This is a genomic window from Chryseobacterium sp. SIMBA_029, from assembly GCF_046535275.1.
GTDB lineage: Bacteria > Bacteroidota > Bacteroidia > Flavobacteriales > Weeksellaceae > Chryseobacterium.
The window spans coordinates 1-57,671 of the sequence record NZ_JAWRXA010000001.1 but is presented as its reverse complement, the minus strand read 5'-3'; the positions used below and the strand labels follow the sequence as shown (position 1 = coordinate 57,671).

Here is a 57,671-nt window from a genome sequence, read left to right as displayed (position 1 = left end):
CAACAGCTGGAAAAACAGTATCAACAAAAGAAAAAAGAACTGTACAGCCTGAAAATCATCAATCAGCCTATGTGGAAAAAACTACAGCAGGAAACCATTCAGATTTTTGAAAATGAATACCAGCTGAACAAAGATAATATTATGGGTTTTGCTGATCCAGCCTCACTGAAAAACAGCCCTTATTACAATACCTGCAAAGAATATGTGGATGTGGCCACATCCGGTGACAAGCAGAAAATGTATGCGGTCTGGAAGAAATTCGTTGAAGCAAGAAGCAAAGATAATGCAGATCCCAAAGGCGTTATGACAAGGTTCAATGAGAAATTAAACGATCCTAGAAAAGATGATTATGCCCTGATTGACCTCATTGGATTTGGGTTTCATAATTGTGCCAACAGCAGCTTCAGACCTGTTACGGATGATGAAGGGAAAGCCTATACAGCATTTGATAAGATCTTCACAAAGTTAAAAGCAGACTGTGATGAACCATAATTTTTTATTGAAAAATTAAAGGATTTAAAAATTATAATGGCAGTATTCATTTTTGGATACTGTTTTTTTATTGGAATAGAAAATTAGTTTATTTTAGGGGAAACAATAACCACTTCTCCTATGAAATTCATGTACTTTATCGCCACATTCTTGACAATATCTGTTTCGGCACAAAAGAAACCGACTGTCATTCCTTTTTCCCTGGAAGATCATTCCGTGTATATCTATGCAAAAGTGAATAAAACCGACAGCATTAAATTTTTATTTGATACCGGAGCCGATGGTTCTGTGATCAACAGCAGTTCAACGAAAAAAATAGATCTGAAAATTGAGGGAACTTCTCAAAATCAAGGTTCAAATGGCACAAATACGGTTAATACAAGTATTGATAACCTGATACAATTTGGAGATATCGAGAAAAGAAACGTCATGCTCACCTTGATCCCTTACGAAACAGACCATTTCGACGGAGTTTTTGGAACCGATCTGATGAAAGGAAATGTTGTAGAGATCGATTATAATACAAAAGAAATCCACTTCTATGAAACTAATGACAAAACTATTAATTATTCAGGATACGAAAAAATGAAACTATATATGGTAGACAATTATCCCGCCGTAGAAAGCAATTTTAGCACAAATGGCAAAACCTATTCTGGGTTATTTGGTCTCGACACCGGCGCTGATGATGCTTTGACAATTGCAGCTCCTTTTGCTAAGAAAAATACATTGGCTACGCTAATGAAAAAAATTGGAAAAGCCACTGCTCAGGGCTCCGATGGTTCGGTTTATGAAATGCCTATCGTTTTATGTCCATCAATCAGTTTTGCTCAAAAATATTTGTATAATATTCCTGTTACGCTGTCTGCTTCAACCGAAGGCATTGACGCAACAGAAAAAATGGCCGGATTTTTCGGTAATAAATTCCTGAAACGGTTTAATATGATAATCGATTTTAACAACCAGCTTATTTATTTTAAGCTGAACAGGAATCTGTATTCTGAGTTTTAATTCTTGTAAAATTGAAAAAATAAATGCATCTCTATTTTTACTTATTTGTATAGAAACACCATCTTTATGGTTTTCCGTAATAATAATGAAGACAATCACTATATTTTTGAATATATATTGTAAGCAAAAATTATCATGAAAAAAAATGGATGTTTAAAGATATTTTTAATTGTGTTTTCAATTCTAGTAATTATTCTTATTTATAGAAAAATTCAGGTAAGAAAACATACTGAAATTATTAAAAAACAAGATCTAGAATTACTAAAACAAAATTCTCAAATAGAACAAAAGCCTATTATAGATGAAAAAATTCTATCTAAAAATTTTGAAGTCATTGAAGTTGATACAAAAGAAAATCTCAGATTAAAGAATGTAAATGCATTACTGAAAATAAAAATTAGGAATGAAAAAGAAGCAAAGAAAATATGTACCGAAATACGGAATCATTATGTAGGATATTCTTGTAATATTAATTTATTTGATGATATCAATGCCTTACACAAAAGCTTTGAATATCCTTTAGAAGATAAAGATAGAAGAATTGTAGCAAAACATTTCATTGCAATGTCAACTTTTGACGCTCCTAAAGTTGTGATGATGTTTCCCTATAAATAGTTCCAAATTTAGTTATTAAAAAAAATAGCACCCAAAAAGTGAGTATTGCTTTTATATCCTATATCGTAACCCCATGATTATTCTTCACTTCAGCCATCACAAAGGTACTGTGGGTACTTCCGATGGAATCTACGGAACCCAATTTATTAAATACGAAATCCTGGTAATGCTTCATATCCCTTACCTGAACTTTAAGCAGAAAATCAAAATCTCCTGAAATATTATAACATTCCGCCACTTCTTCGATCTGCACAATATCTTTCACAAATTTATTCCCTACAGACCGATCATGAATCTTTAATTTAACCTGACAGAAAACAGTAAAGCCCCGATTGAGCTTTTCGGCTTCCAAAACAGCTGCATAATGCTTGATGTATCCTTCCTGTTCCAGTCTTTTTACCCTTTCAAAAACAGGCGATGGTGAGAGGTTAATTTCTTTAGCCAGCTCTTTCACGGTCAGTTTTGCATTCTTTTGCAGGATTCTCAGCAGCTGAAGATCCTTTTCGTCAAGTCTTTCCACAGGATAATATTCTTTTTACAATTGATTTTTTCAAATTTACAGAATATTTATCTTTAAAAATAAATGATAACAACGTTTTATGCTTAATTTTTGATATTAAACCAACTAATTAACTCAATTCAATACCTTTATCCCATAATTTGTTCTTTAACATACTTCATCAAACGGAAAAGGTTTTACGTAGCGTAAATGAATAGGGAATCGTGTGAAAATCACGAGCTGTCGCGCAACTGTAAGTAACCCACCAAAGGTTTTTGTCCACAAGTATCCACTGCCAAAAGCGGGAAGGACGACAAAAACTGTTACCAGCCAGGAGACCTGCCTGTTCCGGATTGACAATGCTTTCGCGGTTTGAAGCTTTGGGTCATACAGATGATACTTTTTGAACGTATTGGGTCAGTTTTAAAATTAGAGAAATCGGAAGTTTAAAACTCTCCTGATCTATTTCATTATGTATGAATGGGATAATTACGTCCTTATGGTATCTACTCTATTCCTGAAAATTCTTTCTTTGATAGCATTGCGAAGCATTCTAAAGGAACTTTTAAAATAATGATTTACTAATTAAAAGTTTAAAAGAAAATGCAAACACACATTCTAGGCTATCCGCGTATTGGTAGCCACAGAGAACTTAAAAAAGCATGCGAGCAGTATTGGTCAGGCAAAACCACATTAACCGATCTGTTGGAAACGGGTAAAAACCTTCGTCTTCAGCATTGGAAAATCCAGCAGGAAGAAGGTATCGATCTTATTCCATCCAATGATTTTTCTTATTATGATCAGGTGCTGGATATGACTTTAACCGTTGGAAATATTCCCGAGCGCTATCAGGAAATGAGTTCCAAAGAATCCCATACCGAACTGGATCTGTATTTTGCTATGGCCAGAGGACATCAAAAAGACGGTTTGGATATTACCGCTATGGAAATGACAAAATGGTTTGATACCAATTACCATTATATCGTCCCTGAGTTCAGGAAAGACCAAAAATTTAACCTTTTTTCCACTAAAATAATTGAAGAATTTACAGAAGCAAAACAGGCAGGTATCAATACCAAACCGGTACTTATCGGACCTGTAACTTATTTATTACTGGGTAAAGAAAAAGAAAATGGTTTTGATAAATTGGATCTTGCGCAGCATCTTTTACCGGTTTATTTGGAAATTCTTAAACAACTTGAACATCAGGGAGCTGAATACATCCAGCTGGACGAGCCGTTTTTAGCCTTAGACCTCAATGACAAAGCAAAAGAAACTTACCAATGGGTATACAGTGAAATCAAAAGACAGTTTCCTAATATTAAATTCATTATAGCCACTTATTTTGACGGATTAAAAGACAACCTTAGTCTGGCAGCAGCTTTACCTGTTGATGTTTTACATATTGATCTGGTACGCGCTCCGGAACAGCTGGACGAGGTTTTATCTGCCATTCCGGATTCATTAAGTCTTTCTTTAGGCCTTGTGGATGGAAGAAATATCTGGAAAAATAATTTTGATCAATCTCTGGCTTTTATTCATAAAGCAGTAGCAGCATTGGGTACGAAAAGAGTTTTTATAGCCTCTTCATGCTCATTGCTTCACGCTCCTTTTGATCTTGACCTGGAAAAAAATGAAGATACCTTATCACCAGAAATCAAACAGTGGTTGGCTTTTGCCAAACAGAAAGTTCAGGAGATTGTTACTTTACAGAAACTCGCTTCAGGAAATCCGGACTACAATGCTTTGCAGGAATTGGCTGAAAATAAAAAGGCGATTCAAAACCGTGGTAGTTCTACCTTAATTCACAATCAAGAAGTTAAAAGCCGGGTAGATATTACAACCGTAGAAGATGCCCAACGAAATAATCCTTTCAGTGTCCGAAAAGAAGTGCAGCAAGAAGTGTTACAGCTTCCTTTATTCCCCACCACAACTATTGGTTCGTTTCCACAGACCAAAGAAGTAAGAAGCTGGAGATCAAAATTCAAAAAAGGAGAATTAAATGCCCAGCAGTACGACCAACTGCTGAAAGAAGAAACTCAGAGAACCATCCAATGGCAGGAAGAAATCGGGATTGATGTGCTGGTACATGGAGAATTTGAACGTAATGATATGGTCGAATATTTCGGGGAACAGCTTTCCGGATTTACCTTTACTCAAAATGGATGGGTACAAAGCTATGGAAGCCGGTGTGTAAAACCTCCCGTTATTTATGGAGATGTTCACAGACCGCATCCGATGACGGTTTACTGGTCGGAATATGCTCAATCTTTAACCCAAAAATGGGTAAAAGGCATGCTGACAGGTCCTGTAACGATTCTTCAATGGTCTTTTGTACGGGATGATCAGCCGCGTTCTTTAACCTGTAAACAAATTTCCCTTGCCATTCGTGATGAGGTACAAGATCTGGAAAAAGCAGGTATCAGAATTATCCAGATTGATGAACCCGCCATCAGAGAGGGACTTCCATTGCGTAAAGCTGAATGGCAAAACTACCTGAAGTGGGCTGTTGAAGCCTTCAGACTTTCTTCAAGCGGTGTGGAAGATGCTACACAAATCCACACGCATATGTGTTATTCCGAATTCAATGATATTATCCAGAATATTGCTGATATGGATGCCGATGTCATTACGATAGAATGCTCCAGAAGCCAGATGGATCTATTAAATGCATTCGCAGATTTCAAATACCCGAATGAGATCGGTCCGGGAGTGTATGACATCCACTCGCCTAGAGTTCCGTCTAAAGAAGAAATGGTTGAGCTATTGAAAAAAGCACAGGCCGTTATTCCGGCACAACAGCTTTGGGTAAATCCAGACTGTGGGTTGAAAACAAGACACTGGGACGAAACGGAGAAAGCTCTGATTGCGATGGTGGAAGCCTCAAGAGAAATGGCAGCTTCGTATGTTGCGGAAAGAGTGTAAACAATTCTTTTTTATCTTTAAAGCAGGACTTTAAACTCCTGCTTTTTATATGTTGGAGAAAGTCATTTTTTGCTTACTATTAAACAATTATGATACAGCCTATCCTTTTATTATGTTAAAACAATAAAAACTGATTATAAAAAATACAAAAAAAATAACAAAGAAACAATAATAACCATATTAGCAAATTATTAAATTATCATTAATATAACTAAAAATACAATATTATATTAACACTTTTTATACAATTAAATGTTTACATTTGTATTTATAAAAAAGACTAATTTCCAAAAATGCAAAATGTTGATCTTTTAAAAAGAAAGCTTATTTCCACATATGTTTACTTTTTTTTAATTGTATTAAGCATATATGCTTTTTTTTACTACTTCATAGTAAAAAACATTTTTTATTCATACTATATAGCTTTCTATTCTTTCGCAGTATTTTACACCTGGCTTATTATTTATAAACATTATCCTGTAAAGAAAATGGTTCATTTCCATCTAATTACAGGTTCTTTATTTTCTTTTTTTATTATGCTCAATATGTGGAAATATTCTACAGCGAGTTGTATGTGGCTCATTCCTATTCCTCTTGCCGCTTACATTTTTTTTTCAAAAAAAATATCTTATATATATTCTGGATATGTAATTGCACTTATTTTAATTGTTAATTTAGTTGAAAAGAATCTTCAATTAGATTATTTCCGGTTTTCAAGAAAAGGAGATCTTGTCATTTCAGATTCAACAGTATTTGTATTGAACATATTTATATTCCTGCTATTGCTATACTATAATGAAAAAATAAAAAAAGCAGAAGAATTAGCAATGAGTAGTTTAAAAAATAATCTTTCGCCTTTGGAAAATTCAGATCCTCAAAAGATAAAAAATCAGGAGGTAAAGGATACAATACAAAAGGAAATAAAAGAAGAATTCAAAATAAATACTCTAAAAGATGATCATTTTTCTTTTGTCAGAACAGACTCTCAAAAAATAAAAGATCCGGAGCAAAAGTGCACAAGCCAAAAAGAAATAGAAAAATACAGTTTATTATTCCAGAGAATGAAAGAAATGATGGAAAGAGAAAATCATTTTAAAGATGCTGATTTTAGTATTTCCCAGCTGTCTTTCATTTTAAAAACGAATAATTTATACATCTCTAATGCCATTAAACAAAATAAATATAACAGTTTTAACCATTTTATAAATTCTTACAGAGTCAATAGCGCTAAGCAGCTTATGTCTCAAAATGATTTTGATAAAGTTACTTTAATGTACATTTATACCCAATGTGGTTTTTCTAATCAATCAACATTCAACAGAGCATTTAAAATGATCGAAGGGATCACTCCATCTGAATTTATTAAAAAAACGAAAAAAAATAATATTTCCCTACGTTCCCCCATCTAAAACACTCTGTTCCTTCCCTTTTTAAAGTTCACCCCGTCATTTCCCACGCAATTATTATCTAAGTGTAAAATTTTACACGCAAAAATGCCATGATAAATGGAGCTATTTTCATGGAATGATTATACCATCAAATCATAGGCAGGAATATGATTGGGAAAAATTCCCTGTTATGATACATTATAGATCTTAAATCCCAAAACAATGAGAAAACTATGCTACATCTTTTATCAAAAGCTTTTTCCTGAAAGCTTTTTTGGGCATTTTTTGAAATTGACTGATTTAAAGCCATGAAAATCAATATCATAAAAGAAACTAAAGTCATATTCAAAATAGTATTGAATGTTTATACTGGATCCATATTACTTGAACAATTATTGAAATACATTTACATTACAAATTTTCATAATGAACACTTATTGCCCCTCTTTAGTGTTTACAGGAAATTTTAAAATCACAATTTTTAATTTAAACAAACAAAAATGAAGACAAAATTACACACATTAATTTTAATTTTCAGTTCCCTCTTAACTTTCGCCCAGGTAGGTATTAATACATCATCACCTGATCCCTCTGCAGTACTTGATGTGGTCTCTACCAATAAAGGTTTTCTGGCTCCAAGGGTAAATCTTACAACAACAACAGTGCAGCTAGGAACTGCCATTAATGCCTCCGGATTACTGGTATACAATACAGGTACTGCATTATCTACAGGATACTATTTTTGGAATGGTACAGAATGGAGATCTGTAGACAGCTCTTCAGCTCTTAGTGCGATTGCCGTATTAAATTGTAATGGAGCTACACTAGATCCTCAGCAGTCCGTAACAGGAGGCACTCCTCTTATTACCGGAACAGTAATTAAGATTCCCTATACTGCAGCTAATGGCGGCAAATTTACAGGAACCACTCTAAGCTCTGTAGGTAATCCGGCAGTTACTGCAACAATTTCTGATAGTAAAGTAGAATCTGGTTCTGGTTCATTATCATTGAGTATTTCGGGAACACCCAATGCATCACAAACTTCTCCTGCAGGGATCACCTTTGATTTAACTCCATTTCTTACCCTTAACCCTGGATTTACAGGTTGTAGCAGCATAACTGTGGGTAAACAGGTAAATGCTGATATTAAAAGTCTGGCAGTGATGGATTATCTAAAATTTGTTACCGATACAAATGGAACAAAAGGTTTTTCTGTAGAAGCTACTACTTCTGACGGACTGTATACTTTTAGAGTGTTCTTAAGACATTCTGACCAGACCGCCACTGCAACAGCGACTAATAATACAACCCAGGTACAAAATGCGGATGTACAGATAAGAAATAATTCAGCGGCTAATAAGATTTTAATGTGGAATAACTCTACTGAGTACGGAGGATACATCGGCATGGCTGGTAATAGTTTAACAGCGGTTCCGAATTTATTTGGTGGAGATCTTAATACCGGGAATACCTGGTCTACAAGTACTACTGCTACAAGAGTATATTGGGGTGACTCGGGCATTTATCAGGCTTCTAATAACGGACCTGAATACAGATATTACAGCTGGATAGACACTTCTACCACCACAAAGGTAGCCTATACCGCTTATATGATGGCTGGAGCAGTTGGTGGACAGACGTCTACTAATCCGGCTACCATGAAGGTATTTATAAAAATAGATCAGATTACTGCTCCATAAGATTCGATTCTAAAAACACGCACACAAAGATTGAGGAAGCCTATTTGAATATAGGCTTCTTTTTTTTGATCTACAATCTACTTCGTTCTGCCTTATATGTTTAGTGTTTAGCCATTATTTATCACATAAATTCTTTCAAGTTGTATTATATTTAGCTATCAACCATTTATCATCTTAAAAAATGAGATAAAAACGTATTTTTCAGACACCAAATAAATTAATACTGAATAAGTTATGATTTTTCAGATTAAAAAGCTTAATTTTGCACCCCGAAATAAGGATCATACATATGAAAAGAGTTGTTGAGCACAGAAAGCTTCTTGGGGTTGATAAAACAGTTACGTTAAAAGAATTGAAAACGATTTACAGAAATACGATGAAAGATACTCATCCTGATAAATTTGTGAATGATGAAGCCGGGAAAGAAGCAGCTGAAGAAAAAAGCAAGTCTGTAATTGAAGCTTACCACTTTTTGGTGAGCATCAACCAGGAAACACAGGAAAAATATAAAGAAGAATATACTGAAACAATCACAAAATCTAATATTCAGGATTTTTATCTTGAAAAAGCGGTGTTGAAAGTTCAGCATTTAAATGGAAAGATGTATGAATATATCGGTGTTCCAAGAAATACGTATATAAAAATGGTCAACGCTGATTCGCCAAGCCGTTTTGCAAGAAGACACATTTATGGAAGTTTCATCTACCGAAAGTCTGGAGAGGCTATGGAAGATTAATATTCCACTACAAATAAAGCAAAGGCTTTCAGTTCATTCTGGAAGCCTTTATTTTTTTAAGTTTTTTCGACTTATATTTTGTTGGAAAATCGTAAAGATGAAAAGTTTTTAATTTTAATAGCTTTTAGGGCGGAACTAAGTCATTGAAATTATCAAATAAAAAAACCGTATCAAAAAAATGATACGGTTTTTCGGTTAATTAAGGTTGTTATATTAGTCTACGTGTTTCGGAGTGTATCCGTCTTCACTTAGTTCTTTGTGTTCATAATCGGCTTTCATTTCAGCTTCGTAGTCTACTTTTTCATTTTTACCCATTCTTCTAAGGATAGAATCAAAAATTGAGTATACTACTGGTACAATGATTAGGGTAAGGAATAAAGATGATGTTAAACCACCAATAATTACCCAGGCAAGACCTTTGTTCATCTCAGCTCCTGCTCCACTTGCCAATGCAATCGGAAGCATCCCGAAGATCATCGCAATCGTTGTCATCAGGATCGGACGAAGACGTGCATGGTTAGCCTGAACTAAGGCGTCATGAGTATTCGCTCCCGCTGCTTTTCTCGCATTCGTAAAGTCGACGATAAGAATCGCATTCTTGGCAACAAGACCAATCAACATGATCATCCCCAACATCGTAAAGATGTTTAGTGAATTGGCTGTTAAGGCAAGAATCACCATAACCCCGATCATTGCTAACGGAATTGAGAATAATACCACAAACGGATATACAAAACTGTCATACAGAGACACCATTACAAGATATACCAATACGATAGCTGCCAATAAAGCAATTCCTAACGTACCAAAACCTTCTTCCTGGTTTTCCATATCTCCACCCCACTTATAGTTAACCCCTGCAGGTTTTTTATCACTATTCATGAATTGAGCAGACCATTCGTTAGCAACGTCTCCTACAGGACGACCCACTACTTTAGATAATACTTTTACCGATGGAGACTTATCTCTACGTTGTAGTAAACTTGGTCCTGAACTCATATCTACATTGGCAAACTGGCTCAAACGAACCTGCTCTCCTGCAGTATTGGTAAAGATCAGGTTTTTAACATCGTCAATAGACTTTCTGTTGTTGTCTGCCAAACGGATGTTAATGTCATATTCATATTCTCCGGCTCTGAATTTTCCGTCGGTGTTTCCGTTAAATGCAGTCTGCATCGTCTGTCCTACACTTGAAAGGTTTAAGCCTAATGAAGACATTTTATCACGGTCGATGTTTACACGAACTTCAGGGCTCCCTGTATCTGTGGATAATTCAGCATCTACAGATCCCGGAACTTTTTTAAGCAATTCCAAGATTCTTGTTGCTTCTTTCGTTGCTGTTTCGTTATCAGCAGCAGTTACTACCATTTCAATTGGCGCATTATCTGCTCCCATTAATCCGATTGGTGCCGTTTTAAACTCAACTCCGGTGAACTTTTCTTCAAGGTCACGCTTCATTTTTGCAGCGATAATATCAGTACTTTCAGCACGCTCAGACTTATCGGTTAAGATCACCTGAATCTCAGACTGGTATACGGTAGCCTGTGCTCCACCAAATCCTGAAGACTGCTGTCCTACTGTAGTAATCATATCTACTACATCTTTGTTTGCTCTTAAATATTTTTCAACATTTAAAGTAACCTGGTTTGTTTTTTCAACGGTGGCATCTTTTGACAGCTCCATTTGAACAAGGAACTGACCACGGTCCATTTTAGGGAAGAATTCCCCACCAATAAATCCGAACGCTACCAACATGAATGAAGAAAGTAAAATAATGAATGTCACAACAACAGTCATAATTCTTCTTAACGTTGATTTCAAACACCATTCAAGAATTCCTGTGATCCAGTGCGTGAATTTATCAATCATGCTTTCAAACCAAAGGATGAATTTCTGGAACCAGTTTTTCCCTGTTAAATGCTCCAGCTTACCAAATCTTGATGATAACCAAGGAATAATGGTAAATGAAGATAATAATGAGAATAACGTTGCAATTACCACCGTGACGCAGAACTGTGCCAGGATATTCGCTACTAACCCTGAACTCATCGCAATCGGTAAGAATACCACCACGATTACCAAAGTGATCGCTGATACGGTAAATCCAATCTCGGAAGCACCATCATATGCAGCTCTGATCTTACTTTTACCCATCTCCATGTGACGGTAAATGTTCTCCAACACTACAATCGCATCATCCACAAGGATACCTACTACCAGAGACAGTCCAAGTAAACTCATTAAGTTTAGGGTATATCCCATTAAGTTCATTCCGATAAACGTTGCAATCAACGATACAGGAATAGAAACCATTACAATAAAGGCATTTCTTATACTGTGAAGGAATAACAACATTACGATGGCTACCAGGATTACCGCCAGGAATAAGTCAAAGATTACGTGATTGGCAGCTTCCAAAGTAAAGTCGGTACTGTCATCAACGGTTTTAATTTTAATTCCCTGAACTTTATAATCTTCCTGAACTTTAGCAATGGTTTTCTGAACACTTTCAGAAACCGCCACCGCATTGGCATCAGACTGTTTCTTTACCTGTAATAAGATTGTTGGATTCTGATTGAATCTCGCTACTTTTTCTACATCTTTCTGGGTGTCAAATACGGTAGCAACATCTGATACACGAACCTGAGCTCCATTTTTAGAAGAAATAACAAGATTGCTCATTTCTTCCGTAGATTTATACTTACCAGATAACCTGATCGTAGATTTATTGGTTCTTGTTTTCAAAAATCCTGTCGGGAAATCAAGGTTTGAGGAAAGAACAGCCTGCTGAACATCTCCAATGGAAAGTCCGTATCCCTGTAGCTTTTTCTCATCAATATTCACCTGAATTTCTCTCTCCTGTCCTCCTACAAGGTCAACCTGAGCCACACCGTTTACACGGGAGAAAATAGGTTCTATTTTTTTATCTAATAAATCGTAGAGCTCTTTATTATTCAACTTATCACTTGAGATACTCAAGGTCATGATCGGAAGGTCATCCAATGAGAATTTATTCAGTGACGGTGCTTTGGCATCATCCGGAAGTTCCGAAAGAATGGCATTTACCTTACGCTGGGCATCATTCAAAGCATAGTTGACGTCGGCTCCGTCGTTCAGCTGAACCATAATCACCGATAAACTTTCGTATGATGAAGATTCTACTTTTTTCACGTTTTCCAGGGAACCTACGGCATCCTCTATCTTTCGTGTGACGGAAGTTTCCACCTCGGCAGGTGAAGCTCCCGGATATACTGTAGAGATCGTAACCATGTTGGTTTCAAACTTAGGAATAAGTTCGTACCCCATCATGGTATAACTCAAGATCCCTCCTAACGTCAGCAATGTAAATAATACAATGACTAACGTGGGTCTTTTAATCGATATTTCTGCTAACTTCATGGATCTACTACTTTACAATATTGATTTTTGAACCATTATCAAGGTTGATCTGACCGCTGGTAATTACTTGTTCACCACCGTTTAGACCGCTTAGGATCTGTACTTTATCTCCATATATTTTTCCAATCGTTACTTTGATCATTTTAGCAGTTTCATTTTGAACAATAAATAACTGTCCTGAACTTACCCCGTTAACGAAAGCTTCTGCAGGAACGGTTAACATATTTTGAGTTTCGGCACCATGATTGGTTTTAAATACTGCTGTAGCGTACATCCCTGCTTTAAGATTCCCTCTGTTCTGCACTTCAATTTCCACTGGGAAGTTTAAAGAAGCATCACTTTTAGGAGCAATGAATGTAATTCTACCACTGAAAGAATCTTCCGGTAAAACATTCACTTTAATAGGAACTTCCTGACCTAACTGGATTCTTCCGATCTGGCTTTCATCCACTAAAACTGAAAGCTTCAGAGTATTAATGTTCACAATTTCAAACATGGAAGTTCCAATTGAAACAACAGTTCCCGGCTCTACCATTTTCTTGTTGATGGTACCGCTGATTCCTGCACGGATGCTTGTATCATTTACTTTTACTCCCTGAGCTCTTACAGCCGCCTGTGCATTTTTAAGCTGTAATCTTGAGTTGTCAAGCTGTTGTTTGGTAACACCTCCGGTTTTAAATGCATTTTCATAACGCTGGTTATCAATTACTGCATTCTGCAAATTGTTTTGAGCTTGTGCCACATCAACTTCGATCGCATCTCTTTTGATTGTAGCCAATACCTGACCTGCAGATACTTTTGATCCTTCTTTAACCAAAACACTAACGATACGTCCTCCGATTTCAGAAGCCTGATTCATTTCCTGTTTTGGAAGAAAGGTACCGTTGGCCGAATAATCTGTATTGATGTTTTCTCTTGATACCGTTACTACATTTACGTTAATTTTATCAACCTGTTTTGCAACTTCAGCAACTTCTTTCGTCTGCTTTTCTTTATTGCCGGCAATCTTGTAAGCGGCCAAACCGATTAGGACAGCTGCTACGATGATATATATTAAAGTTTTTTTCATTTCTAGTTTATTATGATGGGTTTTGTAATGTGTTGAGTTCTCCTTTAGCTTTAATCAACTTGATCTCAGCCTGTTTGTAGTCGAGCAATGCATTGGAATAATTCTGTTTTGCCTGTGTTAAAGCATTTTCAGCATCCAGAACTTCGGTAAGGGTTGCTAAACCGTACTGATAATTGGACTGTGTATTTTTCTGCACCCGTTCTGCTAAATCAACATTATCTTTCATACTCTGGATATTGATGATGGCATTTTCCATATTGGAAATGGCATTTTTATACTCCAGACTCAAATTCAGCTGTGTGTTTTGGATATCAAGATCAAGATCCTGAATATCAATTTCTGCCTGCTGGATCTTAGCCTTTGTAGCACCACCCGTGAAAATCGGAACATTGATATTAAGTCCTATCGCTGAATAATCACTCCAAAGTACCCCATTATTCAATCCATTGGTAAGAGGGAATTTTTTTCCTGTTCCAGCCCATCCATAATTCGCCTGAAGGCTTACGGTAGGATAAAGATAAGCTTCAGTAGCTTTTTTATTGTATTGAAGAAGTTCTCTGTTTTTATTCTTTACTTTGATCTCCAAACGGTCATCCAAATTTACATTGCTGGCAATAAGCTCCGGTCTTGGTTCTATCGTTTTTTCTTCAAGTTCAATATCAGTTTCTATGGGAACACCCATATAAAATTTCAAAGAATTTTTTGAAAGCTCTACAGAATTGATCAGCTGCTGTCTGTTTGATCCAATATTGGTAAGTTGTACATTGGTACGGTCTAAATCAATAGATTTTGCCAGTCCGTTATCTACTAAGCTTTTGATTACGTTTCTTACTCTTTCAGTATTCGAATAGCTCGCTTCTACAGTTTTAAGGTTTTCTTCCTGTACAAAAACCTGATAATATGCTGTGGCCACATTTTCAATGATCTGCTCATTGGTCAGCTGTGAATTCAAAACATAAAATTCTCTTGTAGATTTTGCGGCTTTAAGACCGGTAAAAACTCTCTGGTCAAATATAGCCTGCTGAAGACTTACGACTGCACTGGAGCTCCATGGCTGTCCCAGCTGAGCTGTGATTCTTTGTCCGCCGAATTCAAGCAAAGACTGTTGAATAACCGGATTGTAAGTTATTCCAGCTGTCCCGCTTATCTGTGGCAAAGCGCCTGCTCTTGCCTCATCAATTTTATATTCAGCTTTTTTAATCTGTAAAGCAGCTTTTTTGGCTTCTGCTTTATTTTGAAGCGCCTGCTTGATGGCTTCCTGTAAAGAAACCTGCTGTTGGGCAGACACTGATGAAAAGCCGAAAATCATAAATGCTGCAGCTATCCCAATTTTTAGCTTTTTAGCAGTTATACGTTTTCTTTTCATAATTTTATACTTCGTTTATTTTTTTAATGTAATTTTTTCGTCAAGGTTTTTATTTCTAAAGGACGAATCATTTCTTAAAATACTTTAACATTTTTTTAATTCTTAAAAAGCATATTGAGAATGATCTCTTTTCTTTCGGAAATAATCTTGTCATATTCCTCATCACTGATCATCAGATTCTCCATAAACAAGGGTCTTACGGCACTCGGGAATACGAGTAAAGAAACCATATTGAGAATGAACTGAACGGGAGCCATTTTTTCTATATTTCCAAGTTCCATCTCTTTCTCTAAGTCTTTATACATCGTTTCCAAAACATCTTCTTCAATTTCTCTCTGATGGCAGTTCCCTTTATTGATCTGCGAAACGATATAGGTTTCCAGATAAGGATACTGAAGACTTGTGGAAAGACTGCCTTCTATAAACTTGCTGATCTTTACTTTGAAAGGAAGATCTGCATTCTGAATGATCTTGGATTTTTCCTGTTCTACCCGCTGAGCTTCATCAAAAATAATCTGAATCAGGTTATCTCTTGAACGAAAATAATAATTGATAAGCGTTCTGTTGACTCCGGCTGCATCGGCAATTTCCTGGGTAGTAGCATCAAACTTCCCTTTCACAAAGAATAAATTCTTCGCTGTCTCTTTGATTAATTCCTGTGTTTGGTCTTTTTTCGCTTGATTTGACATTATTGTTAAACAATTTTGTGCAAATGTAAAATAAATTCTATTTTTGACAAAATTGTTAAACAAAATAATTAAACAATTTTGTATGATTTACATCATATTTCTGGGATCTGTTTTTAGATTATCTGGCTTAACCTGCCGAAAGGAGAGTATTTTCGATATATTTGCCGAAAAATTAATAATCGATGAAAAAAATTTTATTTCTGTTCTCAATTTTGAGTGGGATGCTTCTATTTTCCCAAAACAAAATTCCAAAAGAAAAACAATATTATTTCTATGAAAATAAAGGCCAGATCATTGATCAGGAGGGAAATGAAAATAATGAGGTGAAGTATCTCTTCCATTCAGCCGGATTAAATGTCCAATTACGTTCGAATGGTTTTTCATATGATATTTATGAGACAAAAAAAGCATCCAATCCGAAAGCTTCAAAATATATCAAGAATAAAGTTTCAGAAGGTAAAGTTGCCCATGATGATGAATTTATTTACGAAAAATTGTTTCACAGAATTGATATTGAGCTGATCAATTCAAACAAAAATTCAAAGATTATTGCAGAAGGAAAATCGAATGATTACGAGAATTATTTTAACCTACCCAATAATCCGAAAGGCATAACAAATGTTCACCGTTACCAGAGGATTTATTACAAAAATATCTATTCCAATATTGATTTGGTATTTTTTAAGCCTACTGATTCTTTAAAACCTATTGAATACAATTTCATTATTAATCCCGGAGGAAAAATCTCTGATATTAAAATGAAATTCAATGGTTCCGCTACCTCTATAAAAGATGGCAAGCTGGCTATGAACGTTCGATTTGGAGAAATTCATGAAAACATTCCCAACAGCTGGATTGAAGGAACCAGAAAAGAGAATATAGAAGTGTCCTTTAAAAATCTTGGTGATCAGACTTTTGGTTTTAACTCTTCTGTTGATAGGGCTAATCAAGTAATCGTTATTGATCCCGTACCAACGAGAATCTGGGGAAGTTATGCAGGTGGATATGGTGAAGATGGTGGAAGAATACGAACCGATAATGAGAATAAAGGTTATCTCATTGGAGCCACGACAAGTCAGACTAATTTTGCAACATCCGGTACTTATCAGCAAAATATATTTGCCAATTATGATGCTTTTCTCATGAAATTAACGAAAGACGGACAGAGAATATGGGGAACGTATTTCGGTTCTTCAGGGAATGACGCTTTTATGGATGCTGATTTTGATGAAAATAAGAATATTTATGCGGGTGGATATATGGAAAGAACGGGCTCAAACAGAGATGTGGTGCTTACCAAGTTTAATCCAAACGGTGGCCTGATTTTCCAGAAGGATTTCATCGGAATTACTTATGATAATTTTACCACCGTTTCCTATAATCAGAGTCATGTTTATATTGGTGGGGAAACCAATAGTCCTAATTTCCCTGTAATGAATGCTTCTCAGGCAATAAAAGCAAGTCCTTCCGGTTATTTTGATGGTTTCCTTGCGTCTTTAGATCCATCAGGAAATACGGAATGGTCTACTTTTTTTGGAGCATCAGATCATTCAACTTCGGTTTTTAAAATATTTTCTTCAGTTGATAATCTGGAAGTTATTGGAGCTACGCAATCTCACAATATAATCATGATTAATCCCTTTCAATCTACCAATTCAGGGGTAACCGATGGACTATATCTGAAGTTTTCAAAAACAGGAAATCTATTAAGATCAAGCTATTATGGACTTGCCGGACAGGATGTCATCCGAGATGCAAAAATAATCAACAATACGCTAATTCTTGCAGGAGAATTCACAGACACCCTCAATAAAGCAGGTATATGGAGGGTAAATCTAACTAACAATACCATTGTAAAGGCTTACTTTGATTTTCATTATATGATGCAATTATTTGCTTATGTGGATACCACCGGAAATGTCTTTTTCAGCGGACTGGCTGATGTAGGACAAACAGATATAGCAACGCCAAATGCATATATGCCCTCAACAGGCCAATATATGAAATCTTTCTTCTTAAAATATAATATTAATAACATAAAAGAATGGGGAACATTCTATGGAGGTAACGGAGCTACACAATTAGCTGAAATTACAAAAGACAATGAAGGCTATATCTATTTCACAGGAATGTCAAGTAACAATACAACAGGAATTGCCACTCCAGGAACATTCCAGCAGCAGGGAGGACATCCTTCAAACGATATGTTTATTGCTAAATTTGGAGACTGTACTTCATCAGGTGTTTTGACCTCCAACTCTCCTATCTGTCCCAATTCATCACTCCAGCTTAATGCCACCGGCGGAACTTCTTACAGCTGGACAGGGCCCAATGGATTTATATCCAATCTGCAAAATCCTACGATTCCCAATGCCAGTGCAGCCAATGCAGGGACTTATACATGCCAGGTGACCAGTAGCGGAGGATGTGACGGCAGTTTTACCATCAATATTGTGGTAGGTGATACCGCTGCTCCTATTCCCAATACCGTAAATCTACCTGATATCACCGGAGATTGTCACACGGTTATTTCAAATATCCCTACTGCTACCGATCATTGTGCAGGACCCATAACTGCAACCACTACAGATCCTCTTTCCTATTCCCTTCCGGGAACTTATATCATCCACTGGACGTATAACGATGGTAATGGGAATATTTCCACTCAAAACCAAAATGTGGTAGTAACTTCGCCGGCTCTGCCAACAACAGCAAATCCGGCTCAAATATTCTGTGCAACGAATAATCCCAAAATATCAGATCTTCAGATCACGGGACAAAACATTCAATGGTATGATGCCGCAGGAAATGTTCTAACGTTAACAACAGTTCTTGTTACCGGACAAACCTATTATGCTTCCCAAACGGTCAACGGATGTGAAAGCAACAAAATACCTGTTACCGTAACAGTAAACAATACTCCAAAACCTACCGCCAATGCTGCACAGGATTTTTGTGCTTCTGCCAATCCTACGTTGGCGAATTTAGTAGTTACAGGAACTTCATTAGTATTTTATAATGCTGCCGGAAATATTCTACCCATAACCACTCCGCTTGTTCACGGACAGACATATTATGTTACACAAACACTTAATGGCTGCCAATCTGAAAAGCTAAGTATTTCCGTTACGCTTTCTATCAATAATGTACCGGCTAATAATTATGCGGAAACACTATGCAACAGCAGTACAGGAAATACAATGACGGTCAATCTGAATTCTTATGAAGGGAACATCATTACTACTCCGGCAAATTATATTTTCAGCTATTCGGATATTACGGGTAATGCAATTCCCAATCCTTCCAGCTATGTCCTTCCTATCGGTACAACAGTTATTCATGTAAAAGTAGCAACCACAGACGGATGCTTCACTGTTGTAAGGCTGACCTTAACCATAAATCCAAAGCCAAGCATTGATCTTCCCGAAAAGATGGATTTCTGCGCAGGAAAAACATTGACTTTAGATGCAGGACCAGGGTTTAAAACTTATGTATGGAATACTGGTGCAACAACACAAACAATCACTGTTTCGACACCCGGAACTTATACGGTAAAAGTAACCAACAATTTTGGGTGTGAAAATACGGATACCATCCAGGTCAGCTATTCTGTACTGGCACAGATTGTCTCTGTGAATGTCACAAATAATTCAGCAACGGTTATTTTATCTGCCTCCGGAAATTATGAATATTCTTTAGACAATTTCATATGGCAGGATTCCAATGTTTTCAATAATCTTAACCTTGGACAGTACACTGTTTATGTAAGAACAAAATCGGGATGTATTATCGGACAAAAAGAATTCTCGATCTTTAGTATTCCGAATACCATCACTCCAAATGGTGACGGACTCAATGATACATGGAGAATTGCCGGATTGGAAAATTATCCGGGAACTGAAGTCTATTTATATGATAGAAAAGGGTTTATGATCCTGAAACAAACCATCAATAAAAAACCTTTCGAATGGGACGGAAAATACAACTCCGGACCGGTATCTACCGGAAATTACTGGTATACCATCAAAATCTCAGACGGAAGAATGTATAATGGTTGGCTGCTGGTCAAAAATAGAAATTAAAATAATGAAATAGGCTGTCCGTTGAGACAGCCTATTATGTATTGAGTACTGATGAATAGTATCAGTCTTATTTAAGTCTTAATGATATAAGTACCTGTTAGATTACACGTCTCTTTATCTATTAATACTTAAGTTGAGATAAAACATGAGATAAAAAAAGCTGTTTCAAAAGAATTGAAACAGCTTTTTTGCTTTTTATACTAACTTGATCTTATCGCCTACGATATCAACAATCTTATCTTTATAAAGTCCTCCAAGTGCTTTTTTAAAGTTCTTTTTACTCATGTGAAGCTCTTCTTTGATCTCTTCAGGAGAAGATTTGTCTGAAAGATAAAGCAGTCCGTAGTTTTCATTCAGTTTATCTAGTATTTTCTGCTTGAATTCATCAATATTTTCAAATCCTTCAGGCTGCAGGGAAACATCTATTTTCCCATCCTCACGAATAGCTTTGATGTAACCGGTTTCTTCTGAAAGAGGATATAATTTTTTGAAAACATCAGAGGCATATACCAATCCGATATATTCTTTGTTGACTACAACATTCCAGCCCAGCTCACTTTCGTTCATTAAAATAAGGTCAACTTTATCGCCTTGCTTAAACGGCAGATCCTGGTATTGCGGGTTTCTTTTAAATTTCGTTGTTCCGGTAATTAATTCCAGATCTTCATCTACATATAAATGAATCAGGTATCTTTTACCTTCAATAATTTTAGACTTCTGCTGCTTGTAAGGAACGAAAAGGTCTTTGATAATTCCCCAGTCCATAAATGCTCCGCTTGGAAGACTTTGTACACAGCTCATTACGGCAAACTGGCCAACTTCAGCCAAAGGAATTTCAGTGGTCGCTTTTAATTTATTATCATCCTGATATACGAAAACCTCGATCTCATCATCGACTTCTTTATCATCCTGAACGAAAATTTTGGGCAAAAATGCTTTTTCGCCTGAATCATCTGTTAAGATCCATCCTGAGGTATTTTTTTCTGAAATTTTTAAAGTCTGAGTTTTTCCGAGTTGCATTGAATGATAGAATTAGTCTGCAAAGGTACGGAAATATAAAATTATCGAGCTGTAAATAATCAGTTCTCTTTATTAAATTGCAACATGTTTAAATAAAAATCTACATTTGAAAAATATTAACGTTACAAAAATTATGAAATTATATTATTCCCTTCTGATTCTATTCACCGGATCAGCAATGCAGGGACAAATTCTGGATAAAATGGTTATCAGTACGGCCTATCGTTATACCGGAAGAAATGTATTACAGGGAGGTTTAGAATATAAAGTAAATAAATCCACTTCCGAATCCTTTATTGTCGGTGCTTCATTATTATACACTTCTGTATATGATGAAGCTAAATTCTTACCGGAAGCCAATATGTATTATACCAATCGTAAAGGCCAGTTACTGGGGATATCTTTAAATCCGTATTCTATAGAACCCAGAATAGGAATTTCTTTATTCAGCATCTTCTATCTCAATACCGGATATGCGTTTCCTATTCATAAGGAAAAGTATTTTAAAGGAATCACTTTTGGAATACAGTTTAATATAGCTCCTTTCAAAAAAACTACATTCTATGATCAATTTAGAATGATGTAGATAAAAAAGAGAAGCATGTGCTTCTCTTTTTTATTATTTTGGCAGCTGCGGTGCCCTCATCTTGTACTGATAGCTGTGCAGCGTATTCAGGAAATTTTCGATATCTGTGAGTTCACTGTCTGTAAGATTCAGCTTTTGCAGCATGGGTGATTTTTTTGGTGCCAGCGGGCTGTCTCTGTTTCTTTTTTCGTTCGGCATTCCGGCATTGTACATATTCAGGACTCCTCTGATATTGGGAAACAATCCGTTATGCATATACGGAGCCGTTTTTGAAACTTCCCGTAAGGTTGGCGTCTTAAATTTACCGACATCTTCATTTTTCTTGCTGATATTGTACAGACCAAGATCTTCATATTCCCTTCCGAAATAAGTCAAACCTAAATTATGAAATTTCTGATCAGAGAAATAAGCTGTGTTGTGGCAGTTGATGCAGTTAGCTTTTGTTCTGAACAAATGCAGACCATTGATTTCAGAATCAGTTAATGCAGATTTCTCACCGCTTACAAACTTATCGAACTTGGATTTTGGGCTGATAATCGTTCTTTCAAACGTGGCAATTGCTTTTGTAATGTTTTCTTCCGTTATTTTATCCTGACCAAAAGCTTTTTGAAAATATTCTTTATACCCTTTGATTTTAGCAATTGTTTTCACCGCTAACCGGGAATGAAAGTTCATTTCTAAAGGGTTTTCAATCGGTGCTTTTGCCTGCTCTTCCAAACTTGTCGCTCTTCCATCCCAAAAATATTCCTTGGCATATACGACATTAAGGATCGTCGGAGCATTTCTGGTTCCTAACTGCCTGTCGTGGCCGTATGCTACTCTCCTTCCGTCTGCCCAGGCCAGTTCCGGGTCATGACAGTTCGCACATGAAATCTGTCCGGATTTAGAAAGCCTTGGATCAAAGAAAAGCATTTTCCCCAACTCCTCTTTCTCCTTTGAATAAGGATTATTCTTTGGAAATTCCGGTGCTGATAAGGGTCCGATATCTTTAAAACCTTCTTTAGCATCATCAAACAAATGCGGTTTGGGCCAGAGATTCTGGTTTCCGCTTCCATAGAGGTCTCTCAGTTCCTGGTTGGTATACCCTTTTTGAGTGCTTTTAAAATCACAAAAAGAATACACTACAAACAAAACTGCCGACAGGGGCAAAATATACTTCATCATCTTTTAATAAAACAGGGATATTCCCGCATTGAAATACAGGTTCGGATTTCCGTTATATCCTGTATTCTGTTCAAACCTTTTGTTCAGCGGAAACAGTGTGGCAAAATTAGTAAATATTTTCAGGTTTGTCTTCGCACTTACTTTCTGATAAAACTGAAGTCCCAGCTGCGGTCCCAATTTTGAAGTACTGTCGAACTCATGGTCATTTTTGATTACCTGATCATACAGCAGCGTATTAGAAGATGCAGCCGCATATTTCAGGTTTTCACTTACAGGAAAATAAGACATCGCCCCCACTTCCAGATTCACTTTCTGGGTATCTCTGTAAAAGATATCTTTATTGAATTTTATATTCAGGTTTAAGCTTTTCACATATTTATGCGTTACTCCCAACAAATCTATAGCTGAGAAATCATTATAAACCGCTTCCACAGTCGCCCCAAATTTTATCTTTTGATCCTCTTTCAAAATCATGCTGTTCACGGAAGATAACTTATCTAAAGTCATTCTGTAATTCTGTCCGAATTCAGCATTGTTGTAATTATCTCCGGTGATGCTTTGGAAATTAATGTTTGACGTAAAATCCATTTTGTCTCCTTTGTGCCAATAATTGGCATCGGTTTTATAAGTAACAAGACGGTATTTCATCTTTTCCAGACTTTCGTCGAAATACGTATAGCCGCTCGTCCTCCCATCTCTTTCTCCGGTATTCCCGAAAAGATCCTGCATGGATTTGCTGTATGTAAAATTGATGTTGAAAAAGTTTTTAGGAGTCTCTAAACTATATCCTCCCCCAAAGTTTTTGTCAACGGTTCTGTAACTGTAATCCGTATAAGAAGGGAAATAAATCTGCCTTCCGTACCCATTTGAAAACCGTACATAATATTCAGGGTTGGAAGGTGCATTCATTGTTTCGTTCACCGACAGAATATCATAGGTTTCTGTTTTTCGTCCTAATCCACCAAAAACTGATAACTGATGTTTTCCTAAACGATATCCCGCGAATATTTTACCGGAATAATCTGCTGTTTTAATTTCTGGTCTTGGATCAGATTTTCTGTAAGAGCTCAGGTTTTTGTAATCTACCAAGGCTCCCAGCTCTAAGCCTTTCCATATCTGGTAAGACAATCCTCCTTTCAAGTGATAGGTCTGGGTTTCCCAATTGGCTTTTTTGGGAACAAATAGGTAGTTTGGATTCAGTACAAACTGGTTTTCAGTTCGATCGGTAGTCAAATTATAACCTAAATTTTTCTCCGTTAAAAACTGATAATCAAAGCTTCCCAAAAGCCTCAATTTTTCTGAAATATTATAAATACCCTGCGTTTTAAACCCAAACTGGCTGGAACTCTCTGCGGTCTGAACTCTTTTCATATTCAGTTCTTTTACCGTAGCGCTAAGTTCTGTTTCTGTAAAGTCTGAAAATTTCTGCTTTGAGAACTGAATTGGATTATCCCAAACGCTCTCCACCTGATTATAGTAAAATTGATTTCTGGGGATAAAGATGCTGTCATTCAGCTGTGCCGAAGCCCAACCGAATGACAGAAAAGATGCGATATAAAAAGTCTTGAATTTCATTAATTAATTATTGTTGGAATCCTCTTGGATTAGCCGTTTGTTTTACAAAATCATTCGCCGAATTATTGGTGTCTTCCAACACTTTTCTCTTTGAACCATTAGGAAGTGTAATCTCTTCTTTTGTTTTTCTGATCACAGCCTGAGAATTAAATGAAGCATCACAAGCTACAGATGAAGCGTCTATAGAAGCATTCAACATTTTAGGTCTTTGAGAATTCGGATTGTAATGTTGTAGTTCTACCCCATCGATAATAGTACTGTTCGGGATCTGTACATAGAATTTGGTACTTGAAGTAATAGCCGCAAAAGAAGGATCTGCATAATTCGGAAGTAGACTAAATTTATCGGTTCTGAAAATCACAAAGCTGTCTCTTCCCAGCGTATCAAAAATAAGATCATTATTTCCGTTAGAATATCCAGGTCTTCCCCAGTAGGCAATTTCCATATCTTTCACTGCCGGATTCTGGATATCAAATTTGTACACAGGTTCCCCAACCGATAGGTTGAAATTCCCCAGATACACTTCAAAATCAGAAGTACTTAAGTCAACCGTTAAAGCAGGGTTTTGAACTGTAATCGGACTTCCGGTATTGTCTACCAAAGGCGCTTTATGATTGATTCCTGTTTGTGCAATCACCATACTTTCTCCCGGGAAAATAGGATATTGAGCTCCATTTCCAGGAATTCTGATCACATAATCTGCATACACATAATCTGTATTGGCGGCACTTCCTAATGTCATGCCTATAGATTTACTCCAGTCATACTGACCGTTGGCCTGTGAATAACTATTATTGGTCGCTGTATTTACTTTACCATACAGCTGAGCAATGTATAATCCATCGGCATAGATAACTTCATTTGAATTATTATAAAGTTCTATAAACTGATCTCTGAATCCGGCACCCTGTATGGCATTAGAACCTGCATAAGAAATCTGTTTGATCAGTAAATCCCCAATTCTTGCCCCTTTCAGTTCAATGAAGGTAGTCTGTACGTTGACATTGATGGTGGCATTTTCCTGGATCCCATTAAAACTGATTTCAGAAACAGGAGCGCTGTATCCAAATGTTGTATTGAATTCGTTGGCCAGCATTTTTTTAGCCACCGTCACCTTATACGTTCCCGGAATTACACTTTCAAAATTAGCAAAACCATTGGCATCACTGGTTTGGGTGTAGGTATCTCCGGAATTATTATTGGTTAAAACCACCGTCGCATTTTTAGCATGCAAAGAACCGTAGTTCGAATCATATTTTACTTCTACTCTGAAGCTTGTCGGTTGAAGATTGGCACCGTTGCCTCCAAAATCATCATCCCTGCAGGAAATCAGCAATAACATGATGGTTAAAAAGCTCAATAGCTGTTTCATAGTCTTTATTTTATAAGTAATTTTTAAAATTGATATTCTATTTTAGCACCGAATGAAAGATTTAATAAATCTGTCTTCAAAGATTCAACAGGTCTTCCGCTCGTATAGGTAATCTGTGTTTGTTTAAGATCCAGGAAATTGTTGGCATAGAAAGAAAATCTAAATCCATTCTGGAAATCTTTAGAAATCTTTAGGTTAAAATTATGAAATACCTTTCCCAGCTTCTGGTTGATTTCGTCCATATTGGTGGTCTTAATATTGGCGAATTTCGTCGGATCATTGATCTCATCCTGCGTCAGCATTACTTTTTCCAGGTCTTTATTGATGTAAGCATATAATATTCTTGGATTATACTGCAGTTTATCATCAATAATAAAGTGCTGAGTTCTTAATGTGATCACTAAGCCAGCTTTAGGTAAGTGATAATTTAAAGCAGCTCCGATATTAAACTGTTTGTACTTAGTTTCATAAGGTTTGTAAACACCATAGATCGCTTCCTGAGTAATCGTTGTAGAAATAAAATAACGATCCGTATTCGAATTATTCCTTGTATCTACATATCCTCCGGTGATATCTAAACTCACGTTCTTCACTGGAAGTTTGTTAAGTCCCACCATCAGCTCCAGTCCCTTATCTTTGGATTTTAAATTATTAACAATCCTATTTTGAAGGTAATAATAGTCTTTATATCCTGTTATATCATACGTAGGAGTATTAGTGCCGTTGTAATTGATCTGAAGCTGTGCAGCCCCTCTTTTACCTGCAAAATATTCATTCGTAAAACCATCATATAAATTATTGTAATAGGCTGTTAATCCTATATTCCCAAAAGGAAATTTATAATCCAACCCTATTTCCGAACGTACACTTTTAGAAGGTTTTAAATTTTTATTATCTGCATAATCTACAAAAGTCTGCATAACCCCAAGGTTATAATAACCAGGTAAACGAACATCTGCCAAAACATCATCATAATATCTTGGTCCTGTATAAATCATATTGATTCCCGGAGCCTTTGAAGAAATACCGAAACCTCCTCTGATCTTGAAATTCTTATAAATTAAGTAGGAATTAATTCTGGGCTGTAAAACAGAAGCTCCAAACTGATTGTCGAATCGTAATCCTGCATTCATATTGAAGATATAGTTCCCAAACCTTTTGTACAAATTATCTTCAGCATACAGAGAATACTGATATTCTGCTCTCACATTTTCTCCAAAATTATAAGGTCTGAAGGCCTGACCACCTCCGGAAAATTGAGTTAAGATCGTTTCCGGACTTCCCAATCTTCCTCTTCCTTTATTGTCGCTGCTTCTCACCGAAGTTCCGATCAAAACGTTATGAATCCAATTGGTTTTTGTTTTTATATTTTTCTTCAGATCCGCAGAAAAGAACATCGAAATAGGTTTTCCTTCCACTTCCTGAACCTGCGTATAGTTGGGTGGAGAATAGGTCGCAGTGTATACGCCTTCGCTAATACTTGTCCCAACAAGCTTCCCTCCATTATTTAGAATCTGGGATTTAAAAGAATTCTGAGAAGCTTGTGAATAGTTGGCATTAATATTTAAATTATCAAAAAAAGAATCTTTAAACCTCCAGTTGAATCGGTTGGAGATACGAATATCCTGTTTCTTATTTTTAACAATCAGTTTACTTTCATCCTCTTCCTCGAAATTGGCGTTATCAAAATTATTTCCATAATCTACAGACAATGAATTGCTGATTCTTTTGTTTTTGCCGTACACCGTCCACATCAAATTGGTGGCTATCCTTTGGTAGTTGTTGAACTTGGTTCTGGGCTCAGAATTTGAACTCAGATAATTCACATTTACATTTATGAAACCTAATAGCTCATTGATCTGAAATCCTTTGTTGATATTATATTCCTGTGTACCATCCCTTAAAGAAAGATAAGCTCTGTACGGCGTTCTTCCGCTTTTTTGCTGAATCGTTACCAAACCGGAAGTCAGATCCCCGTATTTTGCAGAAGGAATTCCCTGTACCACTTCTACACTTTCGATGTTATCAACCGGGATTTCCCTTAAGTCAACACCGTAATTCGTATTGGAAAAATAGCCGCTGCCCACCCCAAAACCAATGGTATTGGGAGAGAACACAGCACCCTCGTGTTCCAAACTTCTGGAAATAGGAGAATAGTTCCCAGTGTAACTCTGCATATTCTCGTTATTGGAAATCGGGATACCGTCTACCACAATGGCAGTACCAAAAGATTTATTTCCAAACCCTTCATCCGTTACACTTGTAGGAAGAATTGAACGGAATACAATAGGTTTAAATTCGTTAAGGTTAAGATTTTGCAGCTTCTGCCCCGGAATTTGTTCCAATACTTCGTTCAGTGAAAATGCCTGGATATTCTTCAGGGCTTCTTCTTTGATCTCGATTTCAGAATAATTCTTCTTTTTGGCTGAAAGCGATACTTCATCGATTCGGATGGAAGCCACCTTCATCTCAACTGTAATCCGGTTAGCCGGAACTGTGATATAGGTTTTCTTTTCTTCCAGCAGCCCCGATCTTGAGAAAACTAAGGTTTCACTGGTATTATAATTAATCTGAAATACACCTGAATTATCGGTTACCGTCCAGATACCGGTATTTTCAATACCGACCTTGACTCCCGAAATAGGCTTCTTGTTATCTGCTGCCACCACAATCCCGGTCAAAGTCTGACCACTTACGGAAAGGATAACAAACTGAAAAGCAAGAAGTAAAACTCTCTTCTTCAATTTTAACAATTTTTGGCAAAATTATTTATAATTTTTCTAAATAAAGATAAGAAATGAAAGTTTTTTTGTGACATTTTTCATGGTCTATAAATTTCACTATAAATTGAATTAAAATTAACGCCATATTATTACGAAATGCTCAACATATCATATAAATATACACTAATCTCAACAATAATAACAAAATACTCTTAAAATGTATTTTTTACGAAATTAACAGAAAATATTATAATTATTAAGCCCAACTCTATTGAATTGGGCTTAATAACAGAAATAATCGATTAATTATATCAAAAATGAATTGAAATCTTTTTCTCTTTGTAGAATTTATGATTGGGTGATGAATTCCATCAGTTCCCTTTTGCTGCTGTCAAAGTCAAATGCGTCATACACCAGAAAATACTTGTTTTTATCTGCACATTGACGGTATAGCAGCTTCGCCATCATCAGTCTGTTTTTATCGAAACTCAAAGATTTCACCAGATCTCTTATCTGTTGGGAAGTAAATGATGTAGTATTCGTTTGCTGTCTGATCATCGTAATTTTTCCGTCATCAAATTTTTCATTTTTTTGCAACATCTGGAAAAACTGCATGAAGGTGTTATTATCCATTACATTTCCGGATGGATATCCATTTCCCGGCTGATTCCCGTACGGATTATTCCAGATATCGTTCCAGTCATTAAAACCATAGGACTGATTTTGCACGGGATAAGAATCCAACAGATACAGACCTTTATCCGTGAAGAAATCCAGCACCATTCTGTTATTGTTTCTGAGTCTAAGGGTAGTTTTATAAATCAGATATCCGTTATCATAAATTGAAATCGGAATTTTACCTGCCTGCAAATCAAAAAAACGGTATTTCCCGGAGGCATTTGAAATAGCCTGGTCATCAACCTCAACGGTGAAAAAGCCCTGTTCTGGTATTCTTACAAAAACTTCTGCATACCCGTAATTCTGGTTCCACTGATAATTTGGATTTTTTTTCGTGCTGTTTTGAGTGTTGCCCTTATCAGACCTGGAAAAATCAGAATTTCTGTTTCTTCTCTCTGCATTTCCGGGAGTTTGTTTTTCGATGGTGGAAACTTCATTTTTCAAAAGTTCACCTGCTTTTCCTGCTTCCTGGGCAAATGAATTTATTCCTACCAAAAGCAATAAATTCATAAAAATATTCTTCATGGTTACATTTATTACGTCAATCTCCATTTCTATGCCAAAAAAAAGAGAAACCATTAATTGGTTTCTCTTTATCTATAATTCTTGAATTTTATTATTCAATAGTGATTACATATGGATCGATCTCTTACCTGTCGCATCCAATGCAGCTTCTTTAATAGCTTCTGCATACGTTGGGTGAGCATGAGAACTTCTTGCAATATCTTCAGCACTTGCACGGAATTCCATAGCGATAACACCTTCTGCGATCAAATCGGCAGCTCTTGCTCCAATGATATGCATTCCTAATACCTCATCTGTTTTTTCATCAGCAATGATCTTAACCAAACCATCAACATCTCCACTTGCACGGCTTCTTCCTAATGCTCTCATCGGGAAAGAACCTACTTTGTAAGCTACTCCTTCTTCTTTCAACTGCTCTTCGGTTTTACCTACTCCAGCAACTTCAGGCCATGTATAAACAACTCCTGGAATCAAGTTATAGTTGATATGTGGTTTCTGACCAGCCAATTGTTCTGCTACCAAAACACCTTCTTCTTCAGCTTTGTGAGCAAGCATTGCGCCTTTAATCACATCTCCGATGGCATAAATGTTAGCAACATTAGTCTGTAAGTGGTCATTTGTTTTTACTCTTCCTCTTTCATCCAGTTCAACGCCTGCTTTTTCAAGACCAAGACCGTCTGTGTAAGGTTTTCTTCCTACGGAAACTAAACAGTAATCTCCTTCTACCACTACTTCTTCTCCTTTTTTATCTTTAGCCGTAACTTTTACAGAATCTCCGTTTCTTTCAACCGCAGAAACCGCTGTAGAAAGCATGAACTTCATTCCCTGCTTTTTCAGCACTTTCGTCAATTCTTTGCTTAATGCACCGTCCATTCCAGGAATGATCTTGTCCATAAACTCAACAACCGTTACCTGAGCCCCTAATCTTAAATAGACAGAACCTAATTCAAGACCGATTACACCACCTCCGATAACCACTAAATGTTTAGGGATTTCTTTAAGGTTTAATGCTTCGGTAGAAGTAATCACTCTTTCTTTATCTAAAGTGATAAATGGAAGTGAAGACGGCTTGGAGCCTGTAGCAATGATCGTATATTTTGATTCGATTGTTTCAGAAGAACCATCTTTTTTCGTTACTTTGATCTGAGTTGCAGATTCGAAACTTCCAACTCCTTCAAAAACAGTAATCTTGTTTTTGTCCATTAGAAAGTTAATCCCTTTGGTTGTCTGATCTACCACTTCGTTTTTACGCTCAACCATTCTTGCAATATCTGCCTGCGGCTCATTGATAATGATTCCGTGACCTGCAAAATTATGTTTTGCATTTTCGAAGTGCTCAGAGCTGTCCAGAAGTGCTTTTGAAGGAATACATCCTACATTAAGACAAGTTCCTCCCAACGTTGGATATTTTTCAATAATTGCTGTTTTGAAGCCTAATTGCGCAGCACGAATTGCAGCAACATAACCACCAGGACCAGAACCTATTACGGTAACATCGAATTGACTCATGTTATTTTATGAATTTGTTTATTATTATCTTTCTTAATTCTTACAAATTTACATATAAATTAGCAAGAACCAAAGTGAGTTTTATCAATTTTTCCCATCGAAAGTTTTCATGTAATTTAAAAATTTTATGAATCTACATTCACTTTCCCCTGCCCGAATTCAACAGTATTTCCAAAAAATGAACCGCCATACAAATACCACTCAAGGCTTTCCAGATAGGCTACCGCATTTTCAGGGGTAATTCCTGAAAGATCTTTTTTAGCAACAATCCCTTTGTACCATCTTCCTGAATGGGAATAGTGTTCAAATTCCGCAAGATAATGAACCCATATCCTCTGGCAAAGTTTGCACTGCTGAATACTTACCTCTCCATATCTTCCGTTGGTACGATCTATTCCTACTTCGGAGCTTCTATAATCATTGTGATTCATCGGTGGTTTTTCGCAGATACATCCTAGTTTCGGGATCTTTTTCATGGATTGAAGATTGATTTTTTAATATAATTAATGACTTCAAAGGTAAGGAAATATAAGAATCTGCACCTATTTCCGAATCAAATAGGTTTTATAATTTTGAAACTCGGATGCTCTCGCAAATTCAACGGATTACGCTAATTTTCTAAAACATGAGCATCATTGATTTGTAAAATCAGCGAAAAGAACAAATAAAAAACAGTTATTTTATTTGTTCATCAGATCCAGCAATACTTTCTCATATCTGTCTAAAATAATATCTTTTGCAAATCTTGATCTGATCGAGTTTTTAATAGCGTCTTTATCATAGCTCTGATGCAGAATCCTCATAATATGCTGAGAAAAATCTTCATGGTTTTCAATATCTGATACTTCTCCGTTGACACGGGACTGGATGATTTCATTGATTCCTCCGGGACAGTTATTGGCCAATGAATAGGTTCCGCAGGCTCCTGCTTCCAATAGTACATTCGGAAAGCCTTCATATCTTGAGGAAAGAATAAAGAGGTCTGCATATTTCAAAAACTCATAAGGATTATCCTGCCTGCCGTGAAAAAATACATTCTTTAGTCCCAAAAATTCCTTCATCTGATGCAGAATTTCCCGGTCCTGACCATCGCCCAGGATATGCAGTAATATATTTTCATTTTTAAGCCTTGAAAAGACCTTCAGCAAATTATCAAAACCTTTTCTGGAGGATAAATTGCCAATGGCTACAACATTTTTGAAGTTATATTTAAAACTTTCAGGCTTTTTGGAAGTTAATAATTTCTGATCAATAAACTCAAAGTCTACCGGATTGTTTATTTTAATAATCTTATCCGATTTGATGTTAAAATTCTTGGTAAGATCTTTCATCATATCATCACTTTGAGCAATGATTCTCTGATAGTTATTGTAAAAATTATAAAAGAATTTTATCTCTTTTCTAGTAACATGCTGGGTAACGACATTGGTTTCCCGGGCAATAAATTTTGTCCTTGGAAAAAGCTTGATAAATAATGATAAATAGGCATTTACTTCTCCGTATCCGGAAAACACAATATCCGGTTTTCTGCGATAGATCTCGGATAATATCGGCTTCAGAGAATGTCTGATCCTTTCCGTATTGATATCAATAATCTCCACATCGTTTTTAAGAAGGCTAAGGTAGCCGCCCCGCTTGCGAAGAAGCAAAATCTTAGGTTCAAACCGATCTCGGGAAAGATGGTTCGCAATGGTAGTAATAATTCTTTCTGCACCTCCGGTTTCTAAATCCGGCAGAATAAACATAACAGAAATCTTTTTCATCTTAGTAAAAAACCTCACCTACAATCAGGTAAGGTTGATATTTTTTTTAATTAGCAACATCGCTAATGAATTTAATTCTTAACATTCTCACTTCTTCATCAGAAAGTTCATCTCCAAATTCATCCAGCAGGATTTTCATACTATCGCTTTCAGAGTCGTTCATAAACTCCATGAAACCGTCTACGATATCTTCATCGAAATTATCTTCAATATAATAATCGATATTCAGTTTGGTACCCTGATATACAATTCGTTCCATTTCTTTCAATAAATCATTCATCGAAAGATTTTTGGCTCTTGCGATATCTTCAAGATCAATTTTTTTATCCGTACTCTGAATGATGAATACTTTATGGCTGGATTTATTAGCCACTTGTTTCAGGATCATATCCTGGGTACGTTCGATATTGTTGTCTTCTACATAGATTTTGATGAAGTCTGCGAATTCTTTACCATATTTTTTCGCTTTACCTTCACCTACTCCATAGATTTTGGCAATTTCCTCCACCGTAATGGGGTACTGAACCGTCATATCCTCCAAACTGGGATCCATAAATACCGTATAAGGTGGGATTCCGTATTTTTTGGCTACTTTTTTTCTCAGGTCTTTCAACAGACCGAATAAGTTTTGGTCTAATCCGCCACTCGCCTGCATCTGAATCTGATCACTGTCCGCTTTAGTCTGGCTTAAATCAAATTCCCTGTCTTCAGCAATTAAAAAGGTTGGAGCTTTTTTATCTTGTAAAGCCAATTGTCCTTTTTCGGAAATTTTTAAGACACCATAGGTTTCGATATCCTTTATCAGGAAATTCTGAACGGTAGCCTGTCTTAAAATCGTTTTCCAGTAATTATCTTTTTCATGTTTTCCAAAGCCAAAATAAGATTCTTTTTCCATCTTATAGGATTTGGTTACTGCATTTTCTTTCCCTACAATAACGGAAATTAAATCTTTAGACTTGAATTTCTCACCTGTATCTCTGATTAATTCCAATACTTTTTTAAGATCTTTAGAAGCATCTTTCAGCGTAGGAGGATTGGATGCATTATCGCACATGTTGGCTCCGTCTCCGGTTACCGGATCAAAATTTTCACCAAAATAATACAGGATATACTGTCTTCTGCTCATGCAGGTTTCAGCATAGCCTACTACTTCATTCAGAAGCTGCAGACCGATTTCTCTTTCAGAAACAGGCTTTTGTGCAAGGAATTTCTCCAGTTTTTCAATATCTTTCGGATCATAGAACGCCAGACAATGGCCTTCACCGCCATCTCTCCCTGCTCTTCCCGTCTCCTGATAATAGCTTTCCAATGATTTTGGAAAATCATAATGAATCACAAATCTCACATCCGGTTTGTCAATTCCCATCCCGAATGCAATCGTCGCTACGATCACGTCAGCTTCTTCCATCAGAAATTTATCCTGATTAGCCACTCTTACTTTTTGATCAAGTCCGGCATGATAAGGAAGTGCATTCACTCCGTTTACCTGCAGAAGCTGAGCAAATTCCTCAACTTTCCTACGACTCAAACAATAAACAATTCCTGATTTTCCTTTATGCTGATTGATAAACCGAACGATTTCCTTATCTACATTTACTTTTGGACGTACTTCATAGTACAGATTCGGACGGTTGAAACTCTCTTTAAACACAAGTGCATTTGCCATTCCTAATGTTTTCTGGATATCATCCTGAACTTTAGGAGTCGCGGTAGCCGTTAGTGCTATAACCGGAACATCAGCTATTTTGTCTATAATAAATTTCAAATTCCTGTATTCGGGTCTGAAATCATGCCCCCATTCTGAAATACAGTGTGCCTCATCGATAGCAAAGAAAGAAATTTTAACATCTTTCAGGAAATCCAGATAATCTTCTTTAATTAAAGATTCCGGAGCTACATATAAGAGTTTGGTCTTCCCGCTTTTAATGTCATCGAAGACTTGCTTGGTCTGCGTTTTATTTAATGAAGAGTTTAAAACATGGGCTACCCCATCCTCGGACGAAAGACCGTTTACCGCATCCACCTGATTCTTCATTAACGCTATTAAGGGCGAAACTACAATTGCCGTACCTTCTGATATAAGAGCCGGAAGCTGGTAGCATAATGACTTACCTCCTCCCGTCGGCATCAGAACAAAAATATCCTTCCCTTCTAACAGGTTTTCTATGATTAGTTCTTGTTGGCCTTTAAAAGTAGAAAACCCGAAATACTTTTTCAATTCGCCTGATAAATTGGCTTTTTTTGCGCTCATCTAATTTTCTATTGCTAAATTTGCATCTATCCCAAAGTTATAAAAAATTCACTTAAAATAAAAGCGAACGAATTTATAAAAAATAAAATTTATATTAAATATTCTTTTTTAAATATAACGTTTTTTAGTGGATTTTTTGTATAACTCATAAAATAAAATTTGTAGACCCCATCAAAATAAAAATGGAAAGAGCCCATATTATTTCAATAGCCAAAAGTACGTTGGAAATAGAGATTTCTGAACTTGAAAAATTAAAAAACAGAATTGATGATGATTTTGCAAAAGCAGTAGAGATCATCCATTCCGCCGAAGGTAAATTAATTGTTGTAGGAATTGGTAAATCTGCCCATGTCGGAAATAAAATTGTTGCGACTTTAAATTCTACCGGTACACCTTCCCAGTTTCTTCATGCTTCGGAAGCTATTCATGGTGATTTGGGGGTTATTCAAAAACAGGATGTCGTTCTTTGTATTTCTCATTCCGGAAATTCTCCTGAAATTGCAACGCTTGTTCCTTATTTAAAGAGCTATTCTTCCGCTTTAATCGGAATGACCGGAAATAAGAGCAGTAAACTTGCCGAATTTTCGGAAGTCATTTTGAATACCCATGTAGATATGGAAGCATGTCCTAACAAACTGGCACCCACCAGCTCTACTACCCTGCAAATGGTTTTAGGAGACGCTCTGGCAATTGCTTTAATGGAATTGAATGATTTTAAAGCCAATGATTTTGCGAAATTCCACCCGGGAGGAAGTTTGGGTAAAAATTTAATCTCAAAAGTAGATCAGTTCGTTTCTCCGCAAAAGCCTCAGGTTACTGAAGATGCCCCCGTTAGAGATGTGATCATTTCAATCAGTGCTTCCAGCCATGGAATTACAGTGGTAACCGATCAGGAAAAAATTATTGGAGTAATTACCGACGGTGATTTACGAAGAATGCTGATGAACGGAAGTGATATTACTACGATTTCGGCTAAAGATATCATGTCTGCCAACCCGAAAACAATAGAAAAAGATACACTGGCAAAAGAAGCCATGAAGATCTTAAAAGAGAATAACATCGGGCAGCTTATCGTTACAGAAAACGGAAAATACTTCGGAATTATTGACCTTCACAAGCTCCTTGATGAAGGAATTAATTAGGCCGGAAGCCTGAAAGTGAAAATTGATATTCAAACATCTTCATCGTAAGATCAGAAGGAAAGTTTTTAATTTCTAAACTTCCATCTTCTCTTAGGAAACTTCCCGCTTTACTCAAACATTTTTCATAAATTTGAAATCTTAAAAATTTATTCTGTGAGTGAAGGTAAAGAAATGTCCTTTCTTGGACATATTGGAGAATTAAGAGGCCATCTTGTCCGCTCAATGATCGCAATCATAATTGCTGCTTTTATTGTTGGTTTTAATATTAACTGGATCATGGACCATATCTTTTTCGGTCCTACAAGAAATGATTTTCCAACTTTTAAGATTGTGAATCATTTTTCCAGAATGATTTTGGGAGAAGACAGCATTCATCTTCCTAAGGAATTCCCTGTACGTGTCCAAAGACTTTACCAGCAGTTTAATGTCATGATGGCGGTTTCCATTTTTGGGGGAATCGTAGCCGCATTTCCTTATATTGTATGGGAATTGTGGCGTTTTATCGGTCCGGCTTTGCATCCCAGAGAAAGAAAAAATTCAATCTTTATCATCAATTCTGTATGGATTCTGTTTATGACAGGTGTTTTATGCGGATATTTTTTAATCCTTCCTTTTGCAGTGAATTTTGGGGTTATTTTTAAGATTTCCGATATCATCATTCCTCTATATGATTTAAGTGATTACACGACATTATTTTTACAGGTTGTATTGGGAATGGGAATTGTTTTTCTTTTTCCGATCCTTATTTATTTCCTTACGAGTATTGGGATTCTAAATCCTAAATTCATGAGGACGTACCGAAGACATGCCATTGTTCTTATTATGGTGGTTGCAGCAATCATTACTCCTGCAGATGTTTTAAGTATGATTATGGCTGCAATGCCGCTGCTTTTATTATATGAATTCAGTATCATTATGTGTGCCTATACGTACAAAAAGGTTCAGAAAAGAGAAGGAAATCTTCCGGCAGTACAGGAATAAATGATCATTATACAGGTAATTTCAAGAGATAATTACCCTTTACCATAGCATTTTTAAAGGCTCCCATATTTTATAGATCTTAAAATATGGGAGCCTTTAGCATATCTGACCTTCAGCATTTTCAAACGATTCCGTTTCATGCAATTGACGTAAACTTATTTATTTTTACGTCAATTGGCATTAAATTTTCTACTTTTGGGTAGATTAATTTAATTTATAAATGAAAAAGCTGTCATACACTCTTTTATTTGCATCAGGACTTATTTTCGGACAAGTCTTAGAGCAGCCTGAAAACTTCACCAAACAAGATACTTTAAAGGGTTCTAATACGTCATTCCGTAACTTTTGGGATGTCAAAAAATATGAACTTTCTGTAGAGCCTGATTTTGATTCGAAGAGTATTAAAGGAAGTAACAGGATCAGCTTTGAAATTATAAAAGATGTTACCAATCCTGTATTCCAAATTGATTTGCTGCAGCCTATGAAAGCAGATAAAATAGAAGCCAGCTTTGCGATAGCCTCTTACAAACAGGATGGAGATTTCATCTTTATCACCACGAAGAAAAAATTTAAAAAAGGAGAAAAATTCACCATCGATATTGCCTATTCCGGGAACCCTAGAATCGCTAAAAATGCGCCATGGGATGGCGGTTGGGTCTTTACCAAAGATCATAACGGAAATCCGTGGATCAGCGTTGCAGATGAAGCAATCGGAGCGTCTGTCTGGCTTCCGACAAAAGATATCTGGAGTGATGAACCTGAAAATGGCGTCATCATGAAAATTATTACCCCGCAGGATCTGGTAGGGGTTGGAAACGGAAGATTGATCAATAAAAAAACGGAAGGCGGGAAAAATATTTTTACCTGGGAAGTTAAAAATCCCATCAACCTTTATTCTATTATCCCGAATATCGGCAAATATGTGAATTTCAAAGATACCTTTAACGGAGAAAAAGGAAAACTGGACCTGGACTACTGGGTACTGGATTATAATCTGGACAAAGCAAAAAAGCAATTCGAGCAGGTGAAACCGATGCTTTCGGCCTTTGAATATTGGTTTGGACCTTATCCTTTTTATGAAGATTCTTATAAAATCGTAGAGTCTCCGTATCTCGGAATGGAGCACCAAAGCAGCGTAGCCTATGGAAACGGGTATCAGAACGGTTACCGCGGAAGGGATCTTTCCGGAACAGGAGTCGGACTGAACTGGGATTATATTATTGTCCACGAAAGCGGGCATGAATGGTTTGCTAACAACATTACCGCTAAGGATCAGGCTGATATGTGGATTCACGAGAGTTTTACCATGTATTCCGAAGTGCTTTTTACGGAAAAATATATGGATAAAAAGTCATCAGAAATGTATGCAATAGGACTTCGTAAAAAAATTGATAATGACATTCCTATCATCGGAAAATACGGTGTAAAAAATGAAGGCAGCGGTGATATGTATAATAAAGGAGCCAGCATGCTTCACACCATCAGGCAAGTGATCAACAACGATGAAAAATTCAGACAAATCTTAAGAGGACTCAGCAAGGAATTTTATCATCAGACGGTAACCACAGAGCAGATTGAAAATTATATTTCTTCGAAATCAGGCATTGATTTCTCGAGCGTATTTAACCAGTATCTGAGAACGATCAAAATTCCGACCCTGGAATATTCTCAAAACGGAAACGTTTTAAAATTCCGTTATACGAATGTGGTTGAGAATTTTAAACTTCCTATCAGAATTGATGGTGAACAAACCATTAATCCTACGGAAAGCTGGCAGACCGTATCCTTGAAAAAAGGAACACCGGTTCAGTTTAATCCCAATTATTATATCAATTATACTTCTGTACAATAATCATACAAGGAGAATAATTCCATATGCAAGGCTAATTTTTTAGCTTTTATTAAAAATTAAGAAAAGTTTAATACTGTAATCCGTAACGAATTGAAATTTAAAACAACTACTTAACTATAATTCAGACTCAATGAAAAAAATTGCACTTAGCTTAGGTATGGCCGCCTCTTTTCTGGCCACTGCCCAATCTATTAAAACCAATATCGATCTGGTGAATGTAAAGGACGATAAAGTGGCTGTTACCATGGAATTTCCGAAAATGAAATCCGGTGACGTTAAGTTTCATTTTCCGAAAACTGTTCCCGGGACGTATTCTCTGGATGATTATGGAAGGTTTATAGAAGGCATCAAATTTTTTGATAATAAAGGAAGAGAACTGGCTTTTACGAAAGTGAATGACAATACGTATTCTCTTAAAAATGCCCAGAACTTAAGTAAAATCACGTATCTGGTTAATGACAGTTTTGATGATGAGATAGATACTTCAAAGCATAAAGCGGTATTCTCCCCTTCCGGAACTGATATCGAACAGGGTAAAGTATATCTGATCAATACCCATGGTTTTATCGGATACATTGATAATATGCAGGATGTCCCTTATCAACTCGTAATCCAGAAACCTACCGATTTCTATGGAACAACTGCTTTAGTTGATCAGGATAAATCTGAATCTACAGATACGTATACTTTGGCCAACTACGCCAAGGTAACAGATTCTCCGCTAATGTATACCAAACCGGATTATATCACCTTTAATGCAGGCGGAATGGATCTTGTGCTAGGCGTTTATTCTCCGACAGGGAAATATAAAGCGGCAGATTTTAAGGATAACTTAGAGAAAATGGTAGTTGCCCAAAAGAAATTCCTGGGTGATATGAATACTAATAAGAAATATGCGATCATGCTTTATCTTGCAGGAACAGACGGACCGCAGATCAAAGGATTCGGAGCTTTGGAGCATCATGAATCTACCAGTGTGGTTCTTCCTGAAATGATGCCGAAAGATGCCATCGATAAAACGATTACGGACGTTGTTTCCCATGAGTTTTTCCATACGGTAAATCCTTTGAAAACGCATTCTGAAGAGATTCATTATTTCGATTATGCAGATCCTAAAATGTCGCAGCACCTTTGGATGTATGAAGGCGGAACGGAATATTTTGCGAATTTATTCCAGATTCAGGAAGGTCTTATCAATAAGGATGAATTTTTACAGAGAATCGGTGAAAAAATTACCAATTCTAAAAATTACGATGATACGATGCCGTTTACGGTGATGAGTAAAAATGTATTGCAGGAGCCATATAAAGATCAGTACAGAAATGTGTATGAAAAGGGAACCCTTCTTGCTATGTGTCTGGATATTGAGCTGAGAAAACTTTCTAATGGAGAAATGGGCTACCGCGATATGATCCGAAAGCTGTCTCAACGATTTGGAGAAAATAAGCCTTTTAAAGATGATAAACTTATTGATGAACTGGTAACGGTAACCGGTTATCCTCAAATCAAGGATTTCTATACCAAATATATTGCAGGAAGCCAGCCGACTCCATATGCCGAATACCTGAATATGGTAGGGGTAGAAGTAAAGAAACAGGAAGTCCCACCTCTTTTCTGGTTTATCAAAGATCCGAATCAGACAGGATATAACGAAAAGAACAAAACTTTTATCTTTGATGAAAACTCAGCGTTATCGTCATTTGCAAAAAGTATAGGATTTAAAATCACGGATGAAATTCTGGCATTAGATGGTAAAACCGTCGATATCAAAAATGTACAGGATTTTATCAGTTATTCTAAAACTATTAAAGACGGTCAGAACGTTACGGTAACTATTCTGAGAAAGAATGGTGATAAAACCGAAAAATTATCCCTTAAAGGAAAAGCAATCCTGGATAAACTGACTATAGAAAACCTTCAGTTTAAAGCGAATCCTAGTCCGGCAGAACAGAAACTGCAAGACCAGTGGCTGACTGGAAAGAAATAATAAAGGCGGGAATTTTTTCCCGCTTTTTGTTTTTATTCTTGATAATGGATCTCCTGTTTTACTATGCTTTTCTGACCGTAATTCTGAACGTAGTTCCCTTTCCTACCTCGGTCTGAGAGATTTTAATATCTCCGTTATGGTATTCGTGAATGACCCTTCTTGCTAATGATAGACCAAGTCCCCAACCTCGTTTTTTGGTAGAATAACCAGGTTTAAAAGCATTTCTGACCTGTTGCTTGGTCATTCCGCTTCCGGTATCTTTCACTTCAATCAAAATATTTTTATTTCTCTCAAAAACAGACATTTGAAGTGATCCTTCTCCCTTCATGGCGTCTACCGCGTTCTTAACCAGATTTTCAATCACCCAGCTCATAAGAATTTTATTATGGGGAACCAGAACGGTATAATTGGGAAGCTGCAGCGTAAAATTGATTTTCTTCGATATACGGGTTTTCAAATAACTGTAATTCTCCTGAATAGTCTGGTTAAAATTCATGTCATTCAGTTCAGGAACGGAACCAATTTTTGAGAATCGTTCAGAAATCGTTCTTAATCGTTCAATATCTTTTTCAATCTCCTGTACGCCTTCAGACTCCGGATTATCTAACTTCATAATTTCCATCCAGCCAATCATTGAAGACAATGGTGTTCCAATCTGATGGGCGGTTTCTTTGGCTAAACCTGCCCAAAGGTATCCTTCATCAGTTTTTTTAATAGTCCTTAAAAACCAGAATATAAAAATCAAATAGGAAAGTATGAATAATCCTAAGAAATAAGGATAATATCTCAAATTATTAAGCAATGCTGAGTTATCATAAAACACAAGCTGTTTATCACCATTGGCTACCTCGATTTCAAACGGCTCATAATTGTTCTCCATCTTCCTAATAAGCTTTCGTAGTTCATTAGGATCTTTCAGAATTTCCTGAGCAATATTCCGGGAGCTGCCATCAAATATAAAGGGCTGTTTATTTTCATCGGTAAGAATCGAAGGAATCTGATCATTTTCAGTTAAAATAGCAAACAATAATTCCTGAGTTTCTGAACTTTTCTGTTGATTGTCCTGAAGTATTTTAATGGCCGTTGCAAAAACTTTTATTCTTTCAGCTTCTTTTTCCCTTAAGTTTGTAATGAGAATATTAGAAGAAATAATTAAGGCAATCACAATGACCGTCAGTAATGTAAAAACAAACCAGTTATTGATTCTCGCTAAGAACGGACGATTTTTCATTCAATTTTATTTTAAAACATTCAGGATTTTCTGCAGTTCCGCACCTCCGCTTCCCTGATAGTTATTAATGATGATTGAAAAAACATATTTCTTACCGTCTTTTGCAGTATGATACCCTGCAAATGATTTGGTATCACTCATGGTTCCGCTTTTCATTTTCATACCGTTATCCTGAGTGGGAAAACCATCATAATAGGATTCGAACCAGGGTTGTTTTTTGGCGTACAACAGTGCCTGAACTTCTGCTTTTGCAGCAACGTAATTCTGCGGGGAAAGTCCGCTTCCATCTGCAAAATTGATCATATTCGCATTAATTCCTTTTGACTTCCAGAATTCTTTAAGATAAGCCACACCACTTTTAAAGTTTGGATTTCCTTTTTTTTCTTTTCCTAAAGTTTTAATAAGCGTTTCTCCATAAAAATTGATGCTCTTTCTTAGAAACCAATACACTATTTTATCTAGTGTAGGCGACTGGTAGGTAAGAATCGTATTATTTTTAGGTGCCATTAAGGGTTGTTTTCGATCGATTTCAAGCTGAGAATTGGTGATTACTTTTCCGGAAAATTCAATTCCCGATTCTTTCAACCATTGTTTCACTTCTACCCCCAGCTGTAAAGGCGGATTGGGTGTAGAACCTGAAACCGTAACCGTTTTTCCGGCCGGCAGCGTTCCATTGATTACCGCAACATCCGAATGAGGTGCCGTAAAAATCAAACTTTGATCTGAACTTCCGCCTGTTTTTAAGTCATTCAGCCATTTTACGCCTTCCAGAGGATAGGAAAAACTTTTAAAATCCGTTCCGTTGATATTGATGTCAAACTGGTTTTCTCTCCAGTTGATTCCCCAAACTCCTGCTCCGTAATAATTTCCGAGATCATCCCATGGCCATCCTCCCGGAGTTGTCTGATGGTCAAAATAAGAATCATCAATGATCAGATCTCCTGAAATTTTTGCAATCCCTGATTTTTTAACGGCTTCTATTAATTTATTTTTAAAATTTTCTGGTTTGTATCCTTCATACCGCCAGCTGCCCAGCGTAGGGTCTCCATTAGAAGAAACGAAAAGGTTTCCGTTTAAAGTACCTCCTGAAATCGTTCCGGAATAGCCTGAAGTAGTGGTATAGGTATAGTTTTTCCCCAACGCCTCCAATGCCGCTCCTGCCGTAAATATTTTCTGTGTAGATGCTGTGGAAAGCCCTTTATTTCCCTGATAGTCATACATTACATTTCCATTTTCATCGGAAACATAAAAAGATAAACTGGAAGCAACAGCAGACGAAGAATCCATAAGATCCTTGGTCACTTTATCCAGTTTTTGGGTGATATTCTGAGCATAAAACAGCTGTGCTGAAAGCGTAAGAACAGCAATCGTTTTTTTCATTGCATTGTTGTTTATCAAATATAATTAAAATAAGGCTTTAGTCAGTATAATTCACTTCCCGACTCTATTTCATAGGGTTCTTTTCCTTTTTCGAAGATTCTGGTCAGTTCACTTCCTTCCACGGTAATAGTATCGCCTTTTCTTCTGATCCAATTCCCTTCTCGAAGTCCGACTACTTTAAGATCATTCTGGGTTAAAAATTCCAAAATTCTGGTTTCTCTTGTTTCTCCATTATGCTTTAATTCCGGATTAGGATCTAAATAATGGGGATTCAAATTAAAAGGAACTAATCCCATACAGTCAAAACTTGGCGGATAAACGATCGGCATATCATTCGTTGTTTTCATATTCTGACCTCCGATATTGCTTCCTGCACTGCATCCCAGATATGGCTTTCCATCTTCCACATTCTGTTTCAGGACTTGCATTAAGCCTTCTTCATGTAACGTCTTAACAAGTAAGAACGTATTTCCACCCCCTGTAAAATAGCCTTTGGCCTGTTTTAAAGCTTCGGATTTATTTTCAAATTCGTGAAGACCTCTTACTTTAATATGAATGGTTTCAAAGAAAGAGCGTGCTTTGGCCGTATACTCGTCATGAGAAATACCGCCAGGCCTTGCAAAAGGAATGAAAATAATTTCATCAACATCTTCATACAATTTGATTAATTCTTCTTTTAAATATTCTAAATAGGCTCCACCAAAAAGTGTGGAAGTTGAGGCTAATATGATATTCATACCGGGAAATTATATTAATTATTAAAAAAATAGTTGAATGACAAAGATAACTTAAACGCGAATGAATCAAAAATTAAGCTAAAAAAAAACCTATACCCGTTAATATTTTCTAAAAAAACTTAAAGCTTCTAAAATTTATGCTTTTCTGGAATTATTATTGAATTTTAGTACTTAGAAATTTTAAAAATGTAAGATTATGAAAATGACTAAAATTAATATCAAAACTCTGTTTTTAGGATTAATCCTTGTAGGAAGCGCAACTTTTGTACAGGCACAAACGACTCAGACAGATACCGCAAATAGTACAGCCACAGCCACTACTACTCAGGCAGCTCAAACTGCAAGCAACCCTACTATTGAAGGTCTTAAAAAACAAATTGAAGCCAACCCAAAAGATACCGAATCATTAGCAAAACTGGCTAATGCCTATCAGGAAGCTTCTGATTGGACGAATGCAGTAGCTACATGGAAAAAAATCTCTGTACTGTTACCTGATTGGGCTCCATCATATTACAGCCAGGCGTATGCGTATCAATCTGCTAAAGATGATGTGAATGCAAAAATGGCGTATGAAAAATATATTGCTACGGTAAAACCGGAAGAAGTGGAACAGAATAAGAAAAATCTGGCCTACGCTTACTTCTATATCGCGTTTGCAGAGCGGCAAAGTGATCCTGCTAAAGCCAAAGAGCACATTGCTAAGTCGATACAGTATGATCCTACCAACCAGGATGCTGTGAAACTGAGTAAAGCTTTAAATTCATAGTTAAAAATAAGATCCGGAAAATTTCCGGATCTTATTTTTTGTTAATTTTCTTACCGAAAAAGTCTGTTTTGCCCTGAAGATGCCTGATGATTTTTTCAATATTTTTCTGAATTGACCCTTCTGTTTTTAAATTGTCGATATAACGGATCAGTTCCAGCTTTCTTGAGGGAATAAGGTTCTCAAAATTTTGTAAAGTAACGGAATTTTCTCTGATCGCTTTATCCAATTGAGGATGGATAGAAATTGTTCTGTCCGAATCATCAAATTCAACAGAAACTTCGATAAGTTCCCCTATTCTTTTGGGAGAATTATGTAACATGGTTGTATTAATGTACAATCGCCATTCTCCTAAATATTTCATCAGATTTTGCTTAAATTCTTTCCCATTTACAGTTCCTTTTACCGGAATCGGGCTTTTATTTTTCTTCGAAGCTTCAAAAATTTCATTGAGAATATCCTCAGGAATGAAGACAAAAGGATTAATTCCAATGATCTCGAGTTGGACTGTAAATTGATTTTCCATTGAATTTCCTGGTTAACTTTTACATTTGAAATACGTCATAAACAAAATTAAAAATTTCTCACTCAAAAAAGGAATGTTTATCTTTGTAAAAATAAATCTGTAAAACAAATGAAATTTTTTATTGACACAGCCAATTTAGAGCAAATTAAAGAAGCAAAAGATCTTGGAATTTTAGATGGGGTAACCACTAATCCTTCATTAATGGCAAAAGAAGGTATTCAGGGAGCTGAGGCGATCAAAAACCATTATAAAGCAATTTGTGAAATCGTAGACGGAGATATTTCTGCTGAAGTACTTTCTACGACGTACGAAGAAATGATCAAAGAAGGTGATGAACTGGCTGCGATCCATCCTAATATCGTTGTAAAGATCCCAATGATCAAAGACGGTATCAAAGCATTAAAATATTTTTCTGATAAAGGAATCAGAACGAACTGTACATTAATTTTCTCTGTAGGACAGGCTCTTTTAGCAGCTAAAGCAGGCGCTACGTATGTGTCTCCATTCTTAGGAAGATTAGATGATATTTCTACAGACGGACTTCACCTGATCGAGGAGATCAGATTGGTTTTCGACAATTATATGTATGAAACAGAGATCCTGGCGGCTTCTATCCGTCATTCTATGCATATCATTGACTGTGCAAAAATCGGTGCTGACGTCATCACTTCACCGCTTCCTCCAATCTTGAGTTTATTAAAGCATCCTTTAACAGACAGCGGATTGGCTCAGTTTATTGCAGATTCTCAGAAATTAGCATAAGAACTTACTGTAATTTTCAGATATAAAAAATCCCGAAACATATGTTTCGGGATTTTCGTTTATTGTAATAAGTCGAGCTCAAGAATGTTATTGTTTTTTGCATTGTCTGCTTTGGCATTTTTCTCCCGCTCCCTTATGACCTCACTGATATCCAGCGGTTTTCCGCTTTCATTCACCAACATTATCTTATTACTTCCTGAGGCCATTTCCTTAAGCCCTTTGGCAGGATCATTCCGGCTCTCCAGAAACTGTTTTTTATACTTTTCAGGGGATACATTAATGAACTGCTTAGAATTCTTTTTTTCACTTTCACTTTGCCACTCTTTATTCCTGGAAAGTTTTTTGGTTTCTTTTAATGTAAAACTGTGGGATTGGGTCTGATCTTCAATTTTTATAATCAGGCCTGGAAGTCCATGGAACTTGTAAGGTCCGTCCTGAATAGGAATATCCGGAGCAAACCAGGCGATCCATTTTCTTCCTGAAAAATCCAAGGTTGCCTTTTGCACTTCGATATCACCTATTTTTGCTTTATCAGGTAATACTTTCCAGTTTTGCACTCTACCGTCTGAAACTTTATACTGATCCATATCCAGGCTTCCATACAATACGGTATTATAATCCGGATATGACTTTTCAACAACAAACGGAACAAAATCAAAATTGATTCCACTGAAATTACGGCCTCCAATTTTTATTCTATCTTCACGCAGGGAGTCAGAAACATACTTTTCATGGCTGTAAAATTTTGATCCTTTAGGAGCAGTATCTAAAAACATCAGTTCAGATTTTGTCTCGTCTCTGGCTGTAGAATCCTTTACAAATTTATATTCATAAACAAAACGCTGATTTTGTGCATAGCTGCCTATACTCAAAAGTGCAGCAAAGACTATTATCATTTTCTTCATTCGTTTTTTTTACTAAAGTATATTTTTTAATTTTCTTCTGCAATATCCTTTACTACTTTACAGGGATTTCCTATGGCAACTACTCCATCCGGTATATCTTTAGTCACAATACTTCCTGCTCCTATGACGGTATTGCTTCCGATAGAAACGCCGGGCAGTACCACTACATTGCCACCGAGCCAAACGTTGTCTCCTACCGTGATTGGACGGGCATATTCCAGACCTTCGTTTCTTTGTTTGGCATCCAGCGGATGTCCGGCGGTATAAAAACTGCAGTTGGGTCCGATAAAAACATTATCACCAAACTTTACGGCTGCACAGTCTAAAATCACAAGATTATGGTTGGCATAAAAATTTTCTCCAACCTCGATATTATAGCCGTAGTCGCACCAGAATGAAGGTTCTATACAGATGTTTTCTTCTGTTTTTCCGATGATCTTTTTAATCAACACATTTCTGTTTTGGCTATCCGAATTTTTAAGCTGGTTGTATTCTCCGCAAAGGTCTTTACAGGCTATACGTTCATTCATCAGCTCTTTGTCATAATTGGCATCATATAAAAGTCCTGCGGCACATTTTTCTTTTTCTGTCATATTATTTAGGATTAGAGCTCTAAAATTAAGACAATAAAAAGAAAAACAGGATAGTCATTAATAACCATCCTGCTTTCTATTAAAAAATTATGTATTGTAATTTAATTCACTAAGTCCGGTTCTATCGGATTATTATTCTTAGCTAAAGATTCTTTGGTACGCTTTTCCATCTCTCTGAAAACCTGATTGGGATCTGACATTTCTTTTCCGTCTGCAGTTTTTACTTTAAAAGTAACTTTTGAAGTGTCTGTATTTCTCATCATCATTTCTCTCATATTCTTGGTAGGATCATTTACATAGGCTTTCCAGGCTTTTTTAAACTGATCTTTCGTTACTTCAATTTCTTTTCCTCCAAAACCTATTATTCTCATTCCTTCGGGAAGCTGAGCTTCCTGATCTGCTGCTGCCGGAGACTGGATGGTTTTATTTCCAACCAGTGTCATGATGTGTGAACCTGTAGCATCTTCAATTTTCACGATCAGTCCGGGAAGTCCATAAAACTTATACGGTCCATCCTGAAAAGGAATATCTGAAGCAAACCATGCCGTCCATTCTCTGCCGCCATAGCTTGTTGTAGCTTTTTGGGCATTGTATTCGCCGATCTTCTGTTTATCAGGAAGAATTTTCCATTCCGGTTTTTTATCTTCCTTCACTTTGTACTGATCGGTAGAAATACTTCTGAAAAGATAGGTTTTAAAATCCGGATAGTCTTTCGTCACTTTGTAGGAAACCTGCCCCGGTTTTTCTCTTCTATTTACATTCAGGTTACCGCTTCCTGATTTTATCTGTCTTTCCAGATCTGCTTTTCCTGTAGAATCAGAAACAAATTTGTCATGACTGTAATAGCTGGAACCATTTTTATTGATATCCAGAAACATTATTTCTTTTTTCACATCCTCTTTGTTGTTGAAATCCGGGATGTATTTGTATTCATAGAAAAATCTGTTAGTCTGTGCATGGGCAACTACGCTCAACAGTAAAAAAAGTAAAATATTTTTTTTCATAGTTTTATTTCATGTGATTTAGGAAAAAATAAGCTTTGTCAATAGAAATTCACAAAGCTTACTGTTTCTTTATTTTTTAGTCTGGATTCTGATTTCCCCTCGTCTGATATTGGCTCCTTCCTGTTTGTTGATATTAATACTGGCAATATCTTTCATATTTAAAGCATTCAGCTCTTCTTTGGTAACTTTCTTGCCGTCCACATAAATTTTAGTATCATCATCACCGTTAAATTTAAAATTCTTAACGCCATTCATGGTAATATTCCCATTGCCATCTTTTTTTATAAAATCTGCATTCATGAACATCGTGGTTTGATCTTTTGCAGATGGCGCTTTTATAGAACTGTTGTAGACATAAACACTATTTACTTTGGCGTCCCTCATTATTATTCTTGCTTCTTTTCTTGCCTGTTCGCCTGCTATTCTCGCCTGCTCGCCAGCAATCCGTGCTATTTCACCTTCTTTTCTTGCTTTTTCTCCCTCAATTCTCCCTTTGGCACCTGCTATTCTTGCCTGCTCTCCTGCTATTCTGGCCTTTTCACCTTCCAATCTTGCTATTTCACCTCTTTTTCGGGCTTTTTCTCCTTCTTTACGGGCTTTACGAGCTTCTTTTTCATCTTCAGGGCTCCAGTTTTGATACGTGTAATCCTTCGTTTTATATATTCTGATCTTTGGAGCTTTGGGTGCGTTGGGAGCTTTAGGTGGTGCCGGAGGGTTTTCCGGAAATTCTATATTAAATTCCGGGATTTCTGGGATTTCCGGGATCTCAATGTTTAAATCTTTAAGCTCATTGATATTATCCTTCCATTCATCAGATTTGAAAAAATCATTCATTTTCTTCATATCCATTGCCTCACCCTTGTACATCATCCTGAAATCATTGGAACTGGCAATCTTTCCGATCTCTGCAGACAAAGTTCCTATTTCATCTACATTCTTTTTAAATTCTTCGCTGTCAGGATTTAATTTTTTTAAAGCATTGCTCTTTTCTTCGATTTTCTTACCAAGGTCTGCTATTTTTTCCTGACTGTTTGATTTCTCACCTGTTACAGGCTGTATAGCATTATCGATTGATCCTGGTTTCAGCGTGTCTCTTTTAATCTTTGAAACCGCTTCTTTGATGGCTATATTGGTATCTTTAATCTCTTTATTTTTCGCATTTACCATATAGGCAAAGGCTATTGAAAATAAAACCGGCAATGCAAAAATTCTTCGCGCATATCCGAATTTGGTTTTAGGTTTTTGTAACATTTTGAGTCGTTTTTTTAGATTTGAACTTAGAAACGGACTGGTGGCAGGCAACTGTGTTCCGGAAAAGTGGCTTGCTAAAAGCATTTGCGCAAATGCTTTGGTGTCCGATTGTTTAACGGCTTTTTTATCAGCCAGATATTCGTGGATTAAATTAATTTCTTTTTTGATGATATGAAAAAAAGGATTGAACCAGAAAACAGCGGTAATGATTTCAATAAAGATTTTATCGAAGGAGTGTTTCTGTTCAATATGTACCATTTCGTGCTGTAAGATCTGCTTTCCGATATCAGAATTCAATACAATTGAATTCTTCCAGAAAAGGTTTTTAAAATACGAAAATGGCGCTTCAGTTAAGTTGGTCTGGTAAAAATTGATCCCATCAAAACTTTCTTTTTGAAATTGGCTCTTAAGCTGGCGGATTCTGAAGATTCCGTAGGTTAATTTTCCTATAAAATAGAGAGAAACCAATCCCAAAGCTGAAAAAATAATTCTAAAATAAGTGTGGTCATTGCTTATGTTTTGAGTTGTGTTAAAATTTTGCAATTTATCAATCAGCATATACACCTCATTATTTACCTCTATCGTAAAGTCATCAACATGAATGAGTGGTAGCAGCAACGGTATCAGCATTGCCGACAGCAGATAAAATCTGTTATAATGATGAAATGTCTTGTCCTTTAAAGACAACTGGTAATACAAAAACATTACACCGGAACATAATATTACTTTTCCAAAGTAAAAAAGTGCTGCTTCCATGGCTAGTCTTTATTTTTGAGTTCGTTTAATAGCATTTCAAGATCTTCAACGGTCATTTCATTTTTTTCGACTAAAAACGAAACTGCACTTTTATAAGATCCTTTAAAATAATTTTTCACCAGGCTTTTCATTGTTTTTCCTGAATACTGTTCTTTTGAAACCAGTGGAAAATATTCGTGCTGCCTTCCATAGACGTTATAGTCTACGAATTCTTTGTCCTTCAATACTTTCAAAATAGTAGAAACGGTGTTGGTATGGGGCTTAGGCTCAGGAAAAAGATCAAGAACGTCTTTTAGAAATCCTTTTTCCAGTTTCCATAAATACTGCATCACCTGTTCTTCTGCTTTGGTCAAAGTCTGAATTTTCATATCATTTTCATTTTAATTGTGATGTGAAATTTTTTACTTAATCTCATATCACTAACAAATTAGTTATACAAATGTAGAAATAAAAATGATTCAAACAACTATTTTTTTAGTGATAGGAGGCAGATCAATATAAGTAGCTGATAATCATATTGATAAATTTATAAAAATAAAGAATTATGTTATTACTCTCTGAAGATTTCATAAAGAAACCGTGTAAATATTTATTAACTTAGACTAAAAACAGCTGTATCTATTAAAATAATTAAAACTGTATCTGTGTACATTTTTTGTATTTGTTGATATTTGTGTAACTACAATTAAGTAAAAAGACAGAAGAATGAAAATCGCAATAGTTAGTTACAAAAAACAGGAAAAGTTTACACAAGGCGTTACCAATGATGAAGATGCAGATCTTTTACGATTTCTGAGAGAGAAAGGCTTGAATGCTTTTCCTACCATCTGGAACGATGAAAATGTAGATTGGAAGAGCTTTCATGTAGCCATCATTAAATCGCCATGGGACTATCATAATCATTTACCCCAGTTTTTGAATTGGCTGGATACATTGGAAAAATTAAATATCAAGGTATTAAATCCAGTGGAAATCATTAAATGGAACAGTCATAAAAAATACCTTAAAGATATTTCCAACAACGGACTTCCTGTAATTTCTTCTGAATACCTTGATAAAGGTTCTTCCTTTGACAGTCGTTTTTTCGACTTGTTCGGTACAGATAAATTGGTTGTGAAGCCTTGCGTAAGTGCCGGTGCTCAAAATACCATAACCGTTAATAAAAGTAATCTGAACGAACGTACACAAGAAATTGAACAGCTCCTAAAAACAGAAGATTATATTGTACAGCCTTTTGTAGAAGAAATAAAAAATGGAGAATGGTCGTTTTTGTTCTTCAATAGCAAATACAGTCATTGTACGCTAAAGACACCTAAAAAAGACGACTTCAGAGTGCAGCACTATCACGGTGGCAGTATCAGTTACCCAACCCCCACCTCTCTCCACATAGAACAGGCAGGACAATATGTAAAGAGTTTACCGCAATCTACTCTGTATGCAAGAGTGGATGGTGTAATCATAGATAACACATTCAAGTTAATGGAATTGGAATTAATAGAACCGTATTTATTCCTTAATGGTGACAATAATTTACTGGAAAACTATTTCCAGGCATTAATGGCTTTAGTTTCATAAATGCATTTAGTTTGAGAGCTGATCTTCTCAATATACATTTCACTAATGGTAGTAAATACTTAAGCGCCATCATATTGTTTATAACAGATTCAAAGAGTAAATAACCCGGTCTTGAAAGGTCATTTACTCTTTGAATCTCATTTTAAAATTATAAGTTAATTGGTATTACCAAGGCAAGGGAGCATTATCTCCATTTTTATTCTCTGCATAATATAAAGATGAAAGAAAATGAGATAAATAAGTAAATTCTGTATAACAATGCTCCATTAGCCCAAAGCCAATATTTTCGTGAAGCGGTGTTTCGGTATCTGCAGTTAATGCCCCAAGGTAAAAATGACTTCTCAAGGTACAGCCAAAAGGTGTATCTCTGGCTACATGAAACATAAAACCATCTTCCGGATCTCCATTGTTATCCAGTACCGTATCTTTTCCAAAACCAATTCTTGCATAAATAACCGCCCCTACATTACCTTCCGCATAAGCTTCCTGTAATAAGATAGGATTAAAGACTTCCTCAGGAGCATGAAATTTGATGGTAGCAGGTACAGGTGGAATCTCGCCCAAAGCTTCGGTGGCGTGTATGGTCGCCCCAATATAGTTTTCGTTTTTCACCCATTTACGATCCCAGCCACTATGAAGGATATGGTCATGCGGATGCCACCATTTTAAATGTTCTGTGGTTTCAAAATAGGTAAACCACCAGTCCAGCATTTTACTTTTACAACCATGCAGATCCGTTCTCATGGAAACCTGGAGCATACCGTTTGACAGTCTTTGTATTCCGGCTTCCAGTCTTAGCGGTTTAGGAAATAACAGGTTGTCAATATCCAAAAATAAGCTACGCTGCTCTTCTTTACTTAGTTTCATATTAGCTTTGATTAATTATTATTAACCAAAGGTAGCTGGAGATCGCTATTGAAAAACTTAACCTTTGTTAAGCTTTTCTAAGAAGATTTGTGGTGACTTTGCTTCAATATTCTGCTGTAGGCCTCCGGAGTGATCCCTAAAAACTGAGCAATGTATTTATAGGGTACCTTTTGGGCAATATCGGAATAATGTGATCTGATGAATTCAGACATTTCATTCTTTCCGTATAACAGCTTTACATCGGTAATCAATATATCTTCAGCAATGATCTCAAGAACCCTATTTCTGAGTATTTTCCCCAGGCTGATACCATTATGATAATATTCCATAAAATCGGAAGCTGCTATTGAAATCACAGTACAGGAAGTTATACTTACAATCTGATACCTGGATGCTGTTTGGTGAAGTAAGCTGTCAAAATTGGTACATAGATTTCCAGACTGGAAAAACCTGCCAATCACTGTTTTCTCATCTGCTGTAAATTCTGAGGCCAATATTCCTTCTGACACAAACAGTACATCGCTGTAACGGAAATTACTTTTCAGAATGACTTCATTCTTTTTGAAAGACTTTAGACATGAGTTTCTCAGCAAACTATTCCACTCTTCATCCTGCGGAAGTTCTTTAAGATTGAATATGGTCCTAAGATGATCTTCCAAACTTTTATTTTTCACTAAACAGAATTTGAATAATATCCTTTATCTAAACGTAAATATAGAAAAGAAATACTTAATTACAGCGATTATTAAAACAAAATACTTTCAGTAAAAACCCTTTAATGAAAAATTTAATGATTAAACATCATAATTCTCATAGTAAATAATTATATATCTATTGATTGATTGTTCATTATGATGACTTATTTAGTTTATAAATATCATTAATAAAGACCTTCTAATCACCATTTATACAATGATGAACAAATAACATTGTAGATTTGTTAAAATTTATTAAATAAAATGAATATGAATATGTTTAAACTGAGAAAATATATTTATTTTAGTGCTTTAAAAATTTCTCATGAAAAGATATAATTTACTGATTGTACTATTACTACTTATTTTTAACGTTACGACTGCTCAAAAGAAAGGTTCTCCTGCTGCAGATTTCAGTTCGGTAAAAGAAACCAAAACTAAAATTGAAAATACGGTTCCTTTGGTAATCCAACACCTTCAGGCTATTGCTACAAAAGAAGGTGACAATAATATCCTTACCAACGGAAAAACTGCTTTAGGAAAAGAATATGGGATTTTAGAATCCGAATGGCGTTTATACAGAATCAATATGAACAACTGTATTCTTAACAATTCTTCCAAAAAAGCTAAAAAGTGCATGGAATACCATACGCTATATCTTAGAAATACACTGATCAACTATAACAACTACATCACCAACCTTACCAGAAAGAATGGATATTTAGGTGTTGAAGGCGATACCAAGTTTGATTTTAAACCCGCTGAATTAACCACTAAACTAAGCGAGGCTTATTTTAATGGCAATGATGCTGCCGGCAGAATGAAAGGAAACCAGAAAAAAGAATTTTTGGGACAGACTTTAGCTGACGATTATAAGCTGAGACCTTACGCTGAAATGGCTCAATAATAAATGATCCCGCTTTTGAAGCGGGATCTTTTTTGTTATCTAATTTCTTCTTTTTCCAAATCATATCAGTTTCCATCTGTTTAAATTATAAGACAAAGATCAGATCATAAATTAATTTTTTATATTTACCAATATCCATGTTCATCTTCAACAAAAATAAAATTTTACTTTTTGCCGCTTTATTCATAACGTATATCCATTGTTACAGCCAAAACTCTCAGAAAAGAAAGAACCTGGATCATCTATTTCAGCAAGCCCAACAATCCAAAGCTTTTAATGGAAATGTTCTTGTTGCTCAACATGGAAAAATACTATACGAAAAAGCCTTAGGCCGGGCAGATGCAAGCGGTACCATTCCTTTAAACAATAAATATCGCTTTCATATCGGTTCCATTGCTAAAGAATTTAATGCCGTTGGAATTATGATGCTGAAAGAGCAGGGAGAATTAAAACTTGATGATCCCATTTCTAAATTTTTGCCGGAGCTCCCTGCCTGGGCCCATACCATTAAAATTATCCATTTGCTTCAATATACAAGCGGTCTTCCGCAAATCAAATGGAATGAAGTGAAACAGGATTCTGACAATATGCTGGCCTTACAAAAAACAGAATCTCTTGATTTTGAACCTGGGACAAAGTATGATTATAACAACAATAATGTATTTCTACAAAGGAGGATTATAGAAAAAATTGCCAACATGCCTTTCAATTCCTTTGTAGCACAAAAAATACTCGAACCTCTCGGAATAAAAAACGGACTCATAGATCCCAATGAAAAAGAAAAACTCTTTGCAAAATCCTATAATAATAAAGGAAAGCAGGATCCGATTATCTATAATATTTCCGGCTGGACCGCATTAAATATAAGGGATTTTTATACGTGGTCTGAAGCCATCAATTCATTCAAAATCATTAATACTGAGTCAACACTAGAGCTGTTCAAGCCTTTTTCCCAGGGAAACCAAACTGGTCTTGGGGAAGGAGCGATCCAGCAGGGGAAAGTTATCCGTCATATTCACGATGGAGCTGCATTCAATTATCAGGCATTACTCGTAAGTACCCCTGATTACACCATTATTTTAGTGACCAATAACAAACAAAATAATGTAGAGGAAATAAGCAGGTCAATACAATCGATACTTGAAGGAAAACCGTTTAAGGAAATTGAAAGTCCAGCTCATTGATTACAACAGGAAATAAAGTAAGAATTATCTGTTGTAAGCAAATACATCATTATCTTATTTTACAATTTTAATATATAAAATAAAGCAAATACTAATATTTCAGGTAGGACATACAGTTTTGCATTAGATTTTATTGCCTACTTGTTCTGCTGTCATTCTGAATGTAACAAAGTAAAATGAAGAATCTAATCTATGAACGGGATTCCTCCTTCGTCGGAATGACAATAGACGTAAAATTGTATATAATAACCCTATTTCAATTCAACATATACTGCTCATTTACACATTTTTAAGAATTATAAATTCCCATACTTATAATTAGAATAATATTTGTACCATTGTCTTCAATTACAAAGAGTTTTCAATTTTAATTAATGATCATTAGAAAATGAAATTTCACATTACACTATTTATTTTAATTTTTCCTTTATTCCTCTTCGCGCAGAGTTTTAGATTTACTTACGAATACAAATTTAAACCGCAAAAAGAAAAAATGGATTCTGTAATTACCGATTACATGAATTTAGATACTGATGGAAAGAAATCTCTTTTTTTTAATGATTCTAAGCATAAAATGGATTCAGTGTATGCTGCTTCAAAAAACTTAAATGATTTAACTCAATACAAAAATTATAATCAAAATTTAAACTATACAATATTTAAAGATTACAGTATTCCTAAAATAGACTTCTATTCAAAGAAATTTAATCTTGATATTCTGATAGAGGAAAAAGAATTACCAAAATGGAATTTAGTAGATGAGTTTTCTGTAATCAATACATTCAAGTGTCAAAAGGCTTACACAAAATATAAAGGTAGAGAATGGTATGCATGGTTTACAAAAGACATTCCTATCAATGATGGCCCTTATAAATTTATTGGGCTGCCTGGTTTAATAATACGAGTGAGTGATAAAGAAGAAAGTCATACATTTGATTTAATTCAGGTTATTCATATAAAAGATCCTTTTTTAGAAGTGCCTAAAAAAGTAAGGCTCATGACTCAAACACAATTTGATGAATTAGCGAAAAAAAATATTAACCTTAAAACCGATGTTGCTTTTACCAATGTAACTAATAAAACGGTTACCGTAGGTTTAAACGATGGGAATATGATGAATTTATCCAATAATACCGCTAATGTAGATCAGGCTATCATAGATAAACTTAGGAAATCTAATAATCCTATTGAGCTTAAACCTTCCGAATAAAAACCATCTTTATTTTAATATCCATTATAAACTTTTTCAAATTACTGTATCTCTTATGTTTCCATAGCAAGAATTAATAGATGTCATTGATTCTAAAAAAGCGGCATAAAAAAATCGGTATAACAAATTGTTATACCGATCGTCTTACTTTAGTAGCGGGAACCGGACTCGAACCGATGACCTTCGGGTTATGAGCCCGACGAGCTACCTACTGCTCCATCCCGCG

45 protein-coding genes, 1 tRNA gene and 1 riboswitch (1 of these 47 running past the window's edge) are annotated in these 57,671 nt (G+C 36.0%); of the genes, 19 read left to right on the top strand and 27 right to left on the bottom strand.

Features of this window, described 5'->3' with window-relative positions; genetic code table 11:
* The 3 genes from SB679_RS00230 to SB679_RS00220 form a co-directional block, all read left to right on the top strand.
* Positions 1 to 492: the 3' portion of a hypothetical protein gene (locus tag SB679_RS00230; RefSeq protein ID WP_410700246.1), read on the top strand. Its footprint begins 270 nt before the window's first position; only the last 492 of its 762 coding nucleotides appear in the window; its start codon lies off the left edge, out of view; its stop codon occupies positions 490 to 492.
* 120 nt (positions 493 to 612) lie between these two features.
* Positions 613 to 1,503, top strand: coding sequence for a retropepsin-like aspartic protease (locus SB679_RS00225; protein ID WP_410700245.1), 891 nt, complete (start codon positions 613 to 615; stop codon positions 1,501 to 1,503).
* Positions 1,504 to 1,638: 135 nt separating this feature from the next.
* The gene (locus SB679_RS00220) at positions 1,639 to 2,118 is read left to right on the top strand and encodes a hypothetical protein (RefSeq protein WP_410700244.1); all 480 of its coding nucleotides are present in this window, start codon (positions 1,639 to 1,641) and stop codon (positions 2,116 to 2,118) included.
* 58 nt (positions 2,119 to 2,176) lie between these two features.
* On the opposite strand, the gene SB679_RS00215 is transcribed toward SB679_RS00220, so the two are convergent.
* Positions 2,177 to 2,638, bottom strand: coding sequence for an Lrp/AsnC family transcriptional regulator (locus tag SB679_RS00215; RefSeq protein ID WP_410700243.1), 462 nt, complete (start codon positions 2,636 to 2,638; stop codon positions 2,177 to 2,179).
* 154 nt (positions 2,639 to 2,792) lie between these two features.
* Positions 2,793 to 2,979, top strand: a riboswitch (cobalamin riboswitch).
* 241 nt (positions 2,980 to 3,220) lie between these two features.
* Here SB679_RS00215 and metE point away from each other — a divergent pair.
* From metE to SB679_RS00195, 4 genes are all read left to right on the top strand, one after another.
* On the top strand, positions 3,221 to 5,542 hold the full coding sequence (gene metE, locus SB679_RS00210; protein WP_410700242.1) for a 5-methyltetrahydropteroyltriglutamate--homocysteine S-methyltransferase: 2,322 nt from the start codon (positions 3,221 to 3,223) through the stop codon (positions 5,540 to 5,542).
* Between the two features lie 488 nt (positions 5,543 to 6,030).
* A complete protein-coding gene (locus tag SB679_RS00205) occupies positions 6,031 to 6,951 on the top strand; it encodes a helix-turn-helix domain-containing protein (RefSeq protein WP_410700241.1) in 921 nt (306 codons plus the stop codon).
* A gap of 479 nt (positions 6,952 to 7,430) precedes the next feature.
* Positions 7,431 to 8,630 carry a hypothetical protein gene (locus tag SB679_RS00200; RefSeq protein WP_410700240.1) on the top strand — a complete coding sequence of 400 codons (1,200 nt, stop codon included), beginning with the start codon at positions 7,431 to 7,433 and terminating at the stop codon, positions 8,628 to 8,630.
* A 289-nt stretch (positions 8,631 to 8,919) separates the two neighbouring features.
* Positions 8,920 to 9,366, top strand: coding sequence for a KTSC domain-containing protein (locus SB679_RS00195; RefSeq protein WP_410700239.1), 447 nt, complete (start codon positions 8,920 to 8,922; stop codon positions 9,364 to 9,366).
* A 213-nt stretch (positions 9,367 to 9,579) separates the two neighbouring features.
* On the opposite strand, the gene SB679_RS00190 is transcribed toward SB679_RS00195, so the two are convergent.
* The 4 genes from SB679_RS00190 to SB679_RS00175 form a co-directional block, all read right to left on the bottom strand.
* Positions 9,580 to 12,765, bottom strand: coding sequence for an efflux RND transporter permease subunit (locus SB679_RS00190; protein WP_410700238.1), 3,186 nt, complete (start codon positions 12,763 to 12,765; stop codon positions 9,580 to 9,582).
* A gap of 7 nt (positions 12,766 to 12,772) precedes the next feature.
* Entirely contained in the window at positions 12,773 to 13,834 is a 1,062-nt protein-coding gene (locus SB679_RS00185) for an efflux RND transporter periplasmic adaptor subunit (RefSeq protein ID WP_410700237.1), read from the bottom strand.
* A gap of 10 nt (positions 13,835 to 13,844) precedes the next feature.
* A complete protein-coding gene (locus tag SB679_RS00180) occupies positions 13,845 to 15,200 on the bottom strand; it encodes a TolC family protein (protein WP_410700236.1) in 1,356 nt (451 codons plus the stop codon).
* A 95-nt stretch (positions 15,201 to 15,295) separates the two neighbouring features.
* Positions 15,296 to 15,889, bottom strand: coding sequence for a TetR/AcrR family transcriptional regulator (locus SB679_RS00175; protein WP_410700235.1), 594 nt, complete (start codon positions 15,887 to 15,889; stop codon positions 15,296 to 15,298).
* Between the two features lie 182 nt (positions 15,890 to 16,071).
* On the opposite strand from SB679_RS00175, the gene SB679_RS00170 reads away from it, so the two are divergent.
* Positions 16,072 to 19,971 (top strand): T9SS type B sorting domain-containing protein, encoded by a 3,900-nt coding sequence (locus tag SB679_RS00170; RefSeq protein ID WP_410700234.1) that lies wholly within the window; start codon positions 16,072 to 16,074, stop codon positions 19,969 to 19,971.
* Between the two features lie 195 nt (positions 19,972 to 20,166).
* Here SB679_RS00170 and SB679_RS00165 read toward each other — a convergent pair whose 3' ends face one another.
* Entirely contained in the window at positions 20,167 to 20,991 is an 825-nt protein-coding gene (locus SB679_RS00165; protein ID WP_410700233.1) for a S1 RNA-binding domain-containing protein, read from the bottom strand.
* A gap of 133 nt (positions 20,992 to 21,124) precedes the next feature.
* On the opposite strand from SB679_RS00165, the gene SB679_RS00160 reads away from it, so the two are divergent.
* Positions 21,125 to 21,577 carry a hypothetical protein gene (locus tag SB679_RS00160; RefSeq protein WP_410700232.1) on the top strand — a complete coding sequence of 151 codons (453 nt, stop codon included), beginning with the start codon at positions 21,125 to 21,127 and terminating at the stop codon, positions 21,575 to 21,577.
* A gap of 33 nt (positions 21,578 to 21,610) precedes the next feature.
* Here SB679_RS00160 and SB679_RS00155 read toward each other — a convergent pair whose 3' ends face one another.
* From SB679_RS00155 to recQ, 9 genes are all read right to left on the bottom strand, one after another.
* Entirely contained in the window at positions 21,611 to 22,738 is a 1,128-nt protein-coding gene (locus tag SB679_RS00155; protein WP_410700782.1) for a cytochrome-c peroxidase, read from the bottom strand.
* A gap of 6 nt (positions 22,739 to 22,744) precedes the next feature.
* The gene (locus SB679_RS00150) at positions 22,745 to 24,316 is read right to left on the bottom strand and encodes a DUF6850 family outer membrane beta-barrel protein (protein ID WP_410700231.1); all 1,572 of its coding nucleotides are present in this window, start codon (positions 24,314 to 24,316) and stop codon (positions 22,745 to 22,747) included.
* A 7-nt stretch (positions 24,317 to 24,323) separates the two neighbouring features.
* Positions 24,324 to 25,688: a DUF4876 domain-containing protein gene (locus SB679_RS00145; protein WP_410700230.1), complete on the bottom strand. Its 1,365-nt coding sequence runs from the start codon at positions 25,686 to 25,688 to the stop codon at positions 24,324 to 24,326.
* A 23-nt stretch (positions 25,689 to 25,711) separates the two neighbouring features.
* Positions 25,712 to 28,432 carry a TonB-dependent receptor domain-containing protein gene (locus SB679_RS00140; RefSeq protein ID WP_410700229.1) on the bottom strand — a complete coding sequence of 907 codons (2,721 nt, stop codon included), beginning with the start codon at positions 28,430 to 28,432 and terminating at the stop codon, positions 25,712 to 25,714.
* 327 nt (positions 28,433 to 28,759) lie between these two features.
* The gene (locus tag SB679_RS00135) at positions 28,760 to 29,614 is read right to left on the bottom strand and encodes a DUF4476 domain-containing protein (RefSeq protein WP_410700228.1); all 855 of its coding nucleotides are present in this window, start codon (positions 29,612 to 29,614) and stop codon (positions 28,760 to 28,762) included.
* 105 nt (positions 29,615 to 29,719) lie between these two features.
* Positions 29,720 to 31,123, bottom strand: coding sequence for a dihydrolipoyl dehydrogenase (lpdA, locus tag SB679_RS00130; protein WP_410700227.1), 1,404 nt, complete (start codon positions 31,121 to 31,123; stop codon positions 29,720 to 29,722).
* 125 nt (positions 31,124 to 31,248) lie between these two features.
* A complete protein-coding gene (locus SB679_RS00125; protein ID WP_410700226.1) occupies positions 31,249 to 31,599 on the bottom strand; it encodes a hypothetical protein in 351 nt (116 codons plus the stop codon).
* 204 nt (positions 31,600 to 31,803) lie between these two features.
* A complete protein-coding gene (locus tag SB679_RS00120; protein ID WP_410700225.1) occupies positions 31,804 to 32,886 on the bottom strand; it encodes a glycosyltransferase in 1,083 nt (360 codons plus the stop codon).
* Between the two features lie 46 nt (positions 32,887 to 32,932).
* Complete coding sequence (gene recQ, locus SB679_RS00115) at positions 32,933 to 35,137, bottom strand: DNA helicase RecQ (RefSeq protein WP_410700224.1); 2,205 nt, start codon at positions 35,135 to 35,137, stop codon at positions 32,933 to 32,935.
* 182 nt (positions 35,138 to 35,319) lie between these two features.
* Here recQ and SB679_RS00110 point away from each other — a divergent pair, with 182 nt between their 5' ends.
* From SB679_RS00110 to SB679_RS00095, 4 genes are all read left to right on the top strand, one after another.
* Positions 35,320 to 36,279, top strand: coding sequence for an SIS domain-containing protein (locus tag SB679_RS00110; RefSeq protein ID WP_410700223.1), 960 nt, complete (start codon positions 35,320 to 35,322; stop codon positions 36,277 to 36,279).
* 153 nt (positions 36,280 to 36,432) lie between these two features.
* On the top strand, positions 36,433 to 37,260 hold the full coding sequence (gene tatC / locus SB679_RS00105; protein ID WP_410700222.1) for a twin-arginine translocase subunit TatC: 828 nt from the start codon (positions 36,433 to 36,435) through the stop codon (positions 37,258 to 37,260).
* 220 nt (positions 37,261 to 37,480) lie between these two features.
* Positions 37,481 to 39,112: a M1 family metallopeptidase gene (locus tag SB679_RS00100; RefSeq protein WP_410700221.1), complete on the top strand. Its 1,632-nt coding sequence runs from the start codon at positions 37,481 to 37,483 to the stop codon at positions 39,110 to 39,112.
* Positions 39,113 to 39,242: 130 nt separating this feature from the next.
* A complete protein-coding gene (locus tag SB679_RS00095; protein ID WP_410700220.1) occupies positions 39,243 to 41,099 on the top strand; it encodes a peptidase M61 in 1,857 nt (618 codons plus the stop codon).
* Between the two features lie 61 nt (positions 41,100 to 41,160).
* Here the strand turns inward: SB679_RS00095 and SB679_RS00090 are convergent, their stop codons facing one another.
* From SB679_RS00090 to pepE, 3 genes are read right to left on the bottom strand one after another with little or no spacing between them, the layout of a single operon-like run.
* Complete coding sequence (locus SB679_RS00090) at positions 41,161 to 42,330, bottom strand: sensor histidine kinase (protein WP_410700219.1); 1,170 nt, start codon at positions 42,328 to 42,330, stop codon at positions 41,161 to 41,163.
* Between the two features lie 6 nt (positions 42,331 to 42,336).
* Entirely contained in the window at positions 42,337 to 43,710 is a 1,374-nt protein-coding gene (dacB, locus tag SB679_RS00085) for a D-alanyl-D-alanine carboxypeptidase/D-alanyl-D-alanine-endopeptidase (RefSeq protein ID WP_410700218.1), read from the bottom strand.
* A gap of 41 nt (positions 43,711 to 43,751) precedes the next feature.
* Complete coding sequence (pepE, locus tag SB679_RS00080) at positions 43,752 to 44,447, bottom strand: dipeptidase PepE (RefSeq protein ID WP_410700217.1); 696 nt, start codon at positions 44,445 to 44,447, stop codon at positions 43,752 to 43,754.
* A 196-nt stretch (positions 44,448 to 44,643) separates the two neighbouring features.
* On the opposite strand from pepE, the gene SB679_RS00075 reads away from it, so the two are divergent.
* Positions 44,644 to 45,213, top strand: coding sequence for a tetratricopeptide repeat protein (locus tag SB679_RS00075; protein ID WP_410700216.1), 570 nt, complete (start codon positions 44,644 to 44,646; stop codon positions 45,211 to 45,213).
* Positions 45,214 to 45,244: 31 nt separating this feature from the next.
* On the opposite strand, the gene SB679_RS00070 is transcribed toward SB679_RS00075, so the two are convergent.
* Entirely contained in the window at positions 45,245 to 45,736 is a 492-nt protein-coding gene (locus tag SB679_RS00070) for a DUF1905 domain-containing protein (RefSeq protein ID WP_410700215.1), read from the bottom strand.
* Between the two features lie 108 nt (positions 45,737 to 45,844).
* On the opposite strand from SB679_RS00070, the gene fsa reads away from it, so the two are divergent.
* On the top strand, positions 45,845 to 46,498 hold the full coding sequence (gene fsa, locus SB679_RS00065) for a fructose-6-phosphate aldolase (protein ID WP_034711558.1): 654 nt from the start codon (positions 45,845 to 45,847) through the stop codon (positions 46,496 to 46,498).
* Positions 46,499 to 46,557: 59 nt separating this feature from the next.
* Here fsa and SB679_RS00060 read toward each other — a convergent pair whose 3' ends face one another.
* The 5 genes from SB679_RS00060 to SB679_RS00040 all read right to left on the bottom strand — a co-directional run bounded on the left by SB679_RS00060 (position 46,558) and on the right by SB679_RS00040 (position 51,375).
* Complete coding sequence (locus tag SB679_RS00060) at positions 46,558 to 47,403, bottom strand: GLPGLI family protein (protein WP_410700214.1); 846 nt, start codon at positions 47,401 to 47,403, stop codon at positions 46,558 to 46,560.
* 26 nt (positions 47,404 to 47,429) lie between these two features.
* Positions 47,430 to 47,996: a sugar O-acetyltransferase gene (locus SB679_RS00055; protein ID WP_410700213.1), complete on the bottom strand. Its 567-nt coding sequence runs from the start codon at positions 47,994 to 47,996 to the stop codon at positions 47,430 to 47,432.
* Between the two features lie 101 nt (positions 47,997 to 48,097).
* Positions 48,098 to 49,000, bottom strand: a complete 903-nt coding sequence (locus tag SB679_RS00050) for a GLPGLI family protein (protein WP_410700212.1) — start codon at positions 48,998 to 49,000, stop codon at positions 48,098 to 48,100.
* A gap of 69 nt (positions 49,001 to 49,069) precedes the next feature.
* On the bottom strand, positions 49,070 to 51,007 hold the full coding sequence (locus tag SB679_RS00045; RefSeq protein WP_410700211.1) for a M56 family metallopeptidase: 1,938 nt from the start codon (positions 51,005 to 51,007) through the stop codon (positions 49,070 to 49,072).
* A gap of 2 nt (positions 51,008 to 51,009) precedes the next feature.
* Positions 51,010 to 51,375 carry a BlaI/MecI/CopY family transcriptional regulator gene (locus tag SB679_RS00040; RefSeq protein WP_034711565.1) on the bottom strand — a complete coding sequence of 122 codons (366 nt, stop codon included), beginning with the start codon at positions 51,373 to 51,375 and terminating at the stop codon, positions 51,010 to 51,012.
* Positions 51,376 to 51,712: 337 nt separating this feature from the next.
* On the opposite strand from SB679_RS00040, the gene SB679_RS00035 reads away from it, so the two are divergent.
* Entirely contained in the window at positions 51,713 to 52,582 is an 870-nt protein-coding gene (locus tag SB679_RS00035) for a RimK family alpha-L-glutamate ligase (RefSeq protein WP_410700210.1), read from the top strand.
* Positions 52,583 to 52,747: 165 nt separating this feature from the next.
* Here SB679_RS00035 and SB679_RS00030 read toward each other — a convergent pair whose 3' ends face one another.
* Positions 52,748 to 53,449, bottom strand: coding sequence for a DAPG hydrolase family protein (locus SB679_RS00030; protein ID WP_410700209.1), 702 nt, complete (start codon positions 53,447 to 53,449; stop codon positions 52,748 to 52,750).
* 77 nt (positions 53,450 to 53,526) lie between these two features.
* Complete coding sequence (locus tag SB679_RS00025) at positions 53,527 to 54,123, bottom strand: Crp/Fnr family transcriptional regulator (protein WP_410700208.1); 597 nt, start codon at positions 54,121 to 54,123, stop codon at positions 53,527 to 53,529.
* A gap of 346 nt (positions 54,124 to 54,469) precedes the next feature.
* Here SB679_RS00025 and SB679_RS00020 point away from each other — a divergent pair, with 346 nt between their 5' ends.
* From SB679_RS00020 to SB679_RS00010, 3 genes are all read left to right on the top strand, one after another.
* Entirely contained in the window at positions 54,470 to 55,051 is a 582-nt protein-coding gene (locus SB679_RS00020) for a hypothetical protein (protein ID WP_410700207.1), read from the top strand.
* Positions 55,052 to 55,188: 137 nt separating this feature from the next.
* Entirely contained in the window at positions 55,189 to 56,235 is a 1,047-nt protein-coding gene (locus SB679_RS00015) for a serine hydrolase domain-containing protein (protein ID WP_410700206.1), read from the top strand.
* Between the two features lie 388 nt (positions 56,236 to 56,623).
* The gene (locus SB679_RS00010; RefSeq protein ID WP_410700205.1) at positions 56,624 to 57,445 is read left to right on the top strand and encodes a GLPGLI family protein; all 822 of its coding nucleotides are present in this window, start codon (positions 56,624 to 56,626) and stop codon (positions 57,443 to 57,445) included.
* Between the two features lie 153 nt (positions 57,446 to 57,598).
* On the opposite strand, the gene SB679_RS00005 is transcribed toward SB679_RS00010, so the two are convergent.
* Positions 57,599 to 57,671: transfer RNA gene (locus tag SB679_RS00005), tRNA-Met, on the bottom strand.

What these genes read in the sequence shown, in the direction of transcription:
- SB679_RS00100 (WP_410700221.1), top strand. Translation starts at nt 37,481, where the DNA reads ATGAAAAAGCTGTCATACACTCTTTTATTTGCATCAGGACTTATTTTC.
- SB679_RS00060 (WP_410700214.1), bottom strand. Translation starts at nt 47,403, where the DNA reads ATGAAGAAAATGATAATAGTCTTTGCTGCACTTTTGAGTATAGGCAGC.
- lpdA (WP_410700227.1), bottom strand. Translation starts at nt 31,123, where the DNA reads ATGAGTCAATTCGATGTTACCGTAATAGGTTCTGGTCCTGGTGGTTAT.
- SB679_RS00045 (WP_410700211.1), bottom strand. Translation starts at nt 51,007, where the DNA reads ATGGAAGCAGCACTTTTTTACTTTGGAAAAGTAATATTATGTTCCGGT.
- SB679_RS00170 (WP_410700234.1), top strand. Translation starts at nt 16,072, where the DNA reads ATGAAAAAAATTTTATTTCTGTTCTCAATTTTGAGTGGGATGCTTCTA.
- SB679_RS00030 (WP_410700209.1), bottom strand. Translation starts at nt 53,449, where the DNA reads ATGAAACTAAGTAAAGAAGAGCAGCGTAGCTTATTTTTGGATATTGAC.
- SB679_RS00190 (WP_410700238.1), bottom strand. Translation starts at nt 12,765, where the DNA reads ATGAAGTTAGCAGAAATATCGATTAAAAGACCCACGTTAGTCATTGTA.
- SB679_RS00185 (WP_410700237.1), bottom strand. Translation starts at nt 13,834, where the DNA reads ATGAAAAAAACTTTAATATATATCATCGTAGCAGCTGTCCTAATCGGT.
- SB679_RS00180 (WP_410700236.1), bottom strand. Translation starts at nt 15,200, where the DNA reads ATGAAAAGAAAACGTATAACTGCTAAAAAGCTAAAAATTGGGATAGCT.
- SB679_RS00120 (WP_410700225.1), bottom strand. Translation starts at nt 32,886, where the DNA reads ATGAAAAAGATTTCTGTTATGTTTATTCTGCCGGATTTAGAAACCGGA.
- SB679_RS00205 (WP_410700241.1), top strand. Translation starts at nt 6,031, where the DNA reads ATGGTTCATTTCCATCTAATTACAGGTTCTTTATTTTCTTTTTTTATT.
- SB679_RS00110 (WP_410700223.1), top strand. Translation starts at nt 35,320, where the DNA reads ATGGAAAGAGCCCATATTATTTCAATAGCCAAAAGTACGTTGGAAATA.
- metE (WP_410700242.1), top strand. Translation starts at nt 3,221, where the DNA reads ATGCAAACACACATTCTAGGCTATCCGCGTATTGGTAGCCACAGAGAA.
- pepE (WP_410700217.1), bottom strand. Translation starts at nt 44,447, where the DNA reads ATGAATATCATATTAGCCTCAACTTCCACACTTTTTGGTGGAGCCTAT.
- fsa (WP_034711558.1), top strand. Translation starts at nt 45,845, where the DNA reads ATGAAATTTTTTATTGACACAGCCAATTTAGAGCAAATTAAAGAAGCA.
- SB679_RS00010 (WP_410700205.1), top strand. Translation starts at nt 56,624, where the DNA reads ATGAAATTTCACATTACACTATTTATTTTAATTTTTCCTTTATTCCTC.
- SB679_RS00135 (WP_410700228.1), bottom strand. Translation starts at nt 29,614, where the DNA reads ATGAAGAATATTTTTATGAATTTATTGCTTTTGGTAGGAATAAATTCA.
- SB679_RS00145 (WP_410700230.1), bottom strand. Translation starts at nt 25,688, where the DNA reads ATGAAACAGCTATTGAGCTTTTTAACCATCATGTTATTGCTGATTTCC.
- SB679_RS00125 (WP_410700226.1), bottom strand. Translation starts at nt 31,599, where the DNA reads ATGAAAAAGATCCCGAAACTAGGATGTATCTGCGAAAAACCACCGATG.
- SB679_RS00015 (WP_410700206.1), top strand. Translation starts at nt 55,189, where the DNA reads ATGTTCATCTTCAACAAAAATAAAATTTTACTTTTTGCCGCTTTATTC.
- SB679_RS00150 (WP_410700231.1), bottom strand. Translation starts at nt 24,316, where the DNA reads ATGAAATTCAAGACTTTTTATATCGCATCTTTTCTGTCATTCGGTTGG.
- SB679_RS00075 (WP_410700216.1), top strand. Translation starts at nt 44,644, where the DNA reads ATGAAAATGACTAAAATTAATATCAAAACTCTGTTTTTAGGATTAATC.
- SB679_RS00225 (WP_410700245.1), top strand. Translation starts at nt 613, where the DNA reads ATGAAATTCATGTACTTTATCGCCACATTCTTGACAATATCTGTTTCG.
- SB679_RS00020 (WP_410700207.1), top strand. Translation starts at nt 54,470, where the DNA reads ATGAAAAGATATAATTTACTGATTGTACTATTACTACTTATTTTTAAC.
- SB679_RS00220 (WP_410700244.1), top strand. Translation starts at nt 1,639, where the DNA reads ATGAAAAAAAATGGATGTTTAAAGATATTTTTAATTGTGTTTTCAATT.
- SB679_RS00175 (WP_410700235.1), bottom strand. Translation starts at nt 15,889, where the DNA reads ATGTCAAATCAAGCGAAAAAAGACCAAACACAGGAATTAATCAAAGAG.
- SB679_RS00040 (WP_034711565.1), bottom strand. Translation starts at nt 51,375, where the DNA reads ATGAAAATTCAGACTTTGACCAAAGCAGAAGAACAGGTGATGCAGTAT.
- SB679_RS00160 (WP_410700232.1), top strand. Translation starts at nt 21,125, where the DNA reads ATGAAATTATATTATTCCCTTCTGATTCTATTCACCGGATCAGCAATG.
- SB679_RS00035 (WP_410700210.1), top strand. Translation starts at nt 51,713, where the DNA reads ATGAAAATCGCAATAGTTAGTTACAAAAAACAGGAAAAGTTTACACAA.
- SB679_RS00155 (WP_410700782.1), bottom strand. Translation starts at nt 22,738, where the DNA reads ATGAAGTATATTTTGCCCCTGTCGGCAGTTTTGTTTGTAGTGTATTCT.
- dacB (WP_410700218.1), bottom strand. Translation starts at nt 43,710, where the DNA reads ATGAAAAAAACGATTGCTGTTCTTACGCTTTCAGCACAGCTGTTTTAT.
- SB679_RS00200 (WP_410700240.1), top strand. Translation starts at nt 7,431, where the DNA reads ATGAAGACAAAATTACACACATTAATTTTAATTTTCAGTTCCCTCTTA.
- SB679_RS00195 (WP_410700239.1), top strand. Translation starts at nt 8,920, where the DNA reads ATGAAAAGAGTTGTTGAGCACAGAAAGCTTCTTGGGGTTGATAAAACA.
- SB679_RS00055 (WP_410700213.1), bottom strand. Translation starts at nt 47,996, where the DNA reads ATGACAGAAAAAGAAAAATGTGCCGCAGGACTTTTATATGATGCCAAT.
- recQ (WP_410700224.1), bottom strand. Translation starts at nt 35,137, where the DNA reads ATGAGCGCAAAAAAAGCCAATTTATCAGGCGAATTGAAAAAGTATTTC.
- SB679_RS00095 (WP_410700220.1), top strand. Translation starts at nt 39,243, where the DNA reads ATGAAAAAAATTGCACTTAGCTTAGGTATGGCCGCCTCTTTTCTGGCC.
- SB679_RS00050 (WP_410700212.1), bottom strand. Translation starts at nt 49,000, where the DNA reads ATGAAAAAAAATATTTTACTTTTTTTACTGTTGAGCGTAGTTGCCCAT.
- SB679_RS00165 (WP_410700233.1), bottom strand. Translation starts at nt 20,991, where the DNA reads ATGCAACTCGGAAAAACTCAGACTTTAAAAATTTCAGAAAAAAATACC.
- SB679_RS00090 (WP_410700219.1), bottom strand. Translation starts at nt 42,330, where the DNA reads ATGAAAAATCGTCCGTTCTTAGCGAGAATCAATAACTGGTTTGTTTTT.
- SB679_RS00070 (WP_410700215.1), bottom strand. Translation starts at nt 45,736, where the DNA reads ATGGAAAATCAATTTACAGTCCAACTCGAGATCATTGGAATTAATCCT.